General features: G+C 67.1%; 49 protein-coding genes and 1 tRNA gene (1 of these 50 only partly in view). 23 read left to right on the top strand and 27 right to left on the bottom strand.

What is annotated here, in order from left to right:
• The 14 genes from EDC64_RS21680 to EDC64_RS21615 all read right to left on the bottom strand — a co-directional run.
• Window positions 1-1,003, bottom strand: partial view of an ABC transporter substrate-binding protein gene (locus EDC64_RS21680; protein WP_132035524.1) — the 5' portion only. It extends 62 nt beyond the left edge of the window; 1,003 of the gene's 1,065 nt are visible here — the first part of the coding sequence; its start codon is at window positions 1,001-1,003; its stop codon lies off the left edge, out of view.
• 138 nt (window positions 1,004-1,141) lie between these two features.
• Complete coding sequence (locus tag EDC64_RS21675) at window positions 1,142-2,398, bottom strand: D-amino acid dehydrogenase (RefSeq protein ID WP_132035521.1); 1,257 nt, start codon at window positions 2,396-2,398, stop codon at window positions 1,142-1,144.
• Window positions 2,399-2,578: 180 nt separating this feature from the next.
• Complete coding sequence (locus EDC64_RS21670; protein WP_132035519.1) at window positions 2,579-4,003, bottom strand: amidase; 1,425 nt, start codon at window positions 4,001-4,003, stop codon at window positions 2,579-2,581.
• The gene (locus EDC64_RS21665) at window positions 4,000-4,212 is read right to left on the bottom strand and encodes a hypothetical protein (protein ID WP_132035516.1); all 213 of its coding nucleotides are present in this window, start codon (window positions 4,210-4,212) and stop codon (window positions 4,000-4,002) included. Before EDC64_RS21665 ends, EDC64_RS21670 begins: the two co-directional genes overlap by 4 nt.
• Before the next feature lie 10 nt (window positions 4,213-4,222).
• Window positions 4,223-4,927, bottom strand: coding sequence for an ABC transporter ATP-binding protein (locus EDC64_RS21660; protein WP_132035513.1), 705 nt, complete (start codon window positions 4,925-4,927; stop codon window positions 4,223-4,225).
• A complete protein-coding gene (locus EDC64_RS21655; RefSeq protein WP_132035510.1) occupies window positions 4,920-5,687 on the bottom strand; it encodes an ABC transporter ATP-binding protein in 768 nt (255 codons plus the stop codon). The genes EDC64_RS21660 and EDC64_RS21655 overlap by 8 nt, the downstream gene beginning before the upstream one ends.
• 109 nt (window positions 5,688-5,796) lie before the next feature.
• Window positions 5,797-7,053, bottom strand: coding sequence for an ABC transporter substrate-binding protein (locus EDC64_RS21650; RefSeq protein WP_132035592.1), 1,257 nt, complete (start codon window positions 7,051-7,053; stop codon window positions 5,797-5,799).
• 36 nt (window positions 7,054-7,089) lie between these two features.
• On the bottom strand, window positions 7,090-8,028 hold the full coding sequence (locus EDC64_RS21645; RefSeq protein WP_132035507.1) for a branched-chain amino acid ABC transporter permease: 939 nt from the start codon (window positions 8,026-8,028) through the stop codon (window positions 7,090-7,092).
• Window positions 8,025-8,885 carry a branched-chain amino acid ABC transporter permease gene (locus EDC64_RS21640; protein ID WP_132035504.1) on the bottom strand — a complete coding sequence of 287 codons (861 nt, stop codon included), beginning with the start codon at window positions 8,883-8,885 and terminating at the stop codon, window positions 8,025-8,027. The genes EDC64_RS21645 and EDC64_RS21640 overlap by 4 nt, the downstream gene beginning before the upstream one ends.
• Window positions 8,882-9,778 carry a polysaccharide deacetylase family protein gene (locus EDC64_RS21635; RefSeq protein ID WP_132035501.1) on the bottom strand — a complete coding sequence of 299 codons (897 nt, stop codon included), beginning with the start codon at window positions 9,776-9,778 and terminating at the stop codon, window positions 8,882-8,884. Before EDC64_RS21635 ends, EDC64_RS21640 begins: the two co-directional genes overlap by 4 nt.
• Window positions 9,779-9,781: 3 nt before the next feature.
• On the bottom strand, window positions 9,782-10,495 hold the full coding sequence (locus EDC64_RS21630; RefSeq protein WP_132035497.1) for a fumarylacetoacetate hydrolase family protein: 714 nt from the start codon (window positions 10,493-10,495) through the stop codon (window positions 9,782-9,784).
• A complete protein-coding gene (locus tag EDC64_RS21625; protein WP_132035494.1) occupies window positions 10,492-11,382 on the bottom strand; it encodes a polysaccharide deacetylase family protein in 891 nt (296 codons plus the stop codon). The genes EDC64_RS21630 and EDC64_RS21625 overlap by 4 nt, the downstream gene beginning before the upstream one ends.
• 51 nt (window positions 11,383-11,433) lie before the next feature.
• Window positions 11,434-12,117 carry an aldolase/citrate lyase family protein gene (locus tag EDC64_RS21620; protein WP_132035491.1) on the bottom strand — a complete coding sequence of 228 codons (684 nt, stop codon included), beginning with the start codon at window positions 12,115-12,117 and terminating at the stop codon, window positions 11,434-11,436.
• Between the two features lie 90 nt (window positions 12,118-12,207).
• Window positions 12,208-13,440 (bottom strand): alpha/beta hydrolase family protein, encoded by a 1,233-nt coding sequence (locus EDC64_RS21615; RefSeq protein WP_132035488.1) that lies wholly within the window; start codon window positions 13,438-13,440, stop codon window positions 12,208-12,210.
• Between the two features lie 268 nt (window positions 13,441-13,708).
• On the opposite strand from EDC64_RS21615, the gene EDC64_RS21610 reads away from it, so the two are divergent.
• The 5 genes from EDC64_RS21610 to EDC64_RS21590 all read left to right on the top strand — a co-directional run bounded on the left by EDC64_RS21610 (window position 13,709) and on the right by EDC64_RS21590 (window position 20,157).
• Window positions 13,709-14,443, top strand: coding sequence for a GntR family transcriptional regulator (locus tag EDC64_RS21610; protein ID WP_165933854.1), 735 nt, complete (start codon window positions 13,709-13,711; stop codon window positions 14,441-14,443).
• Window positions 14,444-14,587: 144 nt separating this feature from the next.
• On the top strand, window positions 14,588-16,144 hold the full coding sequence (locus tag EDC64_RS21605; protein WP_132035482.1) for a lipid II flippase MurJ: 1,557 nt from the start codon (window positions 14,588-14,590) through the stop codon (window positions 16,142-16,144).
• Window positions 16,141-17,001, top strand: coding sequence for an alpha/beta fold hydrolase (locus tag EDC64_RS21600; RefSeq protein WP_132035479.1), 861 nt, complete (start codon window positions 16,141-16,143; stop codon window positions 16,999-17,001). Before EDC64_RS21605 ends, EDC64_RS21600 begins: the two co-directional genes overlap by 4 nt.
• Before the next feature lie 152 nt (window positions 17,002-17,153).
• A complete protein-coding gene (gene trpS / locus EDC64_RS21595; RefSeq protein WP_132035476.1) occupies window positions 17,154-18,194 on the top strand; it encodes a tryptophan--tRNA ligase in 1,041 nt (346 codons plus the stop codon).
• A 232-nt stretch (window positions 18,195-18,426) separates the two neighbouring features.
• Entirely contained in the window at window positions 18,427-20,157 is a 1,731-nt protein-coding gene (locus EDC64_RS21590; RefSeq protein ID WP_132035473.1) for a cation:proton antiporter domain-containing protein, read from the top strand.
• 96 nt (window positions 20,158-20,253) lie between these two features.
• On the opposite strand, the gene EDC64_RS21585 is transcribed toward EDC64_RS21590, so the two are convergent.
• A complete protein-coding gene (locus EDC64_RS21585) occupies window positions 20,254-21,465 on the bottom strand; it encodes an NADP-dependent isocitrate dehydrogenase (RefSeq protein ID WP_132035470.1) in 1,212 nt (403 codons plus the stop codon).
• A gap of 310 nt (window positions 21,466-21,775) precedes the next feature.
• Here EDC64_RS21585 and EDC64_RS21580 point away from each other — a divergent pair, with 310 nt between their 5' ends.
• Together EDC64_RS21580 and EDC64_RS21575 are read left to right on the top strand one after the other, a co-directional pair.
• A complete protein-coding gene (locus tag EDC64_RS21580; protein WP_132035467.1) occupies window positions 21,776-22,639 on the top strand; it encodes an RNA methyltransferase in 864 nt (287 codons plus the stop codon).
• A 128-nt stretch (window positions 22,640-22,767) separates the two neighbouring features.
• A tRNA-Met gene (locus EDC64_RS21575) sits at window positions 22,768-22,844 on the top strand.
• A gap of 129 nt (window positions 22,845-22,973) precedes the next feature.
• Here EDC64_RS21575 and EDC64_RS21570 read toward each other — a convergent pair.
• The gene (locus tag EDC64_RS21570; protein ID WP_132035464.1) at window positions 22,974-29,522 is read right to left on the bottom strand and encodes an autotransporter outer membrane beta-barrel domain-containing protein; all 6,549 of its coding nucleotides are present in this window, start codon (window positions 29,520-29,522) and stop codon (window positions 22,974-22,976) included.
• Window positions 29,523-29,872: 350 nt separating this feature from the next.
• Between EDC64_RS21570 and EDC64_RS21565 the strand changes: the two genes are divergently transcribed.
• Entirely contained in the window at window positions 29,873-30,850 is a 978-nt protein-coding gene (locus tag EDC64_RS21565; RefSeq protein WP_165933853.1) for a LysR family transcriptional regulator, read from the top strand.
• A gap of 552 nt (window positions 30,851-31,402) precedes the next feature.
• Here EDC64_RS21565 and arsC read toward each other — a convergent pair.
• The 11 genes from arsC to EDC64_RS21510 all read right to left on the bottom strand — a co-directional run bounded on the left by arsC (window position 31,403) and on the right by EDC64_RS21510 (window position 42,016).
• A complete protein-coding gene (arsC, locus tag EDC64_RS21560) occupies window positions 31,403-31,837 on the bottom strand; it encodes an arsenate reductase (glutaredoxin) (protein WP_132035458.1) in 435 nt (144 codons plus the stop codon).
• Between the two features lie 17 nt (window positions 31,838-31,854).
• Complete coding sequence (gene phnE / locus EDC64_RS21555; protein WP_132035455.1) at window positions 31,855-32,673, bottom strand: phosphonate ABC transporter, permease protein PhnE; 819 nt, start codon at window positions 32,671-32,673, stop codon at window positions 31,855-31,857.
• Window positions 32,673-33,479: a phosphonate ABC transporter, permease protein PhnE gene (gene phnE, locus EDC64_RS21550; protein WP_132035452.1), complete on the bottom strand. Its 807-nt coding sequence runs from the start codon at window positions 33,477-33,479 to the stop codon at window positions 32,673-32,675. Before phnE (EDC64_RS21550) ends, phnE (EDC64_RS21555) begins: the two co-directional genes overlap by 1 nt.
• Complete coding sequence (phnC, locus tag EDC64_RS21545) at window positions 33,476-34,330, bottom strand: phosphonate ABC transporter ATP-binding protein (RefSeq protein WP_132035449.1); 855 nt, start codon at window positions 34,328-34,330, stop codon at window positions 33,476-33,478. The genes phnE (EDC64_RS21550) and phnC overlap by 4 nt, the downstream gene beginning before the upstream one ends.
• A 35-nt stretch (window positions 34,331-34,365) precedes the next feature.
• A complete protein-coding gene (phnD, locus tag EDC64_RS21540; RefSeq protein WP_245504837.1) occupies window positions 34,366-35,301 on the bottom strand; it encodes a phosphate/phosphite/phosphonate ABC transporter substrate-binding protein in 936 nt (311 codons plus the stop codon).
• A gap of 105 nt (window positions 35,302-35,406) precedes the next feature.
• The gene (gene arsJ, locus EDC64_RS21535; RefSeq protein ID WP_245504831.1) at window positions 35,407-36,678 is read right to left on the bottom strand and encodes an organoarsenical effux MFS transporter ArsJ; all 1,272 of its coding nucleotides are present in this window, start codon (window positions 36,676-36,678) and stop codon (window positions 35,407-35,409) included.
• On the bottom strand, window positions 36,678-37,718 hold the full coding sequence (locus EDC64_RS21530; RefSeq protein ID WP_132035440.1) for an ArsJ-associated glyceraldehyde-3-phosphate dehydrogenase: 1,041 nt from the start codon (window positions 37,716-37,718) through the stop codon (window positions 36,678-36,680). Before EDC64_RS21530 ends, arsJ begins: the two co-directional genes overlap by 1 nt.
• Window positions 37,719-37,769: 51 nt before the next feature.
• Entirely contained in the window at window positions 37,770-38,831 is a 1,062-nt protein-coding gene (arsB, locus tag EDC64_RS21525; protein WP_132035438.1) for an ACR3 family arsenite efflux transporter, read from the bottom strand.
• Window positions 38,832-38,912: 81 nt separating this feature from the next.
• Complete coding sequence (locus tag EDC64_RS21520) at window positions 38,913-39,800, bottom strand: arsenate reductase/protein-tyrosine-phosphatase family protein (protein ID WP_132035435.1); 888 nt, start codon at window positions 39,798-39,800, stop codon at window positions 38,913-38,915.
• 45 nt (window positions 39,801-39,845) lie between these two features.
• On the bottom strand, window positions 39,846-40,874 hold the full coding sequence (gene pstS / locus EDC64_RS21515) for a phosphate ABC transporter substrate-binding protein PstS (RefSeq protein WP_132035433.1): 1,029 nt from the start codon (window positions 40,872-40,874) through the stop codon (window positions 39,846-39,848).
• A 308-nt stretch (window positions 40,875-41,182) separates the two neighbouring features.
• Window positions 41,183-42,016: an FG-GAP repeat domain-containing protein gene (locus EDC64_RS21510; protein ID WP_132035430.1), complete on the bottom strand. Its 834-nt coding sequence runs from the start codon at window positions 42,014-42,016 to the stop codon at window positions 41,183-41,185.
• Between the two features lie 262 nt (window positions 42,017-42,278).
• Here EDC64_RS21510 and EDC64_RS21505 point away from each other — a divergent pair, with 262 nt between their 5' ends.
• The 15 genes from EDC64_RS21505 to EDC64_RS21435 all read left to right on the top strand — a co-directional run bounded on the left by EDC64_RS21505 (window position 42,279) and on the right by EDC64_RS21435 (window position 56,621).
• Complete coding sequence (locus tag EDC64_RS21505; RefSeq protein ID WP_420808972.1) at window positions 42,279-43,583, top strand: glutamate-5-semialdehyde dehydrogenase; 1,305 nt, start codon at window positions 42,279-42,281, stop codon at window positions 43,581-43,583.
• Between the two features lie 19 nt (window positions 43,584-43,602).
• Window positions 43,603-44,238 (top strand): nicotinate-nucleotide adenylyltransferase, encoded by a 636-nt coding sequence (locus tag EDC64_RS21500; protein WP_132035424.1) that lies wholly within the window; start codon window positions 43,603-43,605, stop codon window positions 44,236-44,238.
• A gap of 152 nt (window positions 44,239-44,390) precedes the next feature.
• A complete protein-coding gene (gene rsfS, locus EDC64_RS21495; RefSeq protein WP_132035421.1) occupies window positions 44,391-44,759 on the top strand; it encodes a ribosome silencing factor in 369 nt (122 codons plus the stop codon).
• Between the two features lie 39 nt (window positions 44,760-44,798).
• Window positions 44,799-45,281 (top strand): 23S rRNA (pseudouridine(1915)-N(3))-methyltransferase RlmH, encoded by a 483-nt coding sequence (rlmH, locus tag EDC64_RS21490; protein ID WP_132035418.1) that lies wholly within the window; start codon window positions 44,799-44,801, stop codon window positions 45,279-45,281.
• Window positions 45,282-45,382: 101 nt separating this feature from the next.
• The gene (locus EDC64_RS21485; RefSeq protein ID WP_245504830.1) at window positions 45,383-46,729 is read left to right on the top strand and encodes a murein hydrolase activator EnvC family protein; all 1,347 of its coding nucleotides are present in this window, start codon (window positions 45,383-45,385) and stop codon (window positions 46,727-46,729) included.
• The gene (locus EDC64_RS21480) at window positions 46,726-48,075 is read left to right on the top strand and encodes a S41 family peptidase (protein ID WP_132035415.1); all 1,350 of its coding nucleotides are present in this window, start codon (window positions 46,726-46,728) and stop codon (window positions 48,073-48,075) included. The genes EDC64_RS21485 and EDC64_RS21480 overlap by 4 nt, the downstream gene beginning before the upstream one ends.
• A 345-nt stretch (window positions 48,076-48,420) precedes the next feature.
• Entirely contained in the window at window positions 48,421-49,209 is a 789-nt protein-coding gene (locus EDC64_RS21475; protein ID WP_132035412.1) for a transporter substrate-binding domain-containing protein, read from the top strand.
• Window positions 49,210-49,287: 78 nt separating this feature from the next.
• On the top strand, window positions 49,288-49,962 hold the full coding sequence (locus EDC64_RS21470; RefSeq protein ID WP_132035409.1) for an amino acid ABC transporter permease: 675 nt from the start codon (window positions 49,288-49,290) through the stop codon (window positions 49,960-49,962).
• Window positions 49,959-50,618, top strand: a complete 660-nt coding sequence (locus tag EDC64_RS21465) for an amino acid ABC transporter permease (RefSeq protein WP_132035405.1) — start codon at window positions 49,959-49,961, stop codon at window positions 50,616-50,618. The genes EDC64_RS21470 and EDC64_RS21465 overlap by 4 nt, the downstream gene beginning before the upstream one ends.
• Window positions 50,596-51,321, top strand: a complete 726-nt coding sequence (locus tag EDC64_RS21460; protein ID WP_132035402.1) for an amino acid ABC transporter ATP-binding protein — start codon at window positions 50,596-50,598, stop codon at window positions 51,319-51,321. The genes EDC64_RS21465 and EDC64_RS21460 overlap by 23 nt, the downstream gene beginning before the upstream one ends.
• Before the next feature lie 274 nt (window positions 51,322-51,595).
• Window positions 51,596-52,150, top strand: coding sequence for a F0F1 ATP synthase subunit delta (locus tag EDC64_RS21455; RefSeq protein WP_132035400.1), 555 nt, complete (start codon window positions 51,596-51,598; stop codon window positions 52,148-52,150).
• Window positions 52,150-53,679: a F0F1 ATP synthase subunit alpha gene (atpA, locus tag EDC64_RS21450; RefSeq protein WP_132035397.1), complete on the top strand. Its 1,530-nt coding sequence runs from the start codon at window positions 52,150-52,152 to the stop codon at window positions 53,677-53,679. The genes EDC64_RS21455 and atpA overlap by 1 nt, the downstream gene beginning before the upstream one ends.
• Window positions 53,680-53,730: 51 nt before the next feature.
• Window positions 53,731-54,600, top strand: coding sequence for a F0F1 ATP synthase subunit gamma (locus EDC64_RS21445; RefSeq protein WP_132035394.1), 870 nt, complete (start codon window positions 53,731-53,733; stop codon window positions 54,598-54,600).
• 32 nt (window positions 54,601-54,632) lie between these two features.
• On the top strand, window positions 54,633-56,069 hold the full coding sequence (gene atpD, locus EDC64_RS21440) for a F0F1 ATP synthase subunit beta (RefSeq protein WP_132035391.1): 1,437 nt from the start codon (window positions 54,633-54,635) through the stop codon (window positions 56,067-56,069).
• 129 nt (window positions 56,070-56,198) lie between these two features.
• The gene (locus tag EDC64_RS21435; RefSeq protein ID WP_132035388.1) at window positions 56,199-56,621 is read left to right on the top strand and encodes a F0F1 ATP synthase subunit epsilon; all 423 of its coding nucleotides are present in this window, start codon (window positions 56,199-56,201) and stop codon (window positions 56,619-56,621) included.
• The last annotated feature ends 136 nt before the right edge of the window (window positions 56,622-56,757 follow it).

Genomic DNA, 56,757 nt, shown 5'->3' with positions numbered 1-56,757 from the left:
CCGGGGCTGGCCGGTTCCGGTTATCTGTGCCGGTCAGAAGGGGCAGGTAGCGCGCATCGAACAGAGCCCGCACGTCGGTCATCGCAAGGTTGGACGCGCGTGAGGCATTGAACAGATCGAGCACCACAGCGACGTCGGCGTCGCGCATGCGGCCATCGGGCAGGAACTCGCTCCGCAGCCCGAACAGATCGTCGGTGACCGCAGAGGCGGCGGAGGCATCGAGGCCGAGCGAGCGTCCGACATAGGCCGCGACCGTCGGCGCCTGCGCCGGATCGCGGGCGAAGGCGAGGGTGCGCAGCAGGCACGCGACGGTGGCTTGCGCCGCCGCGCCATTGGCCGTGAGCCAGGATCGGCGCGCGACAAGCACGATCGCCTGATAGCCGCCCAGAGCGCCGATCACGCTGCCGAGCGAAACGAACCCGGCGCGTTTCGCGAGCCGCGTGAAGGGGGCGCCGAGAAGTGTCGCGTCGAACGCCCCGGCCCGCAGCTTCTCGTACCGCAAATTGGTCGCGCCGGCATAGACCACCTCATAATCCCGCCCGCGCGTCAGCCCCTCCCGACGCAGCATCTCGAACAAGGCACTGGCATAGCCGGTATCGGTATCGACCGCGATGCGCCGCCCCTTGAGATCGGCAATCCGCGCGATGCCGCCCGCGGCCATCAGGTCGAGGAACCCCCGATGAACCCCTGCGACGGCGACGAGTTCGCCCGCGGCCGGGTGTTGCGACCGCGCGCAGTCGAGCAGATCGTCCAGCGACATGCCGACCAGCGGCGCGGGACCCTCCAGAGCGAGGCGGTGGGCCTCGTCGGCATCGCGCACGAAGGTGCGGCGAGGAACCGCCGGCGCCGCCGGATTGTCGGCCCGGCGCAGGTCTGCGATCGCGAACAGGGTCTCGGTGGCGTCGCGGAACAAGGCGATATCGGCGGGCGGCGTGTCCGGCGTGCCCCAGGCGGCGGTCGTGGTCAAGACGGCGGCTCCCGTGAGCAATTGTCTGCGGTTCATGGGGTAGGTCTCCACGCGAGCACGCGCAATGGGAAGGCGGTCGGCCGAAGCGGCCGCAGGCCCCTTATGAGCGCTCCGCCGGCCCCCGTCGCCTCCCGCCGCGCGGTATTTCCGCCCGCAACGCCGGGCCGCGGCGGCTCAGCCGTAGCGGGCGAGAGTGAGGCCGTCGAGATCGATCTCCGGGCGGCGGCCGGCGATCACGTCGGCCATCACCCGCCCGGTGCCGGCGGCCATGGTCCAGCCGAGCGTGCCGTGCCCGGTGGACAGATAGAGATTGGAGTAGCGGCTCGTGCCGAGCACCGGCGGCCCGTCCGGCGTCATCGGCCGCAGGCCGGTCCAGAAGCTCGCCGCCTTGGGATCGCCGCCGTGCGGGAAGAGGTCGCCCACGACATGCTCCAGGGTGGCGCGGCGCTCCTCCTTCAGGCTGAGGTCGAAGCCCGTCAGTTCCGCCGTGCCGCCGACCCGGATCCGGTCGCCGAGCCGGGTGACCGCCACCTTGAAGGTCTCGTCCATCACGGTCGATTCCGGCGCGCCGGCGGGGTCGGTAATGGGCACGGTGAGCGAATAGCCCTTCACCGGATAGACCGGGACGGTGATGCCGAGGGGCCCGAGCAGCTTTGGCGAATAGGAGCCCAGCGCCACCACATAGGCATCCCCCGTCACCCGACCGGCATCCGTGGCGATTCCGGTGATCGCACCTCGATCGTGTTCGATCGCCTGGATCGTGTGGCCATGAAGGAAGGTGACCCCGGCCGCCTGCGCCAGCGCGGCGAGCGCTTGGGTGAATTTGAAGCAGTCGCCGGTCTCGTCGCCCGGCAGGCGCAGGCCGCCGACGAATTTGTCCTTGACCCGGCCGAGAGCCGGCTCGACCGCGATGCAGCCGAACCGGTCGAGCACCTCGTAAGGCACGCCGAACCGGTCGAGCACCGCGGTGTCGCCATGCACATGGTCGAGTTGCGCCTGGGTGCGGAACAGCTGCAGCGTGCCCTGCATGCGCTCGTCATAATGGATGCCGGTGCGCTGGCGCAGCGCCATCAGGCAGTCGCGGCTGTATTCCGCGAGCCGCACCATGCGCCCTTTGTTGATTTCATAGCGGTGCGTGGTGCAATTGCGCAGCAGCTGGAGCCCCCAAAGCGCCATGGCGGGCGTCATGCGCGACCACCGCACCACCAGAGGCGCGTGGTCCATCAGCAGCCATTTCACCGCCTTGATCGGCAGGCCGGGTCCGGCCCAGGGCGCGGAATAGCCGGGCGAGACCTCGCCCGCATTGCCGAAGCTGGTTTCCAGCCCCGGGCCGGGCTGTCGGTCGATCACCGTGACCTCGTGGCCGTCGCCGGCGAGATAATAAGCGAGCGTGACGCCGATTACGCCGGACCCGAGAATGACAACCTTCATGATCTTCCCCACCTGGCCACAGGCTGAGCCTGACAGCCGAACCGGCCGGACGCGCCCCGGCGCCAAGCCCAGCGTCACCGGCGACAGGCCGGCGGCGCAGCCAGAGCCTAACGAGGCGCATGCCGGCTTTCGAGCCCAATAAAGCCGCAGGCTGTGCGCGGCGGAGAGGCGCCCGCCGCCTTACGCTTCAGCGCAGTCCGGCGGCAGCCGGAGGTGGAAATCGGTCTCCCGCTGATAGGCGTCGCCCGCCTTCAGGAGCATGGCTTCCGCGAACGGACGGCCGACCAGCTGGAAGGCGGCGGGGAGGCCGTTTCCGGCAAAGCCGCAGGGCACGCTGAGGGACGGCAGGCCGAGATAATTGATCGCCCGGGTGCAGTGCGTGACCCGCCCGATGGCGGCGGCGATGTCCGATGCGTCCCCCTCGGTGGTTTCCGCGATGCTCGGCACCGGGACGGCAAGGGTCGGCAGATGCACCATGTCCGCATCGCCCATCGCCGTCGCGAGCCAATCCTGCGCGAGCTTGGCGCGCAGCATCAGCGCTTCGGCATAGCGGACGGCGGGATAGGCGAAGCCGGGCAGGATCCTGGCGCGCACCTGGGCGCCGTAATCCTGCGGCCGCTCTTCCATCCAGCCGCGATGCAGGGCCGCCGCCTCGACACCCATGACGAGCTGCATCATCGCATTGAGCAGCGCCATGTCGGGGACGCAGGTCTCGACGATTCGGGCGCCCGCCGCGCGCAGCGCGGCAAGGCTCGCATCGAGCAGGACAAGGATGTCGGGCGTCGCCGCCGTGCGGTAATAGTCCTGCGGAACGGCGATCGTGACGCCGCGCAGGTCGCCGCCGAGCGCGGCCTCGTAGCTGCGGCGCGGCGCGGCGAGGGTGGAGGCGTCGCGCGGATCCGGTCCCGCGATCACGCCGAGCAGCCGCGCGCAGTCGCGCACGCTCACCGCAAGCGGGCCGAGCGTGTCGAGGGAAGGGGAGAGCGGCATGGCGCCAAAAAGCGGCACGAGGCCGTGGGTCGGCTTAAGACCGGTAATGCCGCACATGGCGGCAGGATGGCGGATCGAGCCGCCAGTATCCGAGCCGAGCGCGCCCGAGACCAGCCGCGCCGCAACGGCCGCACCCGATCCGGAGGAGGAGCCGCCCGAGCAATGATCGAGGCGCCAGGGATTGCGGCCATGGCCGTCATGCGCATTGAAGCCGGTGGGCGAGAGCGCGAATTCGGCGAGGTGCAGCCGCCCGAGATCCACGGCACCCGCTTCGTCCAACCGTTCTAGGGCCGTGGCGGTGATGTCCGGGACAAAATCCTTGCGGATTTTCGAGCCGCCCGCGCAGGGTCGCCCCGCACGGTAAAACAGGTCCTTGTGGGCGAGCGGCACGCCTGCGAGCGGCCCGAGCGGGGCGCCGCGCGCGCGGGCGAGATCGACGGCGCGGGCCTGCTCCAAGGCGTGCGCCGCATCGAGCGCCACGACGGCATTGTAGCGCGGTCCGAGATCTGACAGCCGGGCGAGGGCGGCCGACGCCAGAGCTTCGGCGCTGACCGCGCCGGACGCGACCATCTCGGCGGCCGCGACCACGCCGGGAATCGGGGCGAAAGGGCTCATGCGCCGTCTTCCGCCGCGCGCGCAGCGCCCTCGGCGCGGAGTGTGTGCAGGCTCCAGGGCGTCTCGTCGACGGTCATGCGGGCCGCGGCGCCCGCCGAGACGAGGGCACCGACCGACCGGGCGATGTCGGTCGCGGCGCGTCTCTCCGCCGGGTCGACGGGAATGCGGTCGAGGGGCCCCGGTGGCGGGGGCGCCTGATCTTTGCTCATGACAAGCCGCTCAATGGACGCCGAGGAATTGGGTGAGGGTTTCGGGGTCGGCCCCGATGGCCGCGGCGGAGGCTTCGTGCACCACCCGTCCGGTCTCCAGAATATAGACGCGGTCGGCCACCGCCAATGCACTGTAGAGATTCTGCTCCACCAGAAGAATGGAGAGGCCGGCGGCCTTCAACTCGGCAATGATGCCTTCGAGATGCTGAACCATCACCGGAGCCAGCCCCTCGGACGGCTCGTCCATAAGAATCAGTTCGGGATCGATCATCAAAGCACGCGCGACCGCGAGCATCTGCCGTTCGCCGCCGGACAATTGGTTGCCGCGATGATAGCGGCGCTCGCCGAGCCGGGGGAAGAATTCGAACGCCTTGGCCACCGTCCAGCCATGGGTGGCGGCCGCCGGCTTCAGCACGGTCAAATGCTCGGTGACGGTGAGCGAGGGGAACAGGCGGCGGCCCTGCGGCACATAGCCGACACCGCGCTTGGCGATCAGGTGCGGGGCGAGGCCGAGGATCGCCTCGCCCTTGAAGGTGACCTGGCCGGAGCGGACATTGGGCGGGGACACGCCCATTACCGAGCGGATCAGGGTCGTCTTGCCCATGCCGTTGCGGCCGAGCAGCGCGACCACTTCGCTCTTGCCGACGGTGAGGCTCGCGCCTTGCAGCACATGGGCCTCACCATAGAAGGAGTGGATATCCGCGACCTCAAGCATGGTGGCGCGCCTTGCCGAGATAGACGTCCTGGACGTCCTTGTTGAGGCGGATCTCCGCCGGTGGCGCCTCCACCAGGAGCTTGCCGTTGTTCAGCACCGTCACATAGTCCACCAGTGAGAGGACGAGATCCATGTCGTGCTCGATCAGCACGAGGGTGAGGTCGCGCGGCAGCGCGCGGATGATATCGGAGACGATCACCCGTTCGCTCGGCGAGAGGCCGGCGGCCGGCTCGTCGAGCAGAAGCAAACGCGGCTGAGCCGCCAGCGCCATCGCCATTTCGAGCTGGCGCTGTTCGCCATACGACATTTCCTTGACGCGCGAGTCACGCCGCGCGCCGAGGCGGGACACCTCAAGCGCGCGATCGGCGCGCCCGGCCTCCTCGCTGTTGAGCGCGGGCGAGCCGAGCAGCGAGAATTTGCGGGGCGAAAGGCCGCGCAATGCGAGGCGCATATTCTCGGCCACCGTCAGGTTGGGGAACAGATTGGTGATCTGGAAGGTGCGGCTCATGCCGCGCCGCGCCCGCTCGTGGATCGCCGTGCGGGTGACGTCGGCGCCCTCGAACAGGACTTTGCCCGTGGTCGCGCGCACCACGCCGGTGATGGCGTTGAACAGGGTCGTCTTGCCGGCGCCGTTGGGGCCGATGATGGCCCGTCGTTCGCCCTTGCGCACGCGGAGCGACACCTCGTCCACCGCGCGCAGCGCGCCGAACTGGACGGTCACGGCATCGAGTGCAAGGAAGTCGGTCACTGAAAGGTCCATTCTGGTTCGCGGACCCCGCTCTCCCCAAAGCGGGGGAGCGGGTGGGACGCGGATGCGGCCCCATCGCCAAGCAGGCCCTCCCCCCGTCGCCGGGGAGAGGGCCGAAGGCTCAGCTCTTCTTGATGCCCTGGAAGTCGCGCGAATACGGCGGCTGCTTCATGTAGGTCTCCGGATTGTACTTCCAGAATTGCGAGACCTGCGGATAGGTCGCGATCGGCGCGTTCCAGAGCTTGCCGTCGGCATTCTTCACGACCTTGCGGATGTGCACGTCGTAGATCGGGTTGCCGAACGCATCGAGCTTGACGGTCTGGCCGAGCGGCGAGCCGGTCAGCTCGGTCTTGGACACCGCGGAGAGCAGCGTGTCGCGGTCCTCGACATTGCCCTTGATGGTCTTGGCGGCTTCGTCCACCCACATGGCGCCCGAATACATCGAGAAGCCGTAGAGCGAGGGCAGCTTGTTGAACTTCTTGACGTGCGCGGCGACGAATTTCTGCGTCACCGGGTCGGGCGAGCCTTCGGCGAAGTGCGCGGCGACGATGATGCCTTCCGCTTCCGATCCCATGGTGCGGATCACCGACTGGTCGGTCATGTTCATCGCGCCGACCAGCGGGATCTGACCCTTCAGGCCGAAATTGGAATATTGCTGCATGAAGCGGGTGGCGTCGGCGCCGGTCTCCATCGCGAAGATCACGTCCACGCCGAGATTGGCGAGCTGGCCGAGATAGGGCGAGAAGTCCGAGGTGTTCAGCGGATGCCAGAACTGGCTGACGATCTGGCCGCCGCCCTCGGTGAAGGTCTGGCAGAAGCCGCCGCACTGTTCCTGGCCGAACGTATAGTCCTGGCTGATGGTGGCGGCCTTCTTATACCCCTGCTTCAGGCACCAGTCGGCGAGCGGACGCGGGAACTGGCTGCCGGTATAGCCGGCGACGCGCACGACGTTCTTGATGCGGTTGCGCTGGGTCAGATCGTCGGCGGCGATGATCGGGATGAAATAGGGCATGCCGTTGCCCTTGACGTAGTTGGCCACCGCGAGGCCGGTATTGGCCAGGAGATTGCCGAACAGCATGCTCACGCCCGCCTGTTCGACCAGCCGGCGCGCCTTCTGCAGCGCCATGTCCGGGTTGGCGCCGTCATCCTCGACGATGATCTCGACCTTGCGGCCGGCCATTTCGCCGCCGTGCTCGTCCCAATACATGTTGAAGCCGTCGACCATCTCGCGGCCGCCCGCGGCGACGACGCCGGTGAGCGGGGCCATCATGCCGATCTTGATCGGGCCGGACGCCTGGGCGCGCGCGATATAGGGCTTGGCGACGGCGCCGACCGCGGCGAGGGCCACGCCGGTCTTCAGAAATGTTCTGCGGTCCATCTGTCCACTCCTGCTGGTTCGGTCTGGTGGTTCGGTTCAGCCCCGCTTTCGCGCGAGCAGGGTCTTGATGCCGCCGAGGATCCCCTCGGGGGCAAAGATCATGATGACGATGAAGGCGACGCCGAGGACGGTCTGCCAGCGCTCGGTATAGAGGCTGACCGCATTTTCGAGGCCGATAATGGCGAGCGCCCCGATGAACGAGCCGAACAGCGTGCCGATGCCGCCGGTGATCGCCATCAGCAAGCCCTCGACCGACTGGGTCAGGGCGACCGTGGACGGGCTCACGAAATCGTTGAACATCGCGTACAGCGCCCCGGCAATGCCCGAGAACAGGCCGGCCACGGTGAAAGCGATGAACATATGCAGCGACACGTTGTAGCCGAGCGCGCGCATGCGGCTTTCGCTGTCGCGGATGCCGCGCAGGGTCAGGCCGAACGGCGAGTGCACGAACCGCCACATCACGAACGTCACCACCGCCACCGCGACGAAGACGACGTAATAGAACGGCAGGTGCGCCGCGAGTTCGGCCGGGCGCACATTGCCCCGGATGCCGTTCTCGCCGCCGGTGATGGAGGTCCAGCGCAAACAAATGCCCCAGACGATCATGCCGAGTGCCAGCGTCAGCAGCAGGAAGTAGACGCCGCTGGTGCGGATGGCGAGCAGCGCGAACAGCGCCGCGATGACGGTCGCCGCCAGAACCCCGAGGGCCATGCCGACATAAGGCGAGCCGCCGAAGGTCGAACTGTAATAGACCGTGACATAGGTCGAGACGCCGAATACCGCACCGAGGCAGAGCGGGGTGCGGCCGGTATAGCCGGCGAGCACGTCCACCGACATGGCGAGCACGGCATAGATCAGCACCTCGGTGAGGATGCTCACCTGATAGGTCGGCAGGATCAGCGGCACGAGCGCGAAAGCGAGCGCACCGAGGAGGACGGCCGCGAGCGCGAGGCGCGGCATGGCGTCGGTGCTCATGCTGTCCTCCCGAACAGGCCGAGGGGCCGGAAGGCGAGGATCGCCGCCATCGGGCCGAAGATGACGAAATAGGCAAATTCCGGAAACATCACCTGTCCGACCGTGTTGAGCATGCCCACCATCAGCGCTCCGACCGCCGCCCCCACCAGGCTGCCGCGACCGCCGATGATCACGACCGCCAGCGAGAAGACGAGGATTTCGGCATCGGCGCTGGGATAGAGGGTGAGGAAAGCGCCGCCCACCGCCCCGCCAAGCCCGGCGAGCGCCGCTCCCAGCATGAAGGTGAGCAGGAAGATGCGGCGGATATTGATCCCCATCGCCTCGATGGTCTCGGGATCGTCGACGCCGGCGCGGATCAGCGCGCCGAGCCGGGTGCGGTTCAGGAGCAGCCAGAGGAGGATGAAGATGACGATGCCGAGCACCAGCACGAATAGGCGGTATTTCGGATAGAACATGCCGGCGAAGCGCAGGGCGCCACGCAGAAATTCCGGCGCCGGGACGGTGTAGGTGTCGCCGCCGAACACGACCAGCATCATGTCGTTGAGCACGAGGCCGACGCCGAGGGTCAGCAGCACCTGACGCAATTCATGCCCGCGCACGAAGCGCAGGAGGCCCTGGTCGAGGACCAGTCCCATCACCGCGACCGCCAGCATCGCCGCCAGCATGCCGGCGAGGAAACTGCCGGAGGCGGAGGCGGTGGCATAAGCGGCATAGCCGCCGAGCAGATAGAGCGCGCCATGGGCGAGATTGACGATCCGCAGCAGGCCGAAGATCAGCGTGAAGCCGGAGGCCACAATGAACAGGAGTGCTGCGAAGGTGAGCCCGTTGAGCAGCTGGAAGGCGTTGAGGCCGCTCATGCCGGGCCCGCCGCGGACAGAGCGTCGGGACGCTCGCGCAGATACCAGTCGTAGATCTGTTCCCCGGTCATGAAGACCACGTCCTCGCGCTCCTTGATGCGCTCGATGGCGCGGCGGAAATAGCGGGCGCGGTGCGGCGCGCCCATGATGTAGGGGTGGATGACGAGCGCCATGACGCGGGCGCCGTTGCGGGAATCCCAATAGAGCTGTTCGAACTGGTCGATCGCCCGGTCGTAATACTCGCTCGCCTTGTGATGCTGGATCAGCATCATGGCGACGTCGTTGCATTCCTGGGTATAGGGGACATTGACGATCGGCCGGGTGCGGGTCTTGAGCACCACAGGCACGTCGTCCAGCACCCAGTCGAGCACGTAATCGTACCCGGCCTCGGCGAGCAAATCGGGGGTTTCCCAGGTCTCGGTGAGGCCCGGTCCAAGCCAGCCGCGGGGCTTTTTGCCGGTGAAGCGCTCGATCACCTCGGTCGTGCGGGCGATGTCGGCCGCCTCGTTCTCGACTTTCTGCATATTCTTCTGGCTGAAGCCGTGGCCGATGAATTCCCAGTTGCGGTCGAGCGCCGCGCGCGAAATCGGCTCATAGGCCTCGATCGCCGAGCCGTTGATGGCGAGCCCGGCGGGGATTTCGAAATCGTCGAAGGTTTCGAGCAGCCGCCAGAAGCCGACCCGATTGCCATATTCGTGCCAGCACCAATTCGGGATGTCCGGCGTCGGCGAGCCGCCGGCCGGCGGGGTGAGGACGGTGCGCGGCATGGTCTCGCGCGGGTTCCATTCCTCGACATTGACGATCACCCACACGGCCATGCGCGCCCCGCCGGGCAGACGCAGCGGCTCGCGCTGCGAGATGGCCGAATAGGAGATGCGGTCCGTGGGCAGCATGGTTCAGGTCTCCCGGTCGCCGATGGTTATTGTCAGGGTGCCGAAGCCGTCGATGGCGCCGACGATGCAATCGCCGGGCCGAACCGGGCCGACGCCGGCCGGGGTACCGGTCATGATCAGGTCGCCCGGCTCCAGCCGGTAGGCGCGCGAAAGGTTCGCGACGATCTCCGGCACGTCCCAGATCATCTGGGCGAGGTCGCCATTCTGGGTCTCGGTGCCGTTCACCGCAAGGCTGATGCGGCCCTTGGACGGATCGCCGCCGGTTCCCTTGGGAAAGATTGGCCCGCACGGTGCGGACTGGTCGAACGACTTTCCCGCTTCCCAGGGCAGGCGCTTGGTGCCGCAGGCGCGTTGCAGATCGCGGCGCGTGAGATCGATGCCGACGCCATAGCCGAACACCGCGTCGAGCGCCGCATCGAGGGGGAGGTCGCGCGCCGTCCGCCCGATCGCGACCACAAGTTCGATCTCGTATTGGAAATCTTCGGTCTGCGGCGGGTAGGGCACGCGCGCGCCGTCCTCGACGATCGAATCGCGCGGCTTTTGGAAGAAGAACGGCGGGTCACGTTCGTCCTCGGCTTCCTTCATCTCGCGGATATGGGCGAGATAGTTCCGGCCGACGCAATAGATGCGCCGCACCGGGAAGCGCGCCGCGCTGCCGACCACCGGCAGCGAGACGACGGACGGCGCCGGGACGACGAAGGGCGCGTCGAGCCTCATACCGGATAGCCCTTCGCGCGCTCGCCCTGGTACCAGTCGAGCAGTTCGTCGCCGTTCCACAGCAGCACGTCACCGAGGCTCTGGGCGTAATCGTAGATCGCCTCGAGATATTTGATGCGGTGCGGCTGACCGGAAATATAGGGGTGGATCGCCACCGCCAGAACCTTGGGTCGCTCGGCGCCTTCCTGGTGCAGCCGGTCGATCGCGTCCTTGAAGCGGGTGAACCAATAGTCGGATTCGTGATGGTGGACCGCCATCATAGGGATGTCGTTGTGTTCGACCGTGTAGGGCAGCGTCACCAGCGGCCCCTTGGCGGTCTGGATCGTGGCGGGCTCGTCGTCCCACACCCAGTCGCCGATATATTTCACGCCCGCCTCGACCAGGATTTCCGGCGTGTCGAGGAGCTGGGTGAGGCCCGGTCCGAGCCAGCCGCGCGGCCTTTTGCCGGTGAACTTCTCCAGAATGTCCATGGAGCGGAAGATCATGTCGCGCGGATCGTCGTGCTTGTGCATCGGCATCTGGTCATAGGCGTGGCCCATGAACTCCCAGCCGGCATCGAGCGCCTGCTTGGCGACCCGCTCATAGGCTTCGCACACCCGCGCATTGATCGACAGCGTGGGGCGGATGCCGAGGCGCTCATAGAGTTTGAAGAAGCGCCAGGCGCCGACGCGCATGCCGTATTCGTGCCAGCTCCAGTTCGGCACGTCGGGCAGCAGAACCTGACCGGTCGGCGGCGGGATGATCTGGCGCGCCATGGGCCGGCCGATGTCCCAGACCTCGAGATTGACGATGGTCCACAGCACCACCCGCGCCGAACCCGGCAGCTTCAGGGGCGGGCGATCGACGATCGCGGAATACGGGGCGCGGTCCTTGGGTTCCATGCTCATGTCGGGTCTCGCAATCTGATGGGCTAAGGGTCGTGCGGTCTTTTCAAACGGTTACGGGGTTGCCGCCGTGCGAAGCGCCTGAAGGCTCGGTCGCAGCAGGGTTTCGAGCGAGGTGTAGAGGAAGCGGGCACCGCGCCGCACCCAGGCGCCGGCATTTTCGGCAGTGACCGGCAGGCCGTAGGCGATGCCCTTGGCGTGCAGGCGGGCGGTGATGTCGTCCACTGCCGCGACCACTTCCGGGCGCTTGGTGTCGCCGAGATAGCCCATGGAATGGGCGAGGTCGTTCGGCCCCACCAGGATCAGGTCGATGCCGGGCGCGCCGGCGATCTCGTCGAGCCGACTATGGCCGGCGACGCTTTCGATCTGGGCGATCAGGAGCAGGGTGCCCTCGCGACCCCGGGTCGCGGCGCGCGCGATGGCGCGCAGCCGCGCGCATTCCTCCGGCGCCTCGACCTGCGGCAGGACCAGCCCGTCTATGCCGCAATCGAAATAGCGGGTGAGGGTGGCGGCATCCTTGGAATAGGAGCGGACGACGGCGGACAGGCCGTGGGCCTGCGCGGCGCGGGCAAGCATCGGCACGCTCTCGACGCTGACCGCGGTGCGCTCGCAATCGATGAACAGGCAGTCGGCGCCGCACGCGGCGAGCGCGTCCACCGCGGGCAAGGCGAACCCGCCGGGATTGACGGCGATGACGGGTTTCCCCGCCGCGATGGCGTTCTTTGCGCTGCGGTTCATTGGGCGCGGTTCCTACGCCCGCCGGGATCGCCGTGTCCTGCCCGTTTTGGCTGGAATGGAAAGGTGCGCGGCGGGGTCACGGGCCTCTCCTCAGACCAGCGGGTTGAACGAGGTCTTCAGGAGACTAGGCTGGTCGATGCCGAACAGGTCCGCAAGCCAGTCGGCCAGCAATTCCTGTCCGATGGTCGGATTGTCGTGCTGGCAGTGCTCGGCGCCGGTCTCGTCGGGGGTGACGATCCGGAACGTCACATTGACCCCATGGGCGAGTGCGTAATCGCGCGCCTTGGTGGCGGCGGTGACGGTGAGGACGTCATAGCCGCCGTGCAGAATGAGGTAGGGGCACTTCATGTGTTCGAGGTGGCCCTTGAGGGTGAAGGCCTTGGCCTTCTCCATCGCAGCTTTCATGGTCGGGGCGCCCATCACCCATTTGATATGCATGGCGAGGCCGAAATCCTCGCCTTTGTCGCCCCACATCTCATGCACGTCCCAGACCGCGCCGTGCGAGATGACGGCGGCGAGGCGGTGCTCGTAGCAGCCGGCGCGCGCGGCGTAATAGCCGCCCAGCGAGGAGCCGCAGAGCGCGATCCGCGCCGGGTCGACATCGTCGCGCTGCTCCAGCCAGTCGATCACCTTGCCGATCGCCACCTCGGTGTCGTGGCGCGCGGCGACACCGTGGCGGCGCAACGTGCCGCCCTGGCCCGGACCGTCGATCATCAGCACCGAAATGCCGCGCTGGAGCGCGCCATGGGCCTGCATGAACCACATCTCGTCCTTGATGGAATCGAGCCCGCCCATGCAGATGAGGACCGGGAGCTTGGCGCCTGGGAAAGGGGCGCGGACGAAATAGCCGCAGATCGGCTTGCCGTCCTCGTAGGGGATGTCCACCGCCTCGCCGGGCGGGTTGAGATAGGAGATGAACTTCTTGGAGCACGCCTCCATCGCCTCGAAGGTCGGCAGGCGGCGCGGGTCGGTCGGCTCCAGATGGAACTCGGCCTGCCGATAATAGTCGGCCGCGCGCAGGAAGCAGTTCATGGCGGTGCGGGTATGCCCGATTTTCTCCTCGTCGAGGCCGCGCGTCCAGTTCTGGTCGGCGATGCGCATCCATTCGGCATGCCAGCTTTCCAGCGAGCCGGGAATCATCCGTGATGCGGCGAGGAAGACCTCCGAGACGGTGCCGCCGCCTTCCTGGGTCTCGCCGAGGCCGCGGCGGAACTGATAGGCGAGCCAGGGATGCTCAGGCCAATGGTGCCAGCCATAGGGCTCGTAATGGGGAAGCCGGTTGGCCGTGATCTGCTCGATCGCCCCATCGACTGCATCCACCATGCCTCGGCTCCCTGCTGATTGCGTCCGGCCCAGAGGTTTGAATACAATCCGGCCATGGTCAAGTCATAATGTATACAAATTGCGCCTCTTTATCGGGCGGTGCGTGCCGCTTTTTTTGGCGCCGGATCTGAGCCTTGGCCGCCAGTATCCAAGGCGTGGATAGATTGAGACGGCATCGCCGGAAGCATGCGGTGAATGCCACCAATGTATGCTTGAAACGTTCCAGCTCCGGTGCTTATTCATGGAGAGAAACGGGAATTGCCCGCGCATGACCGACGCTGCGTTCGACACGCCAGGACCGGATCACGAGGACGCGCCGCGCGGGGCGACGCGCTCCCTGACCGTTACCGAGCGCATTCGCACCGCGATCCTGGCCGGCGATTTCGAGGCCGGCGCGCGGCTCCACGAGGTTCGGCTCAGCGAGCGGCTCGGCGTCTCCCGGACCCCGGTGCGCTCTGCGCTCCAGTCGCTGGCGAGCGAGGGCCTGCTCGAATACGCCCCCAATCGCGGCTATGCGGTGCGGCGCTTTTCCACCGCCGAGATTGTGGATGCCTATGAGATCCGCGCCGTCATGGAGGCGCTCGCCGCGCGCTTTGCCGCCGAGCGCGGCCTGCCCGACCAGGAGCGCGAGGCGATCGAGCGGGTGCTCGCCGACGGCGACGACCTTCTCGCCCGCACCGAACTGGGCGAGGAGGAGCGCATCGTCTACAGCGCCATCAACGGCACGTTCCACGAGGCGATCCACAGCGCCGCGCGCTGCCGCATGCTGACCGACATGGTCCGGCTGTGCCATTCCGTGCCGCATTCCTCGCACCGGAACGTCATCTCGTTCGAGCACATGGATGTCCGGCGCCGCCACGACGACCACCACCGCATCTATGACGCGATCCTCGCCTGCGACGCCTATCGCGCGGAAATGCTGATGCGCGAGCACGTGGCAAGCGTGAAGACCAGTCTGGTGCGCGCCCTGAGCGGCCGGCCCCTGCCGCGCCGGGGGCGCTGACCGCACGCGGCGTCTTCCCTCTCACTTTCGAAACGGGTCCTTGCGGCTGACTTCGGGTTCACTTGCCCCGCCTCCTCGGCGGCCCTATCAGCGGCATCCTGCACTTCCTCCGTAGACACGGGACGGCGCGCGCCAGGATCCCTCATGTCCTCCTCCCACCGGCAGATCCTCGTCCGCACTTCGGCCGTTACCGCCGCGACATTGGGTTCGCGGCTGCTCGGCTTCGCCCGCGATGTCGGGACCGCCGCCGTACTCGGTGCGGGTCCGCTTGCGGATGCGCTCATGGCGGCCTTGGCACTGCCGCTTCTGGCCCGCCGGCTGCTGGCGGAGGGGGCGTTCAATGCGGCGCTGCTGCCGGCCTTGGCCACGGCGGGAGGCGACAGTGCGGCGGCTGCGCGCGCCAACGCGACTCTTCTGCTTCTCTGCCTGATCTTGATGGGCTTCGCGGTGCTGGGGGCGCTCGCGATGCCGGCTTTGATCCTGCTCCTCGCGCCGGGCTTCGATCCCGGCGGACCGCGGGCCGATCTCGCCGCCGCCTGCGGGCGGATCGCCCTGTTCTATCTGCCGCTCGCGGGGGCTGCGGCGGTGCTGGGCGGCATCGCCAATGCCGCGCATCGGGTGTTCCTGCCTGCGCTGGCGCCGGCTCTCGGCAATGCGGTGGTGCTGTTTGCGATCGCCGCCTTGATCTTTGAGGGACTGGTGGGGACGCCGCAGGCCGCCTTGGTGATGGCGGGCTGCGCAGTGCTCGCGGGGGTGGCGCAGCTCGCGCTGATGGCGGCTGCGGCCTGGGGCGCCCCCGCGGCGAGATGGAGGACCGGCTATGACTTTCCCGCCGCATGGCGGGTGTTGCATGCCGCCGTGCCGGCGCTTCTGTTCGCCGGTCTGCCGCAGGTCCGGTTGCTGCTGGCGGCGGCCGCGGTTTCGGCCGTGCCGGGGGCGGTGGCGGGGCTCAATTATGCCCAGCGCCTCGTCGATCTGCCGCTGGGTCTCGTCGGTGCGAGCGCCGGCGCGGTGCTGGTGCCCCTCCTGACCATCGGCGCGTCCGGCACGCAAGGCGCGGCGGGGGCGACGCGCGATGCGGCGCTCGCCGCACTCGCCTTTGCGCTGCCGGCCGCGACCGGTCTCTGCCTGCTCGCCGATCCGATCATCGCGGTGCTGTATCAGCGTGCCAGTTTCACCTCCGAAGATGCGCAGGCGACCGGCCGGCTCCTCGCCGCGCTGGCGCTCGCTTTGCCGGCGCAGGGACTGGAAAAGGTGCTGGGCGCGGCGGCGATCAGCAATGGCCTGACCCGGCCGGCCCGCCAGGTCGGCCTCGTCTCGCTCGCCTGCGCGCTGCCGCTCGCCTTCGGCCTCGGCCAGGCGTTCGGGCCGGTGGGCGCGGCGGCGAGTGTCGCGGTGTCTGCCGGGATTTCGGTGGTCGGAATGGCGGGGTTTCTGGCGCTGCGGCGGCGGCTCGCACTCGTCGACGCTGTGCGGCCCGGGCTTGCTTTGCTCGCCGCGAGTGCGGTCATGGCGGGGGCGGTTCTGGCGCTCGAGGCGGCCTGGCCCGATCCGGGCGCGGGTTTGGCGCCCGCGCTGCGGCTCGGCGCGCTGGTGGCCGCAGGCATGGCGACCTATGGTGCGGCCTGGCTCGCGCTGCGCCGCGTCGGCCGGACGCGCCCGTCGCCGAGCGAGCCGGGCGGAAACGGGAGGATTGGATGAGCCGCTATTTCGCCTATCCGAGCGCCGATGCGCGCGCGCTGTTCGGGCGGATTTGGGAGCCGGAGACCGGCGGACCGCGCCGCCTGCCGGTGGTATGCCTGCCGGGTCTCACCCGCTCCTCGACCGATTTCGAGGCGCTGGCCGAGTCGCTGGCGACGCGCGGGCGGCGCGTGGTCGGCTTCGACTTCCGCGGCCGCGGCGGCTCCGCCTATGCGCCCTATGCGACCTATACCGTGCCGCAGGAGGCGGAGGACACAGCGGCCGGCCTCGCCGCGCTCGACATCGATCGGGCGCTGTTCATCGGCACCTCGCGTGGCGGCCTGGTGATGATGCAGCTCGCCGCCACCCGGCCGGAGCTGATGGCCGGCAGCGTGCTCAACGATATCGGGCCGGTCATCGAGACCGCCGGGATCGCCCGCATCGCCGGCTATGTCGGTATAGCGCCGCGCCCGGACTGGAGCGCGCTTGCGGCTGAGCTGAAGGCGAGCCAGGGCTTCCTCTTCCCCAATCTCACGGCAGCCGACTGGGAGCGCTATGCTCGGCAGATCTACCAGGACGATGCCGGTGTGCCGCGCCTTGCTTATGACAGCGCCATGGCCGACGCCTTCAAGGCATTCGACCCGACCAAGCCCTTGCCGGAATTCTGGGCCGGCTTCGACGCCATGGCGCCGCAGAAGGTGCTGGTGATCCACGGCGCGCTCTCCGACGTTCTGGCGCAGCAGACGGTGGAGGCGATGGCCGATCGGCATCGCGGGCTGGAGGTCTATACCGTGGACGATCAGGGCCATGCGCCGCTGCTCTGGGATGCGCGCTCGCAGAAGGTGATCGGCGATTTTCTCGATCGCGCCGATCCGTGACGCAGGCAGGGGCCTGAACGGCGGGCGGCAGGCGTGAGACTTGCCGCACCGCGGCTCACGTGGCATGAGGCGGCCTCGTTTCGGGCCGTGCGCCCGGGTGTCGTGTAAGCGGGCCGGCCGCCTCCAAACCGGCTGCCCTTGAGGAGGTCGCCATGGCGGCGGTCGCGGAACGCGTTTTCTCGGGCGTGCAGCCCACCGGCAATCTTCATCTCGGCAATTATCTGGGTGCTATCAAGCGCTTCGTCGCGCTGCAGGAGACCCATGACTGCCTATATTGCGTGGTCGATCTGCACGCCATCACGGTCTGGCAGGATCCCGAGGAACTGAAACGCCACACCCGCGAGGTGACGGCCGCCTTCATCGCCTGCGGCATCGATCCGAAGGCTCATATCGTGTTCAACCAGAGCCAGGTCTCCGGCCATGCCGAGCTGGCCTGGATCTTCAATTGCGTCGCCCGCATGGGCTGGCTCAGCCGCATGACGCAGTTCAAGGAAAAGGCCGGCAAGGACCGCGAGAATGTCTCGCTCGGCCTGTTCGCCTATCCCAGCCTGATGGCCGCCGACATCCTGCTCTACCGCGCGACCCATGTGCCGGTCGGTGAGGACCAGAAGCAGCATCTCGAACTGACCCGCGACATCGCCCAGAAGTTCAACGTGGACTTCGCCGCTTCGATCGCCGCCAATGGCCTTGGCGACGCCTATTTCCCGCTGACAGAGCCGCTCATCGCCGGCCCGGCGACCCGCGTGATGAGCCTGCGCGACGGGTCGAAGAAAATGTCGAAGTCCGATCCCTCGGACTTTTCGCGCATCAACCTCACCGACGATGCCGATGCGATCGCCGGCAAGGTGCGCAAAGCCAAGACCGATCCCGAGCCGTTGCCCTCCGAGGAAGCCGGGCTCAAGGCGCGGCCGGAGGCGGACAATCTGGTCGGAATCTATGCCGCTTTGGTCGATGGCAGCCGCCAAAGCGTGCTCGACCAGTTCGGCGGGGGCCAGTTCTCGACCTTCAAGAGCGCGCTGGTCGATCTGGCCGTGGCGAAGCTCGGCCCCATCGGGGCGGAGATGAAGCGCCTGATGGACGATCCGGGGGCGATCGACGCCATCCTCATCGACGGTGCCGACCGCGCCCGCGTGATCGCCGACCGCACGATCGCCGATGTCAAGGACATCGTGGGGATGGTCCGGCGGGGCTAGTCTGAGCATGCATCGGAGTCTCGGTTCTAGCCGTCGCGCCCGGGCGCGACTTCTCGACGGCGTTCGGAAGCTCCTCTGACGCCCGGTTCGGCCTCCGCGGGGTCCGGTCTTTTTGCGCGTCGATCGATCTGGCCAAGGACCGTTGCCGTCCGCTCGCCCATCCCGCACGGTAAGCAACGGTTACACTGCGCTGGCGTGGGCCGATTCGCCCATGGTCTGATGCGAGCCCGCAATGGAACATTCCTCCTGGGCCAAGGACGCCTTCGTCTATCTCGTGGCGGCCGGCGTCCTGGTCCCGCTGTTCCATCGCGCGCGGGTCGGCGCAGTGGTGGGCTTCATCCTGATCGGCGCGATGCTCGGACCGCACGGCCTCGGCCAGGTCGCCGAGCGGATTTCTTGGATCGAATTCGTCACGATCCGAGATGCCGAACGCGTCACCGTGATCGGCGAGATCGGCATCGTCTTTCTGCTGTTTTTGCTCGGGATGGAATTTTCGGGCTCGAAGCTCTGGTCGCTGCGCCGCGAGGTGTTCGGCGTCGGCCTTTCGCAGGTCGTGCTCTGCGGCATCGCCATGGCTGCCGTCGCCATGCTGTCGGGGCTCGAGGGCGGCGTCGCCCTCGTGGTCGGCTTCGCCCTCGCCATGTCGTCGACGGCGGTCGTGATGCAGATCCTGCTCTCCGAGCGGCGCGCGCTCGCCCCGCTCGGCCGCGCGGCGATCGCGGTGCTGCTGTTCCAGGATCTCGCCGTCGTTCCCATCCTGCTTGCGGCGCAGATTCTGGGCAGCCATGAGGACGGCATTCTCGCGCTTGTCGCACTCGCGCTCGCCAAAGCGGTCGCGGCGGTCGGGGTCATCCTCATCGCAGGCCGCTTCGTTCTCGCGCCCTTGGTGAGCCTCGCGGCGGGGACCGGCTCGCGCGAATTGATCATGGCGATCACCTGCGCCGTCTTGGCGCTGACTGCCGGTCTCACCCAGGCGGGCGGCCTCTCGGCCGCGCTCGGGGCCTTTCTCGCCGGCATGCTGCTCTCCGGAACGCCCTACAAGCATCAGATCAGCGTGGATCTCGAGCCGTTCAAGGGCCTTCTGATCGGCGTCTTCTTCGTCTCGGTGGGTATGAGCGTCGATTTCGCCGCGGTCTTCCCCCGCCTGCCTTATGTCCTGGCGTCCGTGCTGGTGCTCATCCTGGTCAAGATCACCATGACCTATGTGGCGGCGCGCCTGTTCAAGGTGGACCGGCCGCTCGCCGGCGAAGTGGCGTTGCTCCTCGCCCAGACCGGAGAGTTCGCCTTCGTCGTCCTGGGCCTGCTCGCGTCCGGCGGTCTGATCGACGCGGAGCGGCACAGCGCTTTGGTCACGTTGGTCACGCTCTCACTGGTCGCAACGCCGCTGCTGGCCCGCTTGGGCGGGGTACTCGGGCGTGCATTGGCCCGCCAGGGAGAGGCGGTGGAGGCCCCCACCGCTCCGCCCGGCGGGGGGCACGTGGTGATCGGCGGGTTCGGCCGCGTCGGACGTATCGTCGCCGAAGCTCTGGAACAAGAAGGCGTCCCCTTTGTCGCACTCGATGCGGATGCTGCGCGTGTGCGGGCGGAGCGGGCCGCCGGACGGCAGGTGTTTCTCGGCGATGCAAGCCGGGGCGAACTGCTTGAACGCGTCCATTGCGAGAGCGCCGTCGCCTTCGTGGTGACGCTCGACGCGGCCGAGGCGGCCGACGCCATGGTGCGGGCGATCAAGCGGCACCGGCCCGATGCGATCATTCTCGCCCGCGTGAAGGATGCCGCCCATGCCAAGCGGCTTGCCGCGCTCGGCGCGTCCTACGTCATTCCGGAAACGGTAGAGGCCAGCCTGCAGCTCTCGGCGCGTTTGCTGGAAGCGCTCGGCCTGCCGGAGGCGGACGTGACGGAGCGGATCGAGGCTGCGCGGGAAAAGGAACGGCTGCGCATCGCGCAGGGCGTCGACGAGGCATAGGGCGCACGAAAGCCCGGCAAGAGCCCGTATCCGTCGACCGGAGACAATGCAGGAGATGGAATGCCGCGGGCGGTCCTCCCGCCCGCGGCTGGACCCTCAGGCCATGGCCTTGGTGAGGTTCTCGGAAATCTTATCCAGGAAGCCCGTGGTGGACAGCCATTCCTGATCGGCCCCGACCAGAAGAGCGAGGTCCTTGGTCATGTAGCCGGCCTCGACCGTGTCGACGCACACCTTTTCGAGCGTCGCGGCGAAGTTGGCGAGATCGGCATTGCCGTCGAGCTTGGCGCGGTGCGCGAGGCCCCGCGTCCAGGCGAAGATCGAGGCGATGGAGTTCGTCGAGGTCTCCTTGCCCTTCTGGTGCTCGCGATAATGCCGGGTGACGGTGCCGTGCGCCGCCTCGGCCTCGACCGTCATGCCGTCCGGCGTCATCAGGACCGACGTCATCAGCCCGAGCGAGCCGAAGCCCTGGGCCACGATGTCGGACTGCACGTCGCCGTCATAATTCTTGCAGGCCCAGACATAGCCGCCGGACCATTTCAGGGCCGCCGCCACCATGTCGTCGATCAGGCGGTGTTCGTACCAGATCTTGCGCTTCTCGAATTCGGCCTTGAACTCGGTCTCGTAGATCTCCTGGAAGATGTCCTTGAAGCGCCCGTCATAGGCCTTCAAGATCGTGTTCTTCGTGGAGAGATAAACCGGATAGTTGCGCGCCATGCCGTAATTCAGCGAGGCGCGGGCGAAGTCGATGATCGACTGATCGAGATTGTACATCGAGAGCGCAACACCGGCCCCCGGGAACTTGTAGACTTCCTTCTCGATCTTCGTTCCGTCCTCGCCGACGAAAGAGATGGAGAGCGTGCCCTTGCCGGGCACCTTGAAATCGGTGGCGCGGTACTGGTCGCCGAAGGCGTGGCGGCCGACGATGATCGGCTGCGTCCAGCCCGGGACCAGGCGCGGCACGTTCTTGCAGATAATCGGCTCGCGGAAGATCACGCCACCGAGGATGTTGCGGATCGTGCCGTTGGGCGACTTCCACATCTCCTTCAGGCCGAATTCCTTCACGCGGCCTTCGTCGGGCGTGATGGTGGCGCATTTCACGCCAACGCCATACGTCTTGATCGCCTCGGCCGCATCGATCGTGATCTGGTCGTTCGTCTCGTCGCGCTTTTCAACCGAGAGGTCGTAATATTTCAGATCGATGTCGAGATAAGGATGGATCAGCTTATCCTTGATATACTGCCAGATGATCCGGGTCATCTCGTCGCCGTCGAGTTCGACGACGGGGTTTGCCACCTTTATCTTCGCCATGTGGACGACCTTTCGGGGCGCTCTGAGAGCGTTGGGAGGGGTAAGGGAAGTGTGGCCTGGCGCGCGCCCCGCTCCTTGCCGACGACACTTGTCCCAGCGGGGCCGCTATAGCACTCGCAAACGCGAAGCAGAAGGGTGCGCCGCAGCCGCGTGCGCGGTTCCTGCATGGGGCGGCGCACGCGCCTGGCGGACCGATGCGCGCGAAGCGCACGGCGAGGGCTGGGCTGTGGAGCGTCGGGGTCAGCTCGACTTCGCCGTCCGCCTTGTGCAAGAGAACGGACGCGCGTGATGCGCGCGGCAAGGAGCACGGATGCCGGGTTCGGGAACTGACAGCAGCAAAGCGTGGGCCGGGGGCGGACCGCTTGTCGTCCTCGTCGAGCCGCAACTCGGCGAGAATATCGGGGCGGCCGCGCGCGCCATGGGCAATTTCGGCCTGTCCCGCCTGCGCATCGTCAATCCACGCCAGGGCTGGCCCGACCCGCGCGCGCATGTATTCTGCGCCGGCGCGGACCGCATTCTCGAGGCTGCGACGCTCCATCCGGACCTGCGCGATGCGTTGGACGGCATCAGCTTCGCGGTCGCAGCTACGGCACGCGAGCGCGGCATGGCGAAGCCTGTTATGGGTGCTGACACCACCGCGGCGGAGGCGCGTACGCGGCTTGCTGCCGGGGAAGACGTGGCCCTGGTTTTCGGCCGCGAGCGGACGGGCCTCTATACCGAGGAGGTCTCGCTGTGCGACGTGATCCTCACCCTGCCGGTGAACCCGGCTTTCGCCTCGCTCAATCTCGGCACCTGCGTCGCCGTGGTGGCTTACGAATGGTATAAGGCGGAGACGGGAGGCGCACTTCCCTTCGCGCCGCCGGAGCGCTCCGTTCTCGCCCAGAAGCAGGATCTGTTCGCCTTCTTCGACCATGTCGAGCGCGAACTCGCGGAGGCCGCCTTCTTCCGCTCGCCTGAGAAGCAGCCCTCGACGATCCGCAACATCCGCAACATTTTTCACCGCATCGCGCTTTCCAAACAGGATCTCGCCACCCTGCACGGCATGGTCACCGCCCTCGTCGAGGGCCGCGCCGGGCGCGAGGCGCGTAAGGCCGCGCATAATGAGGCCGCGGCGGCGCGGCGGGGAAAAACCCTTGCCCCACAACGCTCGGTGCGCACTCTTGAGGATGAGTGACCGCGAGCCTATCCACAGGCTGGGCGGAAGTCCGCGAATTTTATCGCGCAAGGGGTTTCAATTGCCGGGGCGGGGGGCTACATACGCGTCACTGACACGCCGGTTCGCCGGCTCACCGTCAGATCTGACGCGGGGTGGAGCAGCCCGGTAGCTCGTCAGGCTCATAACCTGAAGGTCACAGGTTCAAATCCTGTCCCCGCAACCAAATTTACCAGTGAAATCAAGAGGTCTGGCGCAAGCCAGACCTCTTTTTTGTCAAAATGACCTAGCACAAATCTAGTCTACTGCCGAAGGGCGAACGTGAGACCACCAATGCGACTGCGCAAAGGTCGGTCTAGAACCGATAGCTGAAGCGCAGGGATCCTGTGTTGGACAGATAGTCGTTGCCCGCCGAGAGCCCGTAGACGGCCTTCAGTTCCGCCCCGGTCTGCTGATAGAGCTGCAAGCCGGCGTCGAGCCGGAACAGCACGTCGGGAATGTCGCTTTCAATGGCGAATGTGCCGAGGCCCGCGGGGGCGCCCTGCAGTTTCACCTGCGTGGTCCAGGTGTCCTGCGAAAGCAGGGAGACCCCCACCGCTGCATAGGGCCTCAGGATCCAGCCTGAATCGAGGTTCACGCGCCCGCCGGCCTCCACCATCGCCGAAAGGCCGAACAGGGTGTCCGACTGGCCTGACACGTCGAAGGCGAGGGGCGAGAGGCTGGCCTCGCTGTAGCCGGGCGCGTCCACATAGATCACGTCGAGGTCCACATGGGGCCGCAGATACCAGTTCGCAAAGGCGAACTCATAGGCCGCCCGCACCCGCCCCGATGCGGTGAACACGTTCGAGGCGCTGGAGGCCGGCGATGCCGGGCCGATCAGGTCAATGGAGCGCTCGTTGGTGTAGCGGCCATATGCCAGATTGAAGCCGGCGCCGAAGTACCAGGGCCCCATGGTGTGCTTCAGTGCGAGGCCTGCATCGCCGCGCTGCCCGTCGCCGCTACCCGTGCCGGAGGCCGCGGTCCAGCTCCAGCTGTAGCCAGCGGTGGCGCCGAGATACCAGTCCGGCGCGATCTCTTTCTGGCCGCCGAGGCGGAAGGTGAGGGTGCTGAGGTCCTGTGCGGGGCTCTCGCGCCCGCCGCCCAGGCTCGCCGTGCTGCCGGTCACGCTCGACCAGGCACAGCTCGATTCCCCGAGCAGTGTGCCGGTGCCTTCGAAGACGGGGCAGGAGAAGGCGGAATCCAGCGCCGCGGTGCTGGCGAGTGCTTGATTGGTGACGGCCGCTGACACGTTGGCGATGATCTGGTCGAGATCGCTTGCGTAGGCGCTGGCGCTCTCCACCTGCGAGAGCGTGCCGTAGAGCGGCGCCAGGCCGCTCGATCCGCCCGCATTCCACGAAGCCTGCAGGTAATTGGCGAGCGCCTGCTCATTGGTGGAAAGGCCCGCGCCGGAGGGCGTGAAGTCCGCAACGGGCGAGATGGACAGGCTCGTGGTGGTGGCCGTCACGTCCCAGGTGAACAGATAGGAGGAGGAGGTCGTCGCGGTCGTGCTCAGGCTGGCCGCCTGCACGATCTCGTAGCTGCCCGGCAGGAGGGCGGAGGCGGTGGGATCGATGGTGCCGTCGATGCTGGCGGTGCCGCCCACCAAGAGGAGATCCACCTCTGGGCTCGCCGTGGCATTGATGTCCACCGCCAGGATGCCGCTGGACGATTGGGTGAAGCCTCCGCTCAGCGTCGTGGCCATGATCGTGCCGGCGCCGCCCGGAGCCAACGTGCCGTTGTTGCTCAGGCTCGCGGCGGTGATGGCGCTGCCGGCGTTGAACAGGCCGTAATTGGTGATGGTGCCCACTACCGCGCTGCTGTCGTAGGAGTCCTGGCCGAGATCGACGCTGCCGGTCAGGGTGCCGGAATTGAAGACGTTGGTGATGGACTGCTGGGCGAGGATGGCACGGCCGTTGATGCCGTCCGCCGTGGAGAGCGAGCCGCCTTCATTGATGGTGATTGTGTTGGCGGTGACGCCTGAGACTTCGCTCTCGCCGCCGCCGGAGATGCCGCCGGACAGCCAGACGCCCGCCGCCGAAGCGCCGGTGCCGCCCTGGACGAGGCCGGAAATCGTGATGGTGATGGGGTTCTGGCGGGTATCGTTGCCGCTCGACTGGGCGAAGATGGCGACCGAGCCCGCGCCGGAGGTGACGATGCTGCCGCCGTCCTGGTTGACGGTGATGGCGCCGCCGGTGCCGTTGCTGGTGGACAGGGTGCCGGAGAGATTGCCGCCCGCCGTCAGCGTGTCACCCATGCCGATGGCGCCGCCCGAGGCGTCGGCGATGGATTGCAGGAACAGGCCATGGGCATTTGCGCCGCTGGTGGCGATGTCCGCCGACGTCGTCACCGTGATCGCGCCGGCAGTGTTGAATTGGCCGGAATAAGAGAGACTGTTGACGTTTGTGGTGGCGAGGGCGAGCGAGGCATCGCCCGCGAATCCGCCGCCGCCGCCAACGGACTGGGCGAAGACGCCAAAGGCGCCGGCGCCGTAGGTGGTGACGGCAACCCCGTCGCCGAGCGTCACGCTCACCGTGCCACCCGACCCCGAGGCGCCGCCGACCCCGCCCTGGTCACCATCATCGAACGTCACCGAACCCACATTGGCGGAGGCGGCGGAGACGAGGCCGCCGCCGCCGCCGATGGACTGGGCCGCGATGGCGAAGGCCCGCGCGCCGGTGGTGAGGATGGACCCCGAGGTCTTCGCGATGGTGACGTCGCCGCCATTGCCGGACAGGCCGTCCTGCCCTCCTACGTTGAGGGTGAAGTCGGACGCGTCGTTGAAGATGGAGGTTGAGGTGGTCACCCCCACCTGGCTGTTGCCGAGGCATAAGGACTGGCTGTTGCCGATGGGCCCCACCTGGACCGAGTTGGTGCAGCCCACCCCCGCCGAGCCGCCGCCGGCACCGACCGATTGGGCGAAGATGCCGAAGGCGTCATCGCCGGCGGTCCACAGCGTGCCGGTGTCGGTCACGCTCACCTGCCCGCCATCGCCGCCGTAACTGCCGCTGCCGGCATAGCTGGCGCCGAGACCCACGGTGGTGATGTTGTCCACCGTGCCCTCCGCCCCAAAGCCCCCACCGCCGCCGATGGATTGGGCGAACATGGCATGGGCGCCATAGCCCGAAGTCGTGATGGCGCCGGAATTGGTGAAGGAGACGGCGCCCCCGTCGCCGCCGCCCGAGCCATTGCCGCCGACGGCGAGGTCCGCCGAATAGGTGCCGGCTCCGGGCGCGCTGGGCCCGCCGATCACCGAATTGGAGGTGGAGGTCGCTGCTCCGCCATAGCCGCCGCCGCCGCCGATGGACTGGCCGAACATGCCGAAGGCGCGCTGACCGATGGTGGTGATGCTGCCGGAATTGGTGAGATTGACCGCACCGCCGTCGCCGGCTGCTCCGCCCGAGCCGCCGAGCGAGATATTGGCCGAATAGCTCGCTGAGGGGTTGTTGATGGCATCTTCCAACTGGCTCAGCATGTCGATGTTGGCGGCCGCGTCCGAGGTGCCGCCAGAACCGCCGCCGCCGCCGATGGACTGGGCGAAGATGCCGAAGCTGTCGCCGCCCATCACCACGGAGAGGTCCGAACTGTTGGTGTAGATCGAGCCGGTTGAGATGGTGCCGGCATTGTTGACGCTCACGGTGCCGCCGTCGCTGCCGGTGCCGCCGAGACCGCCGACGGCGATGTTCGCCTCGTAGCTGTCCCCCGAGGAGGATGCCGAGCCACCCCCGGCCATGCCGCCACCCCCGCCGATGGACTGGGCAAGGATCGCGCGCGCGCTGGAGCCATAGGTGGTGATCGTGCTGCCGGCGTCCACCGTCACCGTGATGCCGCCGCCATCGTCGCCGCCGCCGCCGTTTCCGCCGAGGCCGTAGGTCAAGGTCACGGATGTACCGGAGCCGCCGGTATTGGGGCTTGAGGCGCTGGCGTCGCCCGCGCCGCCCGCGCCGCCGCCGCCGCCGATCGACTGGGCGAGGATGCCATGGGCGTAATGGCCGTAGGTCACGATGGTGCCGTTGCAGGTCGAGCAGTCGCCGGTGGGTCCGACGGTGATGGTCACATCGCCGCCGGAGCCGCCGTCCCCGCCCGTGCCGCCATAGGACAAGGCGACCTTGAAGGTGGCCACCCCGAGCTCAAGGGCATAGGACGAGGCGCTCCCGTCGCCGCCAATGCCGCCGCCGCCGCCGATGGATTGGGCGAGGACGCCATAGGCGCCGTCGGCTCCCGTGGTGATGCCACCAGCTTGGTTCACGGTCACGGTGCCGCCGTCCCCGCCCGAGCCGCCGCTGCCGCCCACCGCATAGGTGAAGGTGAAGTTCACCGGGATTTCCTCAGTGGAGAAGGACAGGCCATAGGCGGTGGCCGAGCCCCCCGCGCCGCCGCCGCCGCCGATGGACTGGGCGAGGATGCCGATGGAATCCGCCGCCTCGGGGGTCGGCGCGCCCGCGATCTCATAGACGCAGCCGCTCAGGTCCGAGCAGCCGGTAAAGATGGTGCCCTCATGGGTCACCGTGACGGCGCCGCCAGCGCCGCCATCGCCACCGGCGCCACCCACGGCGAGGGAGACGGTCAGCACGCCGGCGCTGTAGGAATTGGCCGCCCCGCCGCTGCCGCCGCCGCCGCCCACCGACTGCGCCAGAATGCCAAGGGACTGGTTGCCTTGGCTGATGATGGCGGTGTCGTTGGTGACCGTGACCGTTCCGCCGGCGCCCCCGCTGCCGCCTGTTCCGCCCATGGCATCGGAAATGACGGTGCCGAAGGACGTGGAGGCGCCGCCATTGCCGCCGCCGCCGCCCACCGACTGGGCATAGACGCCGCCGGCGAACAGACCGGAAGTGAAGATGTAGCCGCCGGTATTTTCAAGATCGACGGTGACCGCCCCGCCCGCCCCGCCATTGCCGCCCGAGCCGCCGGTGGAGGAGAACAGCCCGGCATTGCTGGCGCCATTGCCGCCTCCGCCGCCCACCGATTGGGCAAGGATGCCGAGCGCGTTATCGTCCTGGGTGACGATGGTTGCGGCATCGGACAGAGTGACCGAGACCGAGCCGCCCTTGCCGCCGCCGGAGCCGCTCTTGTCCTGGGCGCCGATATTGAGGCTGCCGGCGCTGGAACTGCCGCCGCCGCCGCCGATGGACTGGGCGACGATGCCGACGGCGCCGGCGCCGGTGCCCGAGCCGTCGCCGGTGACGATGGAGCCGGAATGGGTGACGACGACCGAGCCGCCATTCCCGGTGCCGCCGCCATCGGTGGTGCTGCCCAGGGTGGCGGTCTGGTCCGAGCTCTCCAGGTCCATGATGCCGCCGCCGCCGCCGATGGAGGCGGCGAGGATGCCGTAGGCGGCGCTGCCGAGGGTGGTGATGGCGCCGGTATTGTTCACCGTGGCGGTGCTGCCGCCGAGCGCGCCCTGCTGGGCGCCGGTGTTGCCAAGCGTGGCGGGGCCGACGTCGGACGCGGAGACGATGGCCGCCCCGCCGATGGAGAGGGCGGCGACGCCCACGGCCAGCGTGCCCTTGGTGATGATGGTGCCGTAATTGTCGACGGTGGCATCGCCTGCGCTGCCGGGATAGTCGGCGTTGTAGCCGCTCGACGGGGTCTGCAGAAAAAGGCTGCCCGTGGAGCCGGCGCTCACCGCCATGGCGCCGATGGAGACGTCGCCGCCGGCGCCGCTGGTGTCGATGGTGGCGCCGGAATTGACGGTGACGGTGGCGCTGCCGCCCTGTCCGACCTCGTTGTTGTTGGCATTGCCGCCCGCGCTCACGGCGATGGCGCCGATGCCCGTGCTGCCCGAGGCGGCGAAGGTGATGGAGGAGCCGGAATTCAGCGTGACGCTGGCGCTGCCGCCATTGCCGGCCCCGGAAGCGTCTTCGCCGTTATTGTCGGTGTCGAAGTTCGAATTTCCGCCCAGCGAGGCGGCGACGATTCCGATCGCTTCGGGGGCGTCGATCGAAATTGATCCGTCGTTGACGACGCTGACGGATCCACCATTGCCGCCGGGGGCGGAAGCGTAGCTCTTCTGGTTGGCGCCGACGCCGCCTTGGGAGACCGCGAGGATACCGATGGTTGGAACGCTGAGCGCGCTGGAGGCAACAACCGTACCCTCATTGGTGACCGTCACCGTGCCACCGGCACCGCCGCCGCCGGCAAAATCCGTATCACTTGTCTTGTTGTTGGTCCCGTTGCCGCCAAAGGACAAGGCGGCGATGGCGTTCCCGGAGATTGGAATATTGGGAATGTTCGAGTCGGTGACGTACTGCGAGCCGAACGTGGCAGTGAAGCTGCCGGTATTGGTGATCTCGACCCTGCCGCCGCTGCCGCCATCGTAATCAGAGGTGTCCGTGTCGTTATTCTCGGTGACGCCGCCGCCGCCGATGGAAAGCCCGACCAGGGCACCGACCCCGGAACCCCAATAGACATTTTGATTCCCGTCGCCCGTCGTCCCCTCGAAGGAGTATTCGAGGTTCATGGCGTAGAACTGCGAGACGGTCTGAGACCCGCTGACGCTTATTGTTATATTGCCGCCGTCCGTGAATCCATTGTTTCCACCGTAGGTCGTGTTCTTCTGCTGCCCCCATCCGGCATAGAAAAATCCCGTATTATAGTTGGTGCTCGCTTCAAAATCACCGGTTCCGCTGATCGTCACGTCCGTCGATGTCGTGATATTGTCTCCGGATACCTGTCCATTATTCACGTTGACGACGGTCGTCTCATCCGCGCTGCTGACGGTGCAGGTATAGGTAACAGAGGAAGAACCATAGCTGCAGGAGGATTGACCGATCACATCGATCACCGGATCGTTGCCCGCGAGCGCAGTGGCCGCGCCAAAGGCGGCGGTAGCCGACGCCAGAACCACACGCGCGAAGATCGTTCCCATGTTAGCCCCCCGTGGCATCCGGTGTTCGCTGGCGCGTAGGAGCCGCCCACGAACCGGGTCCGTTTCATTGCTGCGCCTGCAGCTGATAGCCCCGTCCCGGCCTAGAGATGCCGCGCCGGTGGAGGTGGCGGCAAATGATCATTCTTCAGCAAGGCGCCTGCATGCCATGCAGCACCCGTCATGCGGGGGCGGTGTCAGGCTCGCGCCGCCGGCCGGTGCGCCGGAGTGGACGACTTTTCAGTCGCGCTGCTGAATATGGTGCATTGTCTGTTTCGGGGCGAAACATCGTTTCCCGACCGGGGCAAATATTGTTAGGAGGTATGCCAGGGGTCGCGAAAGGTCGGGCGAACATGAAGAAGGGTCGTCAGATTGACCTGAACCTCTTCCATGTGTTCTCCGCTATCATGAAGCACCGGAGCGTCGCGCGCGCCGCCGCGGACCTCGCGCTCAGCCCGTCCGCCGTCAGCCATGCCTTGGCCCGGCTGCGCCAGATGCTGCAAGACGATCTTTTCGTTCGGAGCGACACCGGCCTGCAGCCCACGCCGCGCGCGATGGAACTGTCCGGCCGCGTGAACAAGGGCCTGCAGCAATTCGAAGCTGCTCTGGTGGGGGTCTCCTTCGATCCGTCCAAATCGCCGCGCTGCTTTCGGATTGCCGCCTCTGACTTCTTCGCCATCTATGCATTGCCGCATCTGGTGCAACGGCTGAGCGCGACGGCGCCGCAGGTGGACCTTCAGATATTCCCCGTCGGCCGCCTCGACCTCGCGCGCCAGCTTGAAACCCGGACCCTCGATCTCGTCATCGGTTGGTTCGACAAACTGCCCGGCTTCCTGCGGCGCGTGCCGTTCGTCGAGGAGCGCGGAGCCATCGTGGTGCGCACGGGCCATCCCTTGACCGAAGGCGAGGTCACGCCCGAACGCCTTCTGGCATTTCCTCATATCGTCGTCGAGTTCACCGGTACCGCGCCGGAACGCGGCGATGGCTTTGTCGAGGACCGCGGGATGGTGCGTCGCATCCGCATGGAGCAGAGCCTCATGGATGCCCGCCGTGGCCGCGAAGGGACGGCGCGTGTGGCTGTGACGGTGCCTTACTTTTCTGCCGTGCCGCCGGTATTGCGCGTTTCGAACTATGTGGCGTCCCTCCCGTACCGGTTCGCGCGCGAGGCGGTGGCAGGTGGCGGGCTGGTCCTATTGGACCTTGCGCTGGAGCGCGGCGCGGCACAAATCGACATCGTCTGGCACATGCGCGACGACGGAGACGCTGGGCTGCGTTGGCTCGTGGAGGAAATTCGCAACGCTGGAGCGACGGCCGTCGCGGCTCTTTCCTGATTGATGATGTCTGCGATGCCACGCTGGGTGGCGCGTAGCGGCAATGGTGTCGGAGAGGCTCGCCACCTGCGGCGCGAACCTGTCGAGTTGCAACACCGGAAGCACCAGCTGGCCGCCCTCGTCCCGTTCATGCGCGAAAAACGTCTCCGTTGAGCGCGTGCGGGCCGGCCCGTTGGCGCTGGGCCGCGCGATGGCCGAGAATCCGGGGAAAATGCGCAGCACGTCACTACGCCGTGGCTCGAAATAGCAATTCGAGATGGTTGCTTGCCCCCGCAACCATCTCGACTTGCGATGTCCAATCGTGCAGATCAGCCGCCCCCGCCGGGCGGCTTTTTGCGTTCGCAAGTGTTGATCAGAGCTGATCGCCAACACAACACGACATGATGAATTGAAGGGCTCGGGTGGTTGTCCGAGCGCTTTTTCATGAAACCGACCCCTGGGGTGACGTCGGCTTGTGTTGCGATCCACCGTGTCTGTTGCCGGAGTGCCCCGAGCCGGGAGGCTTCGGGTGCGACGGGATAAGCGGAACCGCGACAGTCTGGTCGCAGCCGGTCAGCGGACGCGTCGGCCCTCGGCGTCGATCACGATCTCTCCGTCCTCCTTCGCAAACGGCCCCTTCTGCGGTGCGGGCAGAATGTCAAGGACGCTTTCCGAGGGCCGGCACAGCCGCACGCCGAGTGGTGTGAAGACGAAGGGCCGATTGATCAGGATGGGGTGGGCCATCATGGCGTCGAGGAGCGCCTCGTCCGAGAGGGTGGGGTCGCCGAGCCCCAGTTCGGCATAGGGCGTGCCCTTCTGGCGGATGGCGGCCCGCACGGTGAGGCCTGCGGCGGCGATGGCGGCGGCGACCTCGTCCCGCGTCGGGGGCGTCTTGAGATAGTGGACGATCTTCGGCGCGATGCCGGCATTGCGGATCATGGCGAGCGTGTTGCGCGAGGTGCCGCAGGCCGGATTGTGCCAGATGGTGACAAAGGCGGGCTCGGTCATGGTTCAGGCTCCGAACATCAAATGATGGCGTGGCGGACCTTGGCGGAGACCCACTCGCTGACGACGACGGTGGCGAGGATGACGAGCAGGATCAGCGTCACCTGGGGCCAGGCCAGCGTATTGAGCGAGCTTTCCAAATTGAGGCCGATCCCGCCCGCGCCGACGAGGCCGAGCACGGTGGATTCGCGGATGTTGATGTCCCAGCGGAACACGCTGATGCCGGCGAAAGCCGGCATGATCTGCGGGACGATGCCGTAGGCGAGGATCTGGGCACCGGAGGCGCCGGTGGCGCGGATCGCCTCCACTTGGCTTTCGTCGATCTCCTCGATCGCCTCGTAGAGCAGCTTGCCGATGAAGCCGATGGAGCGCAGCGCGATGGCGATGATGCCGGCCAGCACGCCGGGACCGAGGATGGCCACCAGAAGCAGCGCCCAGATGATGGAATTGATCGACCGCGAGGCGACGATGAGGAACAGCGCCAGCGGCCGCACGAAGGTGGCGCTGGGGGTGGTGTTGCGCGCGGCGAGAAAGGCCACCGGTACCGACAGGGCGATGGCGGCGAGCGTGCCGAGGGTGGCGATGTTGAGCGTGTCCCACAGCGGCTTCAACAGGGTGGGAAAGTAGGACCAGCGCGGCGGGATCATGCGTGCGCCGATGTCGGCGGCCTGGGTCGGGGCGTCCCAGACGAAGGCCCAGATGGTGCCTTCCGTCATCACCCGCCAGCAGAACGCGGTGAAGGCCACCGCGAGAAGCCAGCCGAACCACACGGCGATCTGCCCGCGCGGGGTGCGCCGCTGCCAGGATTTGCGGCCTTCGGGATAAGCGATGACGGGCATTATTTCGCCCATCCGCGCACGAGGCCCGAGACATATTCGCTCGCCATGACGATGGCGATGATGAGGATGAGAATGGCCGCGGCGCTGTCGAATTCGTAGCGGTCGATGGCGGTGTTCAGCGTGGCGCCGATGCCGCCCGCGCCGACGATGCCCACCACGGCGGATTCGCGGAAATTGATGTCGAGCCGGTAGAGCGAGAGCCCGAGCAGGCGCGGCGCCACCTGCGGCAGCACGCCGAAGGCGATCAGCGACGGCCAGGGCGTGCCGGTGGCGCGGATCGCCTCCACGGGGGCGGGATCGATGTCCTCGATGTCCTCCGCCAGCAGCTTGGACAGGAAGCCGATGGTGGCGAACGACAAAGTGAGGAAGCCGGCGAACGGGCCGAAGCCCACCATGGCCACCAGCAGGATCGCGACGATGATCTCCTGCAGGGACCGCGACACCGCGATGATCGCACGGCAGAGGAGATAGACCGGGCGCGGCACCAGATTGCGGGCGGCGCCGATGCCGATGGGCACCGAGATGGCGATGCCGACCACGGTGGAGGTCACCGTCATGCTCAGGCTCTCGATCATGCCCTGCAAGATATCGTCCCAGCGCCGTGAGAAATTCGGCTCCAGGAAGCCGGAGACGAAGCGGAGCCCGCGCGCCCAGCCATCGGAGAGGCGCGCCCAATTGACCTCGACGGTGCCGAGGGCGAGCACGAGATAGAGCGCCGCGCCGGCGAGGACCGCAATGCGCAGCCAGGGATTGGCGATCAAAGGCGGCGGCCGCCAGCGGCGCGCCGCGGCAGGCGCGGCCCTCACAGCGCCCTCGCGACGGTGGGGGGCTTGGTCTGCGCCCGCAGGGCGCGGACCGTCTCCTGCGCGGCCGCTTCGTTTGCGGCGTCGTCGTGCGCCTCGCGGATGGTGCGCGACCAGTCTTCCTCGCCATAGATGGTCGTGAGAGCGTCGGTGTCGAGCGCCTCCGGCGGGCCGTCGAAAACGACGCGCCCGGCCCTCAGGCCGATGATGCGCTGGACGAACATCTGCGCCAGCGCCACGTCATGGATATTGACGATGGCCGCCAATTGCCGTTCGGCGCACACCTCGACGATCAGGCGCATGATCTGGCGCGAGGTTTTGGGGTCGAGGCTGGCGGTCGGCTCGTCCACCAGCAGGATGTCCGGCTCCTGCACCAAAGCGCGGGCGATGCCCACGCGCTGGCGCTGGCCACCGGAGAGTTGGTCGGCGCGCTTGTCCACATGGTCGAGCAGGCCGACCCGATCCAGCACGGCAAACGCCCGGTCGATATCGGCCTGGGGAAACCGGCGCAGGAAGGCGCGCCAGAAGCCGACATAGCCGAGCCGCCCGGAGAGCACGTTCTCCATGACGGTGAGGCGTTCGACCAGGGCATATTCCTGGAAGATCATGCCCATGCGCCGCCGCGCACGGCGCAGGCCCGCGCCGCCGAGGCGGGTGATCTCGGTATCGCCGAGGCGGATGGAGCCGGACGTCGGCTCCACCAGCCGATTGACGCAGCGGATGAGGGTGGACTTGCCGGCACCCGAGGGGCCGATCAGGCCGACCACCTGACCGGCGGGGACGCCGAGCGACACATCGTCGAGGGCTTTGTCCCCCTTGGCGTAGCGCTTGGACAGGCCGGCAATGGTCAGCATGCGCCCTCCGGCCTTTCCCGGTTCACGTCTGGCCGCTACTTGCAGGTGTAGCTGACGCCCATGGCGTCGTCGATCTGCCGCACCACCGCCCAGGTCTCCTTGAAGGTGATGGGGATGAACTTCTCCTGCGGCGGTTCCGCGGACTTGAACTCCTTCTGGAGGCCGGTGCCCTCCCAGTCGAAGGTGAAGAAGGCCTCTTTCACCTTCGCCGCCAGTTCGGGCTTCAGATTGTAGACATAGCCGTAGCCGGTGGTGGGGAAGGTCTGCGACTTGTAGATCGCCACCACCTGATCGGGCTTGATGACGTTCCGGGCGATCATGCGCTTCATCACCGAATTGGCGATCGCGGCGGCGGGATAGTCCTTGTTGGCGACGCCGATGATGGAATTGTCATGCTTGCCCGAGAAGACCGGCTCGTAATCCTTGCCCGCCTGCATGCCGAACTGGGACTTCAGCAGCGCGGAGGGAGCCTTGTATCCGGAGTTCGAGGTCTCCGAGGTGAAGGCCATCTTCTTGCCCTTGATGTCTTCGACCTTGGTGATGCCCGAGCCGGGATAGGTGATGATCTCCATCTCGTAGCCGTAGGCGCCGTCCTTGGACGCCATCATGGTGAAGGGCACGAACCCGGCACAGGCGACCGCGATGGGGTTGGAGCCGGTGTTGAAGCCGGCGACGTGCAGGCGTCCGGCCCGCATCGCTTCCAGCTGGGCGGCATTGGACTGGACGGGGAAGAACTGCACCTTCTTGCCCGTCACCTTGGCGAGATGGTCCAGAAACTCGGTCCAGACCTTGGCATAGACGGCGGGGTCTTCCACCGGGGTGTAGGCGAAGATGAGGGTGTCGGGGTCCAGCTGCTTGGCCGGATCGGTCGGCGTATCGGCGACCATGTCGCCATTGGTGTCGGTGAAGCGCGGATCGAGCTTGAACTCTGCCCGGGCGAAGCTGGGCGCCAGCACGGTCGCCGCGAGCATGGCGGCACAGGTCAGGGATCGCAGGAGCGTCATGGCCTCATCTCCAAGTGAATTGCGTGATCAATACGACTGTCGTGTGACGGGCGGACTACGCCTTGCGCAGTCTCATTGGCGCGGCAGGGCCCTGCCCGGGCCAGCCTCCTCGGCGGCCCCGGCATGGGTGGGCAGCAACAGGGTTGTGAGCCAGCAGACGGCGAGCATCAGAGTGGAGCCGGCGAGGCAGGCGGTGATGCCGCCGATCTGGTAGAGCAGGCCGCTGAGGAGGGTCCCGGCGAAACGGCCCGCCGCATTGGCGGCATAATAGAAGCCGACATCCTCCGCCGCCTTCTCCGACCCGGCATAAGCGAGGATGAGGTAGGAATGCAGCGAGGAATTCACTGCGAAGGCGATGCCGAAAATTCCCAGTCCGAGCACCACCACGACATCCGGCCGCAGGGACGTGGCAGCAAGAAGCACGGCAATGGCTGCCGGGACCAGAGCAAGGCCGAGCGCCCATCCGTGCGCTGCCGGCACCTCTCTGGACAATCCATCCGTGCTGCGGTTCACGAAAGCGGGGGCCGCAGCCTGCACGACGCCGTAGCCGATGGTCCAGAGCGCGAGGAAGCCGCCGACCATCGGGAAGGTCCAGCCCGTACCATAGAGGAAGACCGGCACGCCCACCACGAACCAAACGTCCCGCGCGCCGAACAGCGCGATACGAGCGGCGGCGAGCAGGTTCACGCCCCGGCTCTTGCCGAACAATTCCTTCGCCGAGCGGCTGGCTTTGGCCTTGCCCATCATGGGCGGCAGCGAGAGCAGCACGCCGAGCAGCACGATGCCCAGAACGCCCGCCATGAGCCACAGCGACAGCCGGAAGCCGAATGCCTCCAGCAGCACCCCGCCGAGGAAGAAGCCGAAGCCTTTCATGGCGTTCTTGGAGCCGGTGAACCATGCCACCCAGCGGAACAGGCGCCCCTCGGCCTTGCCCTTGGCCTGCGCCTCCGTGACCTTGATGGCGGACTTCGAGGCGGTCTTGGTGAGGTCCTTGGCCACCCCGCACACGCCCTGCGCGGCCACCACCCAGGCGACCAAAAGGGCCGTTTCCCAGGTGGGGGACATGGCGGAGAGCAGCAGGAAACCGGCGATCTGGGTGGTCAGCCCCACGCTCAGCATGCGGGTGATGCCGAAGCGGGCGGCGAGCCAGCCGCCGATGACGTTCGCCCCGATGCCCGCCGCCTCGTAGAGGAGGAACAGGAAGGCGAGGGTGAAGGGCGAATAGCCGAGCTTGAAGAAGGTGAACAGCACCAGCATGCGCAGGGCGCCGTCGGTCAGCGTGAAGCCCCAATAGGCCGCAGTGACGATGGCGTAATTGCGCAGGCCCGCGGAGGAGGACGCCATCACACGCCCGCCTGTTCGAGATGGCACGCAAGGTCCACCATGCGGCAGGCATAGCCCATCTCATTGTCGTACCAGGCATAGACCTTGAGGAGGGTGCCGTCGGTGACCAGCGTCGAGGGGCCATCGACGATGGCGGAACGGGTGTCGCGGGCGTAGTCGGCGGAGACCAGAGGGCGAGGCTCGAAGCCGAGGATGCCGTTGAGCGATCCCGCGGCGGCCTCGGCGAACAGGGCGTTCACCTCCTGCGCGTCCGTCGGGCGCTGCAGCTCGAACACGCAATCGGTGAGCGACGCGTTGAGCACCGGCGCGCGCACCGCATGGCCGTCCAGCTTGCCCTTCAGTTCGGGATAGATGAGAGCGATGGCGGTGGCGCTGCCGGTGGTGGTGGGCTGCAGCGAGAGCATGGCCGAGCGGGCGCGGCGCAGATCCTTGTGGGGGGCATCCACGACGACGTTGGTGTTGGTGGGATCGTGGATGGTGGTGATCTGGCCGTGACGGATCCCGATGGCCTCGTGCACCACCTTCACCACCGGGGCGAGGCAATTGGTGGTGCAGGAGGCGGCGGTGACGATGGGGTGCCTTTCCCGGTCGTAGAGCTGTTCGTTGACCCCCATCACCACGTTGAGAACCGAGGGGTCCTTCACCGGCGCGGCGACGATGACGCGCTTGGCGCCACGCTTCAGATGCCCTTCGAGACTAGCGGGAGTGAGGAACTTGCCGGTCGCTTCCAGCACCAGGTCGACGCCGAGATCGCCCCAGGGGATGTCGTCCGGCCTGGCGTGAGACGAGAAGGACATGGCCTTGTCGCCGATGCGCACGCATCCCTCGTCATGGGAGATGGGCGCCCGCCAGCGGCCCTGCACGCTGTCGAACTCCAACAGATGGGCGATGGCTTCGGCGCCGCCCTTGATCTCGTTGAGATGGACGATGTCGAGCCGGTTGGCGCCGCGCGGATCGTCGTCCGGACGGTGAGCTGCGCCCAGCGCCGCGCGCAGTGAAAGCCGTCCGATGCGGCCGAGGCCGTTGATTCCTACTCTCATGGCACCGTCGTTCCTGTCTTCTCGAAAAGGCGCGGCGTTCCCGCGATGATCTCAGGCTTTGGTATGGTCGGCGGCATCCGTCACCTTCACGCCGCCGGCCTCGTACCAATCCTTGGATCGGTTCACGATCCAGACCACGGAGAGCATCACCGGGACCTCGATGAGCACGCCCACAACGGTGGCGAGTGCCGCACCCGACTTGAATCCGAACAGGCTGATGGCCGCGGCGACCGCCAGCTCGAAGAAATTGGAAGCTCCGATGAGCGCCGAGGGGCCGGCGACGCAATGGGCTTCTCCGGACATCCGGTTGAGCACATAAGCGAGGCCCGAATTGAAATAGACCTGGATCAGGATCGGGACGGCGAGCAGCGCGATCACCAGCGGCTGGGCGAGGATCTGCTCGCCCTGGAAGGCGAACAGCAGCACCAGCGTCGCCAGCAGCGCCACAAGGGAAAGCGGCTGGAGCACGCCGAGCAAGCGGTCGAGCCCGGCCTGCCCGGCAGCCGCGAGTAGGCGGCCACGCAGAAGCTGGGCCGCGATTACCGGCACGATGATGTAGAGCACCACCGACAGGAAGAGCGTGTCCCACGGCACGGTGATGGAGGAGAGGCCGAGCAGCAATCCCACGACGGGCGCGAAGGCGACGATCATGATGGCGTCGTTCAGCGCCACCTGGGACAGAGTGAAATGGGGCTCGCCCCTGATCAGGTTCGACCACACGAACACCATGGCCGTGCAAGGCGCCGCCGCCAGCAGGATCAGGCCGGCGATGTAGCTGTCGATCTGGTCGGCCGGGAGATAGGGCCGGAACAGATAGCCGATGAACAGCCAGCCGAGCAGCGCCATCGAGAACGGCTTCACCGCCCAGTTCACCAGCAGCGTCACCGATATGCCGCGCCAATGGCGACCGACATGCTTCAGGGCGGCGAAGTCGATCTTCACCAGCATCGGCACGATCATCAGCCAGATGAGGAGCGCCACCGGCAGATTGACCTGGGCCACTTCCAGCCCACCGATGGCCTGGAACACGGACGGCGCCAGCGCGCCGAGCGCGATGCCGGCGATGATGCACAGGACGACCCAGACGGTGAGGTAGCGTTCAAATATGGACACGGTACGAAGTCTCCGAGGGCCACCAAAGGCGGCCGGTGGCGGCAAGAGCTTGAGCCAGCGCTGTTTCAGGATGACGACGGGTCAAGCGGCGCATCCCGAGAGCGTGAACTCGGTCGCCCCCTCCATCAGGCCGATCTCGGCGACGCGCGCCTTCAGAGAGGCCAGGTCAAGCTGCTCGAATGGAAGATTGACAAAGGCGGAGACCCGCCCGGCCAGCCGGCGATAGGTGGCGAGGAAGGCCGCCTTCTGTTCCGCCTCGGTTCCCTTCACCAGGATCGGATCGGGCAGGCCCCAATGGGCCTGGAGCGGGTGGCCGGGGAAGGCCGGGCAGATTTCACCCGCCGCCGCGTCGCAGGTCGTGATGACGAAATCCATCTCCGGCGCACCCGGCCCGGCAAACCCGTCCCAGCTCTTGGACGCGAGGTGCTCGGTGTCGTAGCCGAGCGACCGGAGCAGATCGAGCACCATGGGGTGCGGCGCGCGCTTCGGCCGGCTGCCGGCCGAATAGGCTCTGAAGCGGCCGCGACCCTCGCGGTTGAGCACCGCCTCGGCGATCACCGAGCGGGCCGAATTGGCCGAGCAGAGGAGCAGGACATTGTAGATGCGCGCCTCTGCGGCGGCCGGGCGCAGTTGAGGAAACGCCGCGGTTCGCGCGTCGCGCGGGCGCGAGACCGAAAAGCCCATTTCGGCCATCAACCGGCCGAGAACCGGTCCGGCCGCCGCCAGGTCGACGGCATAGAGAACGGATCGGCCCTCCCGCCGTGCGGTGACCAGACCGGCCCGCTCGAGCACGGCGAGATGCGTCGACATGGTGTTGTGCGGCACCGCCAGCAGGCGGGCGATGTCGCCCGCCGGCAACCCATACGGAACGTAGCGGAGCAGGAGACGATAGGTCTCGAAACGGGTGCCTTGGGACAGGGCGTCGAAGATCCGCGTCGCGTCTTCCGCCGTCAGCTTCGTCTCGTCCATCTCGCTCACCGTCAAATAGCTGCTCAGGTGGAGGGGCAGGGCGCGTCAGACGCCGCCCTTGAAGGTCTTGGCCCAATAATCCTTGACCTGCTGGACCAATGCCGGAGGCAAGGGAACATAGCCGAACGTGGTCGCGAATGTTTCGCCCTCGCCGAGGGCAAAGCGCCAGAATGCGAAGGCGGCCTGGCCGCTCGCCGGGACCTTCGGCTCGCGATACATGAGCGCGAAGGTGGTCGCCGCGATCGGATAGGCATCCTCGGCGGCGGAATCGTTGATCACGACGAAGAAGTCCTTTGCGGCGGCCCAGTCGAAGCTCAGCGCTGCAGCCTGGAACGAAGCTGCGCTGGGCGCGACGAACTTTCCGGAGCGGTTCTGCACGGTGCCGTAGGCGAGCTTTGCCTGCACCACATAGGTGTATTCGACATAGCCGATGGAGTTCGGGACCCGCTTGACCTCGCTGGACACGCCCTCATTGCCGCGCGCGCCGGTTCCCACCGGCCAGGCGACCGAACTGCCTTCGCCCACCTGCCGCTTCCAGTCCGGGCTCGCTTTGGCGAGATAGGATACCCAATTGAAGGTGGTCCCCGACCCGTCGGACCGATGCACCACCACGATCTTCGCGTCGGGCAACTTGACCTCGGGATTGAGAGCCTTGATCGCGGGGTCCGACCAAGTGGCGACCTTGCCGAGATAGATGTCCGCGAGGAGTGCGCCGGTGAAGCGAATTTGACCGGGCTTCACGCCCTCCAGATTAAACACGGGCACAACGCCCCCGAACACGATGGGGAACTGGCCGAGGCCGTATTTCTCCAGCTCCTCGGGCTTCAACGGCCGGTCGGATGCGCCGAAGTCGACCACGCCGTCCTTCAGGCGGTTCACACCGGCGGACGAGCCGACCGATTGGTACTCGACGAGCGTTCCGGTGCGCTCGCGGAAGACCTCCGCCCATTTCCAGATGATGGGATAGGCAAAGGTGGAGCCGGCGCCCCGCACCTCGGCCGCGTGCGCGGCCGGCGCAATGGTCGAAAGGGCTGCAAGCGCAGCAGCGGCTGTCAAGGCAAGAATGCGTTTCACGGCTGACCTCCCTGGGCCTTTGCGGCCTTCGCTTGGAAGGTATAGGCCTATATCAATCGATATGTCCATATATATCGACGGATTGAAATTAAAACGACCTTTCCTGGCCCGAGGCTGCCACGCGCGGCCCGCCGGATTGCATGGTCAGGCGGCGCGGGATGGCTCCTGACCCCATGCGCTCTCTTGATGGTCTTCTTCCGCTCGAAGCCGGCCGAGCCGGCCGCCTTCGACTGCGCCACTTCTTCCGGGATCCAGGGTGGGCGGCGCATGAGGGGACGTCGTCTCCGGACCCCAGGCGCTTGTGCCCATCAGGGTTCGAACCGCACGATCGTCGTCCGGCCGCCGGCGAGGCCGACGCGCACCGCGGGTCGGCCGTCCGCGGTGACGACGGCGAAATCGGCGGCCGCGGGGGCGGGGAGGGGGTGCCGGGCGAGGATCCTCGCACCGCCTTGGAAGGAGACGAAGAGCAGGCTGCGCCGGTCGAAGCCCGGGATCGCGAGGTCGGCGATGCCGTCCCCGTCGAAATCCGCGACCGCCGACAGTCCCTGCTGGCCCGATCCCGCGACATGGTTGGATACGCCGTCGAGGGTGGCGATCTCCCGCAGGCCGCCGGGCGCGAGGGTAAAGACGCGCAGACGGCCCAGCACGTGGGGCTGCTGGACATAAGCAAGGTCGAGCCGGCCGTCGCCGTCGAAATCGGCAATGCCGGCGGGGTTCAGCCAGCGCTGCGGGCCTCCGGTCGACGGCGACTGCGCCACCACCTCCAGAGCCGCGCGGGTCTGTGCGATCACCACCAAGGCCGACCCATCCGTCTGCGCCGAGCGCACGAGGACGATCTCGTCCCGCCCGTCGCCGTCGAGATCGGCCAGGCGCGGCGCGCGATCCTCGAACACCTGATCGGCCGGCAGAGTCATCTCCAGGACCTGTCCGTTCCGAAGCGTCACCACGAGGCGCGCCGCCTCGTAGGGTGTGCCGAGGACGAAATGCCGGTAACGCGGCGTCGGCCCGGCGAGGGCGACCTCGGCGATGTTCCGGGCGCCATGGGTCACGTGCGCGTCGGGCAGGGCATCGGGCGGCGCCGCCGCGAGCGGCGTTCCGAGGAGGAGCAGGGCGATCGGCACCGAAAGACGCGGAAGCGGCATGACGAGAGCCTCGAACCTGATCCCTCGGAGCGGCGTGCGAAGGGACGGACCATTCCGGATAGCCGAGCCGGTCGGCTTGTCCAAGCGAGATGCCGGGGCGTCCGCCTCACGCCTGCGTCATAGCCGGTCCGCCGTCCGGCCCCTGTCATGGGGCGGTGGGCGCATGCTATGAGTTCCGCCCGATCCCGGACCCGTGTCCGCGCCGTCCGGGACTGTCCTTTCGTATCGAGTAGACGCCATGTCCGCTTCTTCCGCCATGCCCATGACCGGCGCCCCGATCGAACATGCCGTGCCGCCCGAGGCCCCGGCCGACATTGCGGGCCACATGGCCGGCCTGGGTCGCCGCGCCCGGGCCGCCGCACGGGTTCTGGCGGTCGCCGACGCGCAGACGAAGACCGCTGCGCTGAAGGCCGCGGCGCATCGCATCCGGGCGGCGGCGCCCGCCATCCTCGCCGCCAATGCCGCGGACCTCGCCCGCGCCCGCGCCGACGGAATGAGCGCGGCCTTTCTGGATCGGCTGGCGCTCGATGCCGGGCGGATCTCGGCGATCGCGGACGGGGTCGAGATGGTCGCCGGCCTGCCGGATCCCGTCGGCACCGTGACCGAACGCTGGACCCGTCCGAACGGGCTCGCGATCGAGCGGGTGCGCACGCCGCTTGGCGTGATCGGCGTGATCTATGAGAGCCGGCCGAACGTCACCGCAGACGCTGCCGCCCTGTGCGTGCGGGCCGGCAATGCGGTGATCCTGCGCGGCGGATCCGACAGCCTCCAATCGTCGGGCGCGATCCATGCCGCCTTCGTCGCCGGCCTCGCCGAAGCCGGGCTGCCGGAGGATGCCGTGCAATTCGTGCCCTTCGCCGATCGAGCCGCGGTCGGCGCCATGCTCGCCGGTCTCGGCGGGGCGCTCGACGTGATCGTGCCGCGCGGCGGCAAGGGGCTGGTCGGCCGGGTCCAGGCGGAGGCGCGCGTTCCGGTCTTCGCCCATCTCGACGGCATCGTGCACGTCTATGTCCACGCCGCCGCCGACCTCGCCATGGCACGCACGGTCCTGCTCAACGCCAAGATGCGCCGCACCGGCATTTGCGGCGCCGCCGAGACGCTGCTGGTCGACCGCGCCTGTGCGGACCGCATGCTCGCGCCGCTTGTCACCGCACTGCTCGACGCCGGGTGCGAGGTGCGCGGCGATGCGGCGACGCAGGCGGTCGATGCCCGCGTCGTCCCGGCCAAGCCGGAGGATTGGGACACGGAATATGAGGACGCGATCATTTCGGTGAAGCTGGTCTCCGATCTCGACGAGGCGATCGCCCATATCGAGGGACACGGCTCGCACCATACCGATTCGATCCTCACCGAGGATGCCGAGGCGGCGCGGCGCTTCCTGGCGGAGGTCGATTCGGCGATTGTCCTACACAATGCCTCCACCCAGTTCGCCGATGGCGGCGAGTTCGGCTTCGGCGCGGAGATCGGCATCGCCACCGGTCGCATGCATGCCCGCGGTCCGGTGGGGGCGGAGCAGCTGACCACGTTCAAATACCGTGTCCACGGATCGGGTCAGACGCGCCCGTGACCATCACGGCGACAGGGCGATGATCATCCGGAGAGAGGGGGGCGATCCCTTGCGCCTGCCGCTGGTCGCGCCCGGCCTCAAGGTCGGTCTGTTCGGCGGCAGCTTCAATCCGGCTCACGCGGCGCATCGCGAGGTGAGCCTACTGGCCCTGAAGCGGCTGCGGCTCGACCGGGTATGGTGGCTGGTTAGTCCCGGCAACCCCCTGAAGGACAACAGCCACCTGCCCACTCTTGAAGAGCGCGTCGTCTTCGCCCGCACGGTTGCCGCCCATCCGCGCATCGATGTGACCGGCATCGAGGCGGCGCTCGGCACCCGCTACACATTCGAGACGGTCGCGGCCCTGCGGGCCCGAGCGCCGCAGGTGCGATTCGTCTGGATCATGGGGGCGGATAACCTCACCGGCTTTCATCGCTGGCAGAATTGGCGCGACCTTGCCGGGCTTCTGCCCATTGCGGTGGTGGATCGCATGGGCGACAGCCTCTCGGCCACCGCCTCCCGTGCGGCCCGCGCTTTGGCGCGCGATCGCGTGGAGGAGAGCGACGCCGCGCTCCTTCCCACCCTTCCGCCGCCCGCTTGGATCTTCCTCCACGGGATGAAATCTCCGGTCTCCTCGACCGGGATTCGCGCCGCGCAGAGCGCTGGGGCGGCAGACTGATCGGCCGGAGCGGGTCGAGCCTTGATATTTTCCCGGTTTGCCCCCATTCTAAAGGCGCGGTTAACAGGGTGATGCGCTTGCGGTTCACCCGGCCGCTGCAATGAGCGAGAGGATCCGGACCCCTGTCCACATCGGCCTCCTTGGCGGCCGCCATGCCTATGGCGCCCGCACCGGTCTCCCAAGCGCAACCTGACGCCGAGGAGATCCTCGCCCTGGTTCTCGCACGCCTGGACGACGACAAGTCGGAAGACATCGTCCCCATCGATCTGCGCGGGAAGACCTCCATCGCCGACCATATGGTGATCGCCTCCGGCCGCTCCCAGCGGCACGTCGGCGCGATCGCCGAGCACCTCATCGAGGCGCTCAAGGCGGCCGGAGTTCCGCGCGTGCGCGTCGAAGGCCAGCCCGCCTGCGACTGGGTGCTGATCGATGCGGGCGATATCATCGTCCACGTCTTCCAGCCCGAAGTGCGCAGCTTCTACAATATCGAGAAGATGTGGTCGGGCAGCGCCCGCGCCTGATCGCCCTTTACCCGCCCTTGTGATCCGAGAGGGCGAGCCGTGCGCATTCTCATCGCCTGTGTCGGCCGCCTGAAGGCAGGGGCCGAACGCGACCTGGTGGCGCGCTATGTCGAACGCGCCCGCGGAACCGGCCGCGGGCTGTCTTTCAGCGGCTTCGACACCGTCGAAATTGCGGAATCGGCAGCGCGTCGCGCCGAAGACCGGATGCAGGAAGAGGGGGCGGCCTTGCTCGCGGCGATTCCCGCCGGAGCCGAGATCGTTAGTCTCGACCCGCGCGCCCGTCCGCTCAGCAGCGAAGACTTTTCCGCCTGGCTCGCCGGCGCCCGCGATTCGGGGCGGAGCGCGGTCGTCTTCGTGATCGGCGGGGCGGACGGCCTCTCGGACGCGGTCAGGCGCCGCGCCGGACTCGCGCTGTCTTACGGTGCCGCCACGTTCCCGCATCAGATCGTGCGAATCCTGCTGGCCGAGCAGCTCTATCGCGCCACCACGATCCTGTCCGGCCATCCCTATCATCGCGCCTGAACTCTCCCGCCGGCTGTGCCGCGCGGCCAGGCTTTGACTTCGCCGCCCGGCTCCCCGCATGCTTTACCGCTGCGCAACCCTGCGGCCTTAAGCTTGCGTTCATGACCTTTCGCATCGGCCCGCCCTTCCGCGCCTTGGCGCTCCTCTTCGCGCTCGGCGCGGGGATGTCCGTCTGCGTCTCCGGCAGCCGCGCGCAACAGCCGAACGTGCCGGTGCCCCCGCCGCGCCCGGCCGTCCCAGGCGCGGCGCGGCCCCTGCCGCAGATCGACACGCAGGCGCTCCGAGGCGATGTCCAGCGCAACGAAGCCCTTCAGGCCCAGGTGCGCGGCGAATTGGAGGCGGCGTCCGGCGATCGCGGCAAGCTCGCCCGGATGCTGGTCGACACGACCGGCCGGATCCGCGAGGTGGAACAGCAATTGATCGAGGTCGAAGCGCGGATGGCGGAACTCGACCGCGTCGGCGCGGGCATCCGGGCCTCGCTGGTGAAGCGCCGCGCCTTGCTGGAGGAAGTGCTGGGCGCGCTGGTGCGGCTCGGCCGAAATCCGCCGCCGCCGCTTTTGATGCGGCCGGACGATGCGCTCGATGCGGTGCGCTCCGCGATCCTGCTCGGGGCGATCCTGCCGGAAATGCGGGTCGAGGCCGAGACGCTGGCGGCCGATCTCTCGGAACTCGCACGCGTGCGCAGCGAGCTTTCGACCGCCCGCGATCGTCTCGAAGCCCTGCGGCGCGCCTTGGACGAGGACCGCGCGCGAATCTCTGCTTTGGTCGCCGAGCGCCAGCGCCGGCAGGCGGAGGCGAATCCCGTCCAGACCGGCGAGAGGGCGCAGGCCGAGGCGCTGGCGAAGAGCACGGGCGATGTGCACGATCTCGTGACCCGGCTCGAAACCGAAGTGGCGCCGGCGGCCCGCGCGGCCGATGCCGCCCGGGCGGAAGCGCCCGCGCCGGCAGAGGGCACGCCCGCGGTGCGGACCGATCTCGCCGCCTTGCCGAACCCGGCGCGGCTCGCGCCGGCAATGCCCTTCGTCGAGGCCAAGGGCTTGCTGCCATTGCCGGTTGCCGGCGTGCGGCTGCGCGATTTCGGCGCGCCGGACGGGTTCGGAGGCAGCGAGAAGGGGCTCACTTTGGCGACCCGGGTGGGCGCCCAGGTCGCGGCCCCTTGCGATGGCTGGGTGGTTTATGCCGGACCGTTCCGAAGTTACGGGCAACTCTTGATCATCAATGGCGGCGGCGGGTACCATGTCCTGATGGCAGGGATGGATCGCATCACCGTGGAGCTCGGCCAATTCGTTCTGGCGGGGGAGCCGGTGGCGGTGATGGGCGGCGGCTCGCGCGGCGCAAATGCGGCCTCGGGACAGCCTCAATTGTATGTGGAATTCCGAAAAGACGGAATTTCGATCGATCCCGCTCCCTGGTGGGCGGCAACGGACAGTCAGAAGGTGCGCGGATGATGCGTCGTACGTCTCTCTTTGCTTTTGGCGTCGCCGCCGGTGCCCTGGCGACCGTGCTCGTGACCCAGCCAAACTTCGTTTCAAGCATGGCGGCCGAGGCGGCCTCGTCCGACACCTACCGGCAGCTCAACCTGTTCGGAGACGTGTTCGAGCGGGTGCGCTCGGACTATGTCGAGAAGCCCGATGACGCCAAGCTGGTGGAATCGGCGATCAACGGCATGCTCGCCGGCCTCGACCCGCATTCCTCCTACATGGACGCGAAGAGCTTCCGCGACATGCAGGTGCAGACTCGCGGCGAGTTCGGCGGCCTCGGCATCGAGGTGACGATGGAAGATGGCCTGGTCAAGGTCATCGCCCCCATCGACGACACCCCCGCTGCGAAAGCGGGCGTCTTGGCCGGCGACGTCATCACCAAGCTCGACGGCGAGCAGGTGCAGGGGATGACGCTCAACCAGGCGGTCGAGAAGATGCGCGGCGGGGTCAACACGCCGATCACTCTGACCATTGTCCGCAAGGGCGCCGACAAGCCGGTCGAGATCAAGGTGGTGCGCGACACCATCCGGATCCGGGCGGTGCGCTCGCGGATCGAGAATGGCGATATCGGCTATGTCCGCATCACCTCGTTCAACGAGCAGACCTACGACAATCTGAAGAAAGCGATCGAGGACGTCACGGCGCAGATCGGACCCGACAAGGTCAAGGGCTACATCATCGACCTGCGCAACAATCCCGGCGGTCTGCTCGATCAGGCGATCGCGGTGTCCGACGCCTTCCTCGAGCGCGGCGAGATCGTCTCGACGCGCGGCCGGAATTCGGACGAGACCCAGCGCTTCAACGCCCGCGGCGGCGATCTGACGAAGGGCCGGCCGATCATCATCCTGACCAATGGCGGCTCCGCCTCGGCGTCCGAGATCGTCGCCGGCGCACTCCAGGACCACAAGCGCGCGACCGTCCTCGGTTCGCGCTCGTTCGGCAAGGGATCGGTGCAGACCATCATCCCGCTCGGCGGCAACGGCGCGCTGCGGCTGACCACGGCGCGCTATTACACGCCGTCGGGCCGCTCCATCCAGGCCAAGGGAATCGAGCCGGACATCGTCCTGATCCAGGATCTGCCGGAGGAGCAGAAAGCCAAGATCGCGGCGGCCGGCGGCGACACGACGCGCGGCGAAGCTTCGTTGCGCGGCCATCTGAAGAATGGCGAGGACGAACAGGCCGGATCGCCGTCCTACGTCCCGGCAGATCCGAAGGACGACACCCAGCTGAAGATGGCGGTCGAACTCCTGGAGGGCACGCAGAAGAATGCGGCGTTCCCGCCGAACCCGAGCAAGACCAGCGTCGCCAATTGAGGCGTCCGCCGCGCCCTGCCTAGGGGGCGCCATCCTTCGATAAGGCCCCGCCGGGTTCACCCCCCGGCGGGGCCTTTGTTTTAAGATCCCCGCCGGCCGGGCATGTCCCTGGCGGCGTCCCTCAGCTCCGGGTGCCGGCGGTGGGAGGATCATGCGGGGGTGAATCCGCGGCGGCCGCGCGCGGTCTTTACCGGGACGTCTTCTGCTTCATTCTTGAGCAGGGTTTTGCGCGCGTGAGCTGCAAACGCTCAGTGCGGCTTGCGGCGCGCGCGCAGCGGTGCGTTGCGCGCCATGGCATGTCTCTTGCTGATCCTGCGGGAAAATCCCGCCTCAGGAGAGTCCTTCATGTCGTTCTCTCGCCGCTCGATCATCGCCGCCTGCACCGCTGTTGCGCTTGGCGTCATCCCGCTCAGCGCACGCGCCGACGGCCTGGACGACATCATGAAGGCGGGCGTCATCAAGATCGCGGTGCCGCAGGATTTCCCACCCTTCGGCTCGGTTGGGCCGGATCTCAAGCCGATCGGCTACGATATCGACGTCGCGAACCTCATCGCCGCCAAGCTCGGCGTGAAGGCGGAACTTGTGCCGGTCTCGTCGGCCAATCGCATCCCCTATCTCCAGACCAAGAAGGTGGATCTGGTCATTTCCTCGCTGGGCAAGAATGCGGAACGCGAGAAGGTGATCGATTTCTCGGTGGCCTATGCGCCGTTCTTCAATGGCGTGTTCGGGCCGGCGGACCTGAAGGTATCGAAGGCGGAGGACCTTGCCGGCATGACGGTCGGTGTGACCCGCGGTTCGGTGGAGGACCTTGAGCTTGCCAAGGTCGCCCCGCCTTCCACCGAGATCAAGCGCTACGAGGACAACAACTCCACAATATCCGCCTTTCTGTCCGGTCAGGTGAAGGCCATCGCCACCGGCAATGTGGTCGCTGCGGCCATCCTTGCGCGCAACCCGCCGAAGAAGCCGGAGGTGAAGTTCCTGATCAAGAACTCTCCCTGCTTCGTAGGGTTGAACAAAGACGAGCCGAAGCTGCTGGCGAAGGTTGACTCGATCCTCGCGGCGGCCAAGACGGACGGCGCGCTGAACGCCATTGCCCAGAAATGGCTCGGCGCCCCGCTGCCCGCCGACATGTGACGTATCGCTGCCCGCTCCCACCTGCGGGGATGGGCATGGTCGTGCCGATGGTCGCGCTGGGAGGGATGCGGAGCAGACATGGCGTACAGCCTCGATTTCGGAGCTTTGGCGGAATACGCGCCCATCTTCGCCAAAGGCGTCGCCGTCACGTCCGAGCTGACGCTGGTCGGCGGCGTGCTCGGTGTCGGTCTCGGCATCCTGTGTGCATGGGTGCGAACCGATGGGCCGAAGGCGCTTCGACCCATCGTGTCGCTCTATGTGGAGGTGATCCGAAACACGCCGTTTCTGATCCAGCTTTTTTTCATCTTCTTCGGCCTGCCCTCCATCGGCGTCTCCTTGACCGAGATGCAGGCGGCGATCCTCGCCATGGTGGTCAATCTCGGGGCCTATGCCGCTGAGATCATTCGCGCCGGCATCGAGGCGACGCCGCGCGGCCAGTTCGAAGCGGGTGCCAGCCTTGCCATGACCCGGCTTCAGATCTTCCGGAACGTGGTCTTGGTCCCGGCCCTTCAGAGGATCTGGCCGGCTTTGTCCTCGCAGATCATCATCGTCATGTTCGGCTCGGCGGTGTGCTCGCAGATCGCTGTCGAGGACATCACGTTCGCCGCGAATTTCATTCAATCGCGCAATTTCCGCGCGTTCGAGGCCTATATCGTGGCGACAGTGCTGTACCTGATTCTGGCACTCATCCTGCGCCAGATCATGCGGAGCCTCGGGACGATCATCTTTCCTCGCCGGAGGGTCGTGCGATGAGCCCGTTCACCACCTGGGACATCGTGCGCAACCTGCTTTTTGCGGCGCAATGGACGGTCATCCTCTCTCTGGTGGCGTTCATCGGCGGCGGGGTGGTCGGCCTGCTCATGCTGTTCGCGCGCACCTCCAAGCGCGTCGCCGCGCGCCGCTTGGCCATTCTTTATATCGAGCTGTTCCAGGGCACCCCGCTCCTGATGCAGCTCTTCCTGTTCTTCTTCGGCCTGTCGCTCATCGGCTTCAACGTGCCGCCCTGGCTTGCGGCGGGCCTCGCGCTGACGCTGTGGACCGCGGCCTTTCTCGCCGAAATCTGGCGTGGGTGCGTGGAGGCGATTCCCCGCGGCCAGTGGGAGGCGTCCTCGAGCCTCGCCATGAGCTATTTCGAGCAGATGCGCTACGTGGTCCTGCCGCAGGCACTGCGAATCGCCGTGCCACCGACCGTGGGCTTCTCGGTTCAGGTGGTGAAGGCCACCGCGCTCACATCGATCATCGGATTCGTGGAGCTGTCGAAGGCGTCCACCATGATCACCAATGCCACTTTCCAGCCCTTCGTGGTCTACGGCTTCGCCGCCCTCATGTATTTCGCCTTGTGCTGGCCTCTCTCCAAGAGCAGCCAGCTTCTGGAAAGGAAGCTGAATGTCGCTCATCGCAATCACTGAGGTGCGAAAGCGCTTCGGCGACAACGAAGTGTTGAAAGGAATCAACCTCGACGTCGCTGCCGGTGAGGTGATCGCCATCATCGGAAAAAGCGGCTCGGGCAAGTCCACGCTGCTGCGCTGCATCAACGGCCTGGAGACGATCGACGAGGGAACGATTCTCGTCGCCGGCGCGCAACTCGCGCCCGACGAGCTTCATCTGCGCGCGCTGCGGCTCAAAGTCGGCATGATCTTCCAAAGCTTCAACCTGTTTCCGCATCTCACCGCCGGACGCAACGTGATGCTTTCGCCGATGGTGGTGAAGAAGGTGCCGGCCAAGGAAGCGCAGGCGGAGGCGCAGGCGCGCCTGGAGCAGGTCGGGCTCGGCCACAAGTTCGACGCCTATCCCGACGAATTGTCCGGCGGCCAGCAGCAGCGCGTCGCCATTGCCCGCGCGCTCGCAATGAAGCCTCTGGCTTTGTTGTGCGACGAGATCACTTCGGCGCTCGATCCCGAACTGGTCAACGAGGTCCTCCAAGTGGTGGGCAAGCTCGCGGCCGAAGGCATGACGCTGCTGATGGTGACGCACGAGATGCGGTTCGCGCGCGAAGTGTGTGACCGCGTCGTCTTCATGCACCAGGGCCGGGTGCATGAGATCGGCCCGCCGGAAGAGGTGTTCGGCGCGCCCAAGACTTTGGAGCTGCAACAGTTCCTCGGCATCGCCTGAGCCCGGCCGACAGGAGGGGAGACGACCGATGGGACGCCGGATCTGCCCTTGGGTGAGTTCGGGCGCGACCGTGCGCCGCAATGGTGCGGCAATGCGGCACCCGGGTTGAAACCGGGCTGTGTTGCCGCTTCGCCAAGCCTGTGTTAGGCAACCGCAACTTCCCGGGAGCGGCGTTCTCCGCGCTCCGGGATCTGGGCATTGATAATCCCAACAGATCAAGGGTTTCAGCTCGCGGCGCGTGCAGCGCTCCGGGTCCGACCCGAGAGAGGCGCGGGTGGCGGAAACGATCGTGTCAGGCATGGCGGGGCGCTATGCGACCGCACTGTTCGAACTGGCCGACGAGGCTGGATCCATCGATGCCGTGAAGGCGGATCTCGACCAGCTCGTCGCCCTGATAGGCGAGAGCGCGGATTTCGCCCGGCTGGTGAAGAGCCCGGTGTTCTCGGCGGAAGAGCAGGAGCGCGCCGTCACGGCGGTGCTCGGCGCGCTCGGCATTGCCGGCCTGTCCGCCAATTTCGTCAAGCTCGTCGCCCAAAACCGCCGCCTGTTCGCGCTTCCGGGCATGATCAAGGGCTATGCCGCGCTCGTCGCCGCCCAGCGCGGCGAGGTCACGGCCGAGGTGACGGTGGCGGAGCCGATCGGCGACGCGCACCTGGCGACGCTGAAAGCCGCGCTCGCCGAACAGACCGGCAAGGACGTGGGCCTCGACGTCATCGTCGATCCCTCAATTCTCGGGGGTCTCATCGTGAAGCTCGGCTCGCGCATGGTCGATGCTTCGCTGAAGACCAAACTCAATTCTATCCGGCATGCGATGAAAGAGGTCCGCTGATGGACATTCGAGCCGCTGAAATTTCTGCCATCCTGAAGGAGCAGATCCAGAATTTCGGCCAGGAGGCGGAAGTCTCGGAGGTCGGTCAGGTTCTCTCCGTCGGCGACGGCATCGCCCGCGTCTACGGCCTCGACAATGTCCAGGCCGGCGAGATGGTCGAGTTCGAGAACGGCACGCGCGGCATGGCGCTGAACCTCGAAATCGACAATGTCGGCATCGTGATCTTCGGCTCCGACCGCGAGATCAAGGAAGGCCAGACGGTCAAGCGCACCGGCGCCATCGTCGACGTGCCGGTCGGCCGCGGCTTGCTCGGCCGCGTCGTCGACGCGCTGGGCAACCCGATCGACGGCAAAGGTCCGATCGCATTCACCGAGCGCCGCCGCGTCGACGTGAAGGCGCCCGGCATCATTCCCCGCAAATCGGTGCACGAGCCGATGCAGACCGGCCTCAAGGCGATCGATGCCTTGATCCCGATCGGCCGTGGCCAGCGGGAGCTGATCATCGGCGACCGCCAGACCGGCAAGACCGCCGTCGCGCTCGACGCCATTCTCAACCAGAAGCCCATCAACCAGGGCACGGACGAGAAGGCGAAGCTCTATTGCGTCTATGTCGCCGTGGGCCAGAAGCGCTCGACCGTGGCGCAGTTCGTGAAGGTTCTGGAGGAGCAGGGCGCGCTGGAATATTCCATCGTGGTCGCCGCCACTGCCTCCGATGCCGCGCCGATGCAGTTTCTTGCGCCGTTCTCCGGCACCGCGATGGGCGAGTATTTCCGCGACAACGGGATGCACGCCCTCATCATCCATGACGACCTCTCCAAACAGGCCGTCGCCTATCGCCAGATGTCGCTGCTGCTGCGCCGCCCGCCGGGCCGCGAAGCCTATCCCGGCGACGTGTTCTACCTCCATTCCCGCCTGCTCGAGCGCGCCGCCAAGCTCAATGACGAGAACGGCGCCGGCTCCCTGACCGCGCTGCCGGTCATCGAGACCCAGGCGAACGACGTGTCGGCCTATATCCCGACCAATGTGATCTCGATCACCGACGGTCAGATCTTCCTCGAGTCCGACCTGTTCTACCAGGGCATCCGCCCGGCGGTGAATGTCGGCCTCTCGGTGTCGCGCGTCGGCTCCTCCGCCCAGATCAAGGCGATGAAGCAGGTGGCGGGCAAGATCAAGGGCGAGCTCGCCCAGTATCGCGAGCTGGCCGCCTTCGCCCAGTTCGGCTCCGACCTCGACGCTTCGACCCAGAAGCTGCTGAACCGCGGCGCGCGCCTGACCGAGCTCCTGAAGCAGAGCCAGTTCGCTCCGCTCAAGGTCGAGGAGCAGGTGGTCGTGATCTTCGCTGGCACGAACGGCTATCTCGATCCGCTGCCGGTGTCCAAGGTGCGCGAGTTCGAGCAAGGCTTCCTCCTCGCCATGCGCTCGCAGCACGCCGACATCCTCGACACCATCCGCACCACCAAGGAACTCTCCAAGGAGACCACCGAGAAGCTCGTGAAGGCGCTCGATGGCTTCTCCAAGAGCTTTGCCTGAGGCGGTTCGCCGAAGGCGCCTTGAAGCGGTCCATGTGAAGGGACGGGTGCGATGCCGAGCCTGAAAGACTTAAGAAACCGCATCGCCTCGGTGAAGGCGACGCAGAAGATCACCAAGGCGATGCAGATGGTCGCCGCGGCGAAGCTGCGTCGGGCCCAGACCGCGGCGGAGGCGGCACGCCCCTTTGCCGAGCGGATGGAGACGGTGCTCGGCAATCTGGCCGGCGGCATCACGACCAGCGCGGATACCCCGCTCCTGCTCGCCGGCACCGGCAGCGATGCGCGGCATCTGCTGATCGTGTGCACGTCCGAGCGCGGCCTGTGCGGCGCCTTCAACACCTCCATCGTCCGGCTCGTCCGCGAGCGGGCGAACGCGCTGATGGCGCAGGGCAAGACGGTCGAGTTCTTCTGCGTCGGCCGTAAGGGCTACGACCAGTTGCGCCGCCAATACCCCAAGCAGATCGTCGAGTTCGTCGATCTGCGCGCGGTCCGGGTGCTGGGCTACGACAATGCCCACGACATTGCGGACAAGGTCATCTCCCTGTTCAACAAAGGCGGGTTCGACGTCGCCACCCTGTTCTATTCGCACTTCAAGAATGTGGTGACGCAGATCCCGACCGCCCAGCAGGTCATCCCCGCGGTGTTCGCGGCGAAGGCGGGCGAGGCGGTGCCCTACGATTACGAGCCGGAAGAGAGCGAGATCCTGGCCGACCTGCTGCCGCGCAACATCGCGGTCCAGGTGTTCCGGGCCCTGCTCGAAAACCAGGCCTCCTTCTACGGCTCTCAGATGAGCGCCATGGACAATGCCACGCGCAATGCGGGCGACATGATCAAGAAGCAGACGCTGATCTATAACCGGACGCGTCAGGCCATGATCACGAAGGAACTCATCGAAATCATCTCCGGCGCCGAAGCGCTCTGACGGCCGCGGGACGAGGATAAAGGACGACGAACATGGCGAACCCCACCGGACGCATCACCCAGGTCATCGGCGCCGTCGTCGACGTGCAGTTCGACGCGCACCTGCCGGCAATTCTCAATGCGCTGGAGACCTCGAACCAGGGCAACCGCCTGGTGCTCGAAGTCGCCCAGCATCTCGGCGAGAACACCGTGCGCACCATCGCCATGGACTCCACCGAGGGTCTCGTGCGCGGCCAGCCGGTCACCGATACCGGATCGCCGATCATGGTTCCGGTGGGCGAGGCGACCCTCGGCCGCATCATGAACGTCATCGGCGAGCCGGTGGACGAACTCGGGCCGGTGGTCGGCGAAGCGATGCGCGCCATCCATCAGGACGCCCCGTCTTATGCCGACCAGTCGACGGAAGCCGAGATCCTGGTCACCGGCATCAAGGTGGTGGACCTGCTCGCCCCCTATTCCAAGGGCGGCAAGATCGGCCTGTTCGGCGGCGCGGGCGTCGGCAAGACCGTGCTGATCATGGAGCTGATCAACAATATCGCGAAGGCCCACGGCGGCTATTCGGTGTTTGCCGGCGTCGGCGAGCGCACCCGCGAGGGCAACGATCTCTATTACGAGATGATCGAGTCCAAGGTGAACGTCGATCCGCACGAGCATGACGGGTCGGCCGCCGGCTCGAAATGCGCCCTGGTCTACGGCCAGATGAACGAGCCTCCGGGCGCCCGCGCCCGCGTCGCGCTGACCGGCCTCACGGTGGCCGAGCATTTCCGCGACCAGGGCCAGGACGTGCTGTTCTTCGTCGACAACATCTTCCGCTTCACCCAGGCCGGCTCGGAAGTCTCGGCGTTGCTCGGCCGCATCCCCTCGGCGGTGGGCTATCAGCCGACGCTCGCGACCGACATGGGCGCGCTGCAGGAGCGCATCACCACGACGACCAAGGGCTCGATCACCTCGGTCCAGGCGATCTACGTGCCGGCCGACGATCTGACCGACCCGGCTCCCGCCGCCTCCTTCGCCCATTTGGATGCGACCACCGTTCTGTCGCGCTCGATCGCGGAGAAGGGCATCTATCCCGCGGTCGACCCGCTCGACTCGACCTCGCGCATCCTCTCCCCGCTGGTGATCGGCGAGGAGCATTACAATGTGGCGCGCCAGGTCCAGCAGACCCTGCAGCGCTACAAGGCGCTCCAGGACATCATCGCCATTCTCGGCATGGACGAGCTGTCCGAAGAGGACAAGCTGGTGGTCGCCCGCGCCCGCAAGATCGAGCGCTTCCTCAGCCAGCCCTTCCATGTCGCGGAAGTGTTCACCGGCTCGCCCGGCAAGCTGGTCGACCTCGCCGACACCATCAAGGGCTTCAAGGGCCTGGTGGAAGGCAAGTATGACCACCTGCCCGAGCAGGCCTTCTACATGGTCGGCTCGATCGAGGAAGCGATCGAGAAGGGCAAGAAGCTCGCCGCCGACGCGGCGTGAGGCTGCGCCGCGCCCTTCGGCGCGGCGGATCCCGCCGGACGCGGTGTTTTTCGAATGTGACGCGGTCCCACCCGCGCGCCGGCGACGGCGGCGCCGGTGGGAATTCAGGCGGGAAGCGGAGATACGGATATGGCCACCTTCACCTTTGAGCTCGTCTCGCCGGAGCGGCTGGTGTTTTCGGGCGCCGTCACCTGGGTCGACGTGCCCGGTGCGGAAGGCGACTTTTCGGTCGGGGCGGGCCACGCCCCGTTCATCGCCATGCTGCGTCCGGGCATCCTGACGATCCGCGGCGAGGGCGCCGCCAAGCGGCTGTTCGTGCGCGGCGGCTTCGCCGAGGCGAACCCGACCAGCCTCACGGTGCTCGCCGAGCGCGCGACGCCGGTCGAGGAGATCGACGTGGCGCAGCTGCGCCAGCTGATCAAGGACGCCGAGGAGGACCTCGCCGACGCCCGCACCGACGAGGCGCGCCAGAAGGCCACGGTGATGCTCGGCGATCTCAAGCAGGTGGTCGAGGCGCTCGGCCACGGCGCGACCGGCGGCACCACGCACTGACCGGACGATCTTTCCAAGGTGTCACAGGCCGGGCCATCGCCCGGCCTCAGACCGCTGACAAACCCCGTCGATTTTTCGGCGGGGTTTTTGTTTGGGTTGGGGCCGGTCGGTTTTTGGCTATGGCGTCGGTCGATTT

The organism is Aquabacter spiritensis, from assembly GCF_004346185.1.
In the GTDB taxonomy this organism is placed as follows: domain Bacteria; phylum Pseudomonadota; class Alphaproteobacteria; order Rhizobiales; family Xanthobacteraceae; genus Aquabacter; species Aquabacter spiritensis.
Note: the sequence above shows the minus strand (reverse complement) of the source record. Positions and strands in the feature narration are given on the sequence as shown.

Excerpts from the sequence above, each read along its gene's own strand:
- EDC64_RS21475 (WP_132035412.1), top strand. The coding sequence starts at position 48,421 with ATGTCGTTCTCTCGCCGCTCGATCATCGCCGCCTGCACCGCTGTTGCG.
- EDC64_RS21510 (WP_132035430.1), bottom strand. The coding sequence starts at position 42,016 with ATGCCGCTTCCGCGTCTTTCGGTGCCGATCGCCCTGCTCCTCCTCGGA.
- EDC64_RS21655 (WP_132035510.1), bottom strand. The coding sequence starts at position 5,687 with ATGGACCTTTCAGTGACCGACTTCCTTGCACTCGATGCCGTGACCGTC.
- rsfS (WP_132035421.1), top strand. The coding sequence starts at position 44,391 with ATGCCTATGGCGCCCGCACCGGTCTCCCAAGCGCAACCTGACGCCGAG.
- EDC64_RS21600 (WP_132035479.1), top strand. The coding sequence starts at position 16,141 with ATGAGCCGCTATTTCGCCTATCCGAGCGCCGATGCGCGCGCGCTGTTC.
- EDC64_RS21445 (WP_132035394.1), top strand. The coding sequence starts at position 53,731 with ATGCCGAGCCTGAAAGACTTAAGAAACCGCATCGCCTCGGTGAAGGCG.
- EDC64_RS21505 (WP_420808972.1), top strand. The coding sequence starts at position 42,279 with ATGACCGGCGCCCCGATCGAACATGCCGTGCCGCCCGAGGCCCCGGCC.
- EDC64_RS21640 (WP_132035504.1), bottom strand. The coding sequence starts at position 8,885 with ATGAGCGGCCTCAACGCCTTCCAGCTGCTCAACGGGCTCACCTTCGCA.
- trpS (WP_132035476.1), top strand. The coding sequence starts at position 17,154 with ATGGCGGCGGTCGCGGAACGCGTTTTCTCGGGCGTGCAGCCCACCGGC.
- EDC64_RS21605 (WP_132035482.1), top strand. The coding sequence starts at position 14,588 with ATGTCCTCCTCCCACCGGCAGATCCTCGTCCGCACTTCGGCCGTTACC.
- EDC64_RS21485 (WP_245504830.1), top strand. The coding sequence starts at position 45,383 with ATGACCTTTCGCATCGGCCCGCCCTTCCGCGCCTTGGCGCTCCTCTTC.
- EDC64_RS21590 (WP_132035473.1), top strand. The coding sequence starts at position 18,427 with ATGGAACATTCCTCCTGGGCCAAGGACGCCTTCGTCTATCTCGTGGCG.
- EDC64_RS21480 (WP_132035415.1), top strand. The coding sequence starts at position 46,726 with ATGATGCGTCGTACGTCTCTCTTTGCTTTTGGCGTCGCCGCCGGTGCC.
- EDC64_RS21660 (WP_132035513.1), bottom strand. The coding sequence starts at position 4,927 with ATGCTTGAGGTCGCGGATATCCACTCCTTCTATGGTGAGGCCCATGTG.
- EDC64_RS21470 (WP_132035409.1), top strand. The coding sequence starts at position 49,288 with ATGGCGTACAGCCTCGATTTCGGAGCTTTGGCGGAATACGCGCCCATC.
- EDC64_RS21435 (WP_132035388.1), top strand. The coding sequence starts at position 56,199 with ATGGCCACCTTCACCTTTGAGCTCGTCTCGCCGGAGCGGCTGGTGTTT.
- EDC64_RS21620 (WP_132035491.1), bottom strand. The coding sequence starts at position 12,117 with ATGAACCGCAGCGCAAAGAACGCCATCGCGGCGGGGAAACCCGTCATC.
- EDC64_RS21580 (WP_132035467.1), top strand. The coding sequence starts at position 21,776 with ATGCCGGGTTCGGGAACTGACAGCAGCAAAGCGTGGGCCGGGGGCGGA.
- EDC64_RS21530 (WP_132035440.1), bottom strand. The coding sequence starts at position 37,718 with ATGAGAGTAGGAATCAACGGCCTCGGCCGCATCGGACGGCTTTCACTG.
- EDC64_RS21675 (WP_132035521.1), bottom strand. The coding sequence starts at position 2,398 with ATGAAGGTTGTCATTCTCGGGTCCGGCGTAATCGGCGTCACGCTCGCT.
- EDC64_RS21465 (WP_132035405.1), top strand. The coding sequence starts at position 49,959 with ATGAGCCCGTTCACCACCTGGGACATCGTGCGCAACCTGCTTTTTGCG.
- atpA (WP_132035397.1), top strand. The coding sequence starts at position 52,150 with ATGGACATTCGAGCCGCTGAAATTTCTGCCATCCTGAAGGAGCAGATC.
- phnC (WP_132035449.1), bottom strand. The coding sequence starts at position 34,330 with ATGCTGACCATTGCCGGCCTGTCCAAGCGCTACGCCAAGGGGGACAAA.
- EDC64_RS21635 (WP_132035501.1), bottom strand. The coding sequence starts at position 9,778 with ATGCTGCCCACGGACCGCATCTCCTATTCGGCCATCTCGCAGCGCGAG.
- phnE (WP_132035455.1), bottom strand. The coding sequence starts at position 32,673 with ATGCCCGTCATCGCTTATCCCGAAGGCCGCAAATCCTGGCAGCGGCGC.
- EDC64_RS21565 (WP_165933853.1), top strand. The coding sequence starts at position 29,873 with ATGAAGAAGGGTCGTCAGATTGACCTGAACCTCTTCCATGTGTTCTCC.
- EDC64_RS21630 (WP_132035497.1), bottom strand. The coding sequence starts at position 10,495 with ATGAGGCTCGACGCGCCCTTCGTCGTCCCGGCGCCGTCCGTCGTCTCG.
- EDC64_RS21570 (WP_132035464.1), bottom strand. The coding sequence starts at position 29,522 with ATGGGAACGATCTTCGCGCGTGTGGTTCTGGCGTCGGCTACCGCCGCC.
- arsC (WP_132035458.1), bottom strand. The coding sequence starts at position 31,837 with ATGACCGAGCCCGCCTTTGTCACCATCTGGCACAATCCGGCCTGCGGC.
- phnD (WP_245504837.1), bottom strand. The coding sequence starts at position 35,301 with ATGCTCGCGGCGACCGTGCTGGCGCCCAGCTTCGCCCGGGCAGAGTTC.
- EDC64_RS21670 (WP_132035519.1), bottom strand. The coding sequence starts at position 4,003 with ATGAGCCCTTTCGCCCCGATTCCCGGCGTGGTCGCGGCCGCCGAGATG.
- EDC64_RS21645 (WP_132035507.1), bottom strand. The coding sequence starts at position 8,028 with ATGAGCACCGACGCCATGCCGCGCCTCGCGCTCGCGGCCGTCCTCCTC.
- EDC64_RS21650 (WP_132035592.1), bottom strand. The coding sequence starts at position 7,053 with ATGGACCGCAGAACATTTCTGAAGACCGGCGTGGCCCTCGCCGCGGTC.
- EDC64_RS21665 (WP_132035516.1), bottom strand. The coding sequence starts at position 4,212 with ATGAGCAAAGATCAGGCGCCCCCGCCACCGGGGCCCCTCGACCGCATT.
- atpD (WP_132035391.1), top strand. The coding sequence starts at position 54,633 with ATGGCGAACCCCACCGGACGCATCACCCAGGTCATCGGCGCCGTCGTC.
- arsJ (WP_245504831.1), bottom strand. The coding sequence starts at position 36,678 with ATGGCGTCCTCCTCCGCGGGCCTGCGCAATTACGCCATCGTCACTGCG.
- EDC64_RS21610 (WP_165933854.1), top strand. The coding sequence starts at position 13,709 with ATGACCGACGCTGCGTTCGACACGCCAGGACCGGATCACGAGGACGCG.
- EDC64_RS21615 (WP_132035488.1), bottom strand. The coding sequence starts at position 13,440 with ATGGTGGATGCAGTCGATGGGGCGATCGAGCAGATCACGGCCAACCGG.
- EDC64_RS21460 (WP_132035402.1), top strand. The coding sequence starts at position 50,596 with ATGTCGCTCATCGCAATCACTGAGGTGCGAAAGCGCTTCGGCGACAAC.
- EDC64_RS21520 (WP_132035435.1), bottom strand. The coding sequence starts at position 39,800 with ATGGACGAGACGAAGCTGACGGCGGAAGACGCGACGCGGATCTTCGAC.
- EDC64_RS21625 (WP_132035494.1), bottom strand. The coding sequence starts at position 11,382 with ATGAGCATGGAACCCAAGGACCGCGCCCCGTATTCCGCGATCGTCGAT.
- EDC64_RS21585 (WP_132035470.1), bottom strand. The coding sequence starts at position 21,465 with ATGGCGAAGATAAAGGTGGCAAACCCCGTCGTCGAACTCGACGGCGAC.
- EDC64_RS21500 (WP_132035424.1), top strand. The coding sequence starts at position 43,603 with ATGATCATCCGGAGAGAGGGGGGCGATCCCTTGCGCCTGCCGCTGGTC.